We start from the raw sequence: 56,325 nt of genomic DNA, 5'->3' as shown, positions 1-56,325 counted from the left end.
AGAATCGCACCCATGATCTTGTTGAGTTCGAAAGAGTCCATTTCAGATCAGGCTCCGGGCCGGAAAATTGACCTGATGCCTTGCGTTTTCGGCGGAAAAACAGACCAAAACATCAGTGCAGGGTCAGCAAAGCACCCCCCGAGGGGGCTGCGCCGAGGGAATAACGGTTTGCCCGGCTTCTGGCAACCCGTATAAGTGTCCCGCTCTCGCAAATATCCCGCATTTGCGTGCATTTCCCGCCCCGCAGCCCGGCGCCTCGTCCATGACCGAACACGACACCCTGGTCCTGATTCCCGCCCGCATGGCGGCGTCGCGGCTGCCGGGAAAGCCGCTTCTGGACATTGCCGGCCTGCCGATGATCGCGCAGGTTCTGCGGAGGGCGCGGGAAGCCCGGCTCGGCCGCGTCGCGGTCGCAACCGACTCGGCCGAAATCGCCGCAGCGGTCGCCGCCGAGGGTGGCGAGGCGGTGATGACCAGCGCCGATCACCCCTCCGGCTCCGACCGGATCTTCGAGGCACTGGAAAAGCTCGACGGCGAGGGCCGGATCAAGACCGTCATCAACGTCCAGGGTGACCTGCCGACGATCGCGCCCGCCGATATCCGCGCGGTGCTGCAGCCCTTCGCGGAGCCCACTGTCGATATCGCGACCCTTGCCGCGCAAATCCGCGTCGCCGCCGAGCACGACAACCCGAACGTGGTGAAAGTCGTGGGCTCGCCGCTGTCGCAGGATACGCTGCGCGCGCTTTATTTCACCCGCTGCACCGCGCCATTCGGCGAAGGGCCGCGCTATCACCACATCGGACTTTATGCCTACCGCCGCACGGCGCTGGCACGTTTCGTCGCACTGCCGCCCTCCTCGCTCGAGCGGCGCGAGAAACTTGAACAACTGCGCGCATTGGAGGCAGGCATGAGGATCGACGTGCGGATCGTCGATTCGGTGCCGCTTGGCGTCGACACCCCCGACGATCTCGAAGCCGCACGCCGGATACTGGCAAAACAGGCATGACGACAAGCATGACGACAAAACCGCTCACCATCGCCTTCCAGGGCGAGCCCGGCGCGAACTCCCATATCGCCATCGACGAGGCTTACCCCGGCGCCAAGGCGCTGCCCTGCGCAACCTTCGAGGATGCACTTGCGGCGATCTCCTCGGGCGAGGCCGATCTCGGCATGATCCCGATCGAGAATTCGGTCGCGGGGCGCGTCGCCGATATCCATCATCTGCTGCCGAAATCAAACCTGTTCATCATCGCGGAATGGTTCCTGCCGATCCATCACCAGTTGATGGCGCCGCGCGGCGCGACGCTGCAGAGCATCAAGACGGTCGAAAGCCACATTCACGCGCTTGGCCAGTGCCGCAACATCATCCGCAAGCTCGGGCTGCGTTCGATCGTGAGTCCGGACACCGCAGGCTCGGCGCGGACGATCAGTGAGACCAACGACATCACCCGCGCGGCACTTGCGCCGAAGATCGCGGCCGGCATCTACAACCTCGACATTCTCGCCGAGGACGTGGAGGACGAAAACCACAACACCACGCGTTTCGTCGTGCTGGCACGCGAGCCAAAATGGGCAACGCACGGTGCCGGCCCCACGGTGACGTCGTTCGTCTTCCGCGTGCGCAACCTGCCGGCCGCGCTCTACAAGGCGCTCGGCGGCTTCGCCACCAACGGCGTCAACATGACGAAGCTCGAAAGCTACATGGTGAACGGCAGCTTCTCCGCGACGCAGTTCTTTGCAGATGTCGACGGCCACCCGGACGACCAGGCGCTCGCCTACGCGCTGGAAGAGCTGAAATTCTTCTCGGCGGAATTGCGCATCGTCGGTGTCTACCCGGCGCATCCGTTTCGCGTCGCGATGAACAGCACGAGCGAGAGTTGAAGCTACGCCTTACAGACGATGCGTCATGGCCGGGCTTGTCCCGGGCGCGATGCAGCGTGTAACGCTGCTTCGCAGAACCGGGACCATCGCACATTCGAAGTCCGGAACGGCCCCGGATCAGCGGAGCGACATTCCATGTCGCACCGCGTCCGGGGCACGTTTATCCGCTCTATTCACGTCGCCTTCTGCTTAATCCCGAGCGCCTCGGCCAGCAGCGCATAGGATCGCTTGCGCGCGGCGTGATCGTAGATCGCGCTCGTCACCATCAGTTCATCCGCCTTGCTTGCCTCGATCAGCGGCATCAGCCGAGGCACGATCGTCGCCGGGCTGCCGATGAATAATTTCGAGCGATTGCGCGCGATGATCGCGCGGTCGGCGTCCGAATACGGATAGGCCTTCGCCTCCGCGACACTCGGGATCGGCAGATAATTCCCGCGCTCGCGCTGCAGGCGATTGAGGTCCATCGACAGCACCAATTCCTCCGCCTCGTCATCGGTCGGTGCAACGACGGCAGCGACTGCAAGAATGGCGTGCGGGGCGGGCCGCCAGCGCGAGGGATGAAAGTGTGCGCGATAATGCGTCAGCGCCGCCACCGCATCGAACGATGCAAAGTGGTGGGCAAACGCAAAGCCCATACCGACCTGTGCGGCCAGTTGCGCGCTGTAATCGCTGGAGCCGAGCAGCCAGAGCGGCGGCAACGGCGTATCGTCGGGCATCGCGACTACTTTGTTGAAGGGATGGTCCGGTGGGAAGTCCCGCGTCTCCCACAGCATCAGCTCCTGCAGTCGCTCCAGAAAATCGTCGCCCGGGCGCGCTTCGAGCCGATTACGCAGCGCATAAGCGGTGACGCCGTCGGTGCCGGGCGCGCGGCCAAGGCCAAGATCGATGCGGCCGGGAAACAGCGCCTCCAACATCTTGAAGCGTTCAGCCACAACCAGCGGCGCATGGTTGGGCAGCATCACGCCGCCGGAGCCGACGTGAATGCGTGAGGTTGCCGCTGCGATCTGCCCAATCATGATGTCGGGCGCCGGGCTTGCGACCGAAGCGAGCCCGTGATGCTCGGCGAGCCAATAGCGCGTGTAGCCAAGCCGGTCCGCGTCCTGCGCTAAATCGATGCTGTTACGCAGCGCTTGCGCGGGTTTGGTGCCGGTGGTGACGACGGAAAGATCGAGGACGGAGAGGGGCAACATGGCCCTTCAGGTAATGGCTGCGGCGTTTTGCTCAAGCCGCCAATGGGCAAAATCGGCCGTGAACGCGCTCGGGTAGGACAGGCCTGTTTTGGGTGGGCAGACGATCGAGCCTGCCGAAGGGTGCGCGGCTGGCGCCATATCCCATAGATACTATATTTATTCAGCATCATCCCTCAATCCGGCCAAACCATACCTTGCCCACCCTCTGCGTATATTCTCATTTTTTGGATATCTTGAATATTGTTATGGGCAATTTCCCACGGCAATAACGCCCCTGTTGGGCTGTTGGACCGGACGGCTTTGGCCTATTTTGAGGGCGCACGACAGGCTTCGACTAATGCGGCAGAATCGTGTTTTTCCGAATTTAGAGGCGTCATGAGCGACACCAACTCCCCTGCCCCTTCGCAGGCTCACCGGCCGTCGATCTCCTTCGAGTTCTTCCCGCCGAAGACCGAGGAGATGGAGCAGAATCTGTGGGGCGTCATCAATCGCCTCGCGCCGCTCGCGCCGGACTTCGTCTCGGTGACCTATGGCGCCGGCGGCTCGACCCGCGAACGCACTCATTCGACCATCAAGCGCATTCTTGATGAGACCCGTCTCGTCCCGGCCGCGCATCTCACGTGCGTCGATGCCACCCGCGCCGATGTCGACGAGGTGGTGGACCGCTATCACGAGATCGGCGTGCGTCATATCGTGGCGCTGCGCGGCGATCCGTCGGGCGGCATCGGCACGAGCTATCAGGCGCACCCGCAGGGTTACCAAAGCTCCGCCGATCTTGTGTCCGCGATCCGCAGCCGTCACCCTGAGATGGAAGTCACGGTGTCGGCCTATCCGGAGAAGCATCCCGAGAGTGCGAGCCTCGATGCCGACATCGACGCCTTGAAGGCCAAGGTCGATGCCGGTGCGACGCGCGCCATCACCCAGTTCTTCTTCGACAACGATCTCTACTTCCGCTACCTCGACCGCGTCCGCGCGGCGGGGATCGCCATTCCGATCGTGCCCGGTATTCTGCCGGTGCAGAATTTCAAGCTGGCGAAGAACTTCGCCACGCGCGCCGGCGCCACCGTGCCGGACTGGCTGGCCGAGAAGTTCGAGGGGCTCGACGACGATGCCGACACCCGTCGTCTCGTTGCCGCGACCGTCGCCGCCGGGCAGGTGCAGAAACTCGCCAAGCACGGCGTCGAGCATTTCCACTTCTACACCATGAACCGCGCCGATCTCGTCTTCGCCATCAGCCACATTCTGGGCATCCGCCCGAACGGCACGCAGAAGGCGGCGTGACCTTGTTGTTGAGCCGAGCAACTTCTTCGCCCTCTCTCCTTGAGGACGAAGGACGCATAAATTCATTTGTCATGGCCGGGCTTGTCCCGGCCATCCACGCCTTATCGCAGCGTGGATAGCAAGAAAGACGTGGATGCCCGGCACAAGGCCGGGCATGACGTTGGGAGATACGTTGTGACCGAGAGTTCGAGTTCCACCGCTCAAAAATTCCGCGCACTCGCCCGCGAGCGCATTCTGGTGCTCGACGGTGCGATGGGCACCATGATCCAGCGGCTCGAACTCGACGAGGCGGCGTTCCGCGGCGAGCGGTTCAAGGATTTTCACCGCGACGTGCGCGGCAACAACGACCTGTTGATCCTGACCCAGCCGCAGGCGATCGAGGACATTCACTACGAATATCTGAAAGCCGGCGCCGACATCGTCGAGACCAACACGTTCTCCTCGACCTCGATCGCGCAGGCCGACTACGATATGTCGGACCTCGCCTATGAGCTGAACCGTGAGGGTGCGCGGCTCGCGCGCAACGCGGCCAACCGGGCCGAGGCCGAGGACGGCAAGCCGCGTTTCGTCGCCGGCGCACTCGGCCCGACCAACCGTACCGCCTCGATCTCGCCGGACGTCGCCAATCCCGGCTATCGCGCCGTGACCTTCAATAATCTGCGCGCCGCCTATGGCGAACAGATCAACGGCCTGCTCGACGGCGGCGCCGACATTCTTCTCGTCGAAACCATTTTCGACACGCTGAACGCCAAGGCGGCGCTCTACGCGATTTCGGAAATTTGCGAAGAGCGCGGCATCGATGTGCCGGTGATGATCTCCGGCACCATTACCGACAAATCCGGGCGCCTGCTCTCAGGCCAATTGCCCGAGGCGTTCTGGTATTCGGTCCAGCACGCGCAGCCGCTCACCATCGGTTTCAACTGTGCGCTCGGCGCCGAAGACCTGCGCGCGCACATCGCCGACCTCGGCCGCATCGCCGACACGCTGGTCTGCGCTTACCCGAACGCGGGCCTGCCCAACGAGTTCGGTCAGTATGACGAGACGCCGGAATTCATGGCGAAGCTCGTCGGCGAGTTCGCCCGCGACGGCCTCGTCAACGTGGTCGGCGGCTGCTGCGGCACCACCCCCGATCACATCAGGGCCATCGCGCAGGCCGTCGCGCCGCACAAGCGGCGCGTGGTGCCGACGATCGAGCCGCGGCTGCGGCTCTCGGGCCTCGAGCCGTTCGTGCTGACGAGCGATATTCCGTTCGTCAACGTCGGCGAGCGCACCAACGTCACCGGCTCCGCGCGCTTCCGCAAGCTCATCAAGGAAGGCGACTACACCGCCGCGCTTCAGGTCGCGCGCGATCAGGTCGCCAACGGCGCACAGGTGATCGACGTCAACATGGACGAGGGCCTCTTGGACTCCAAGCAGGCGATGATCGACTTCCTGAACCTCGTCGCCTCCGAGCCCGATATCGCCCGCGTGCCGGTGATGGTCGACTCCTCGAAGTTCGAGGTGATCGAGGCCGGGCTGCAGTGCATTCAGGGCAAGCCGATCGTCAACTCGATCTCGATGAAGGAAGGCGAGGAGAAATTCCTCGCCGAGGCCGCCATCGCGCGCCGCCACGGCGCGGCTGTGGTGGTGATGGCGTTCGACGAAGTCGGGCAGGCCGACACGTTCGCGCGCAAGACCGAGATCTGCAAGCGCGCCTATGAGTTGCTGACAACAAAGCTCAACTTCCCGCCGCAAGACATCATCTTCGATCCGAACATTTTCGCCATCGCCACCGGCCTCGAAGAACATAACAATTACGGCGTCGATTTCATCGAGGCGACGCGCTGGATCCGCAAGAACCTGCCGCACGTCCATATCTCCGGCGGCGTCTCGAACCTGTCGTTCTCGTTCCGCGGCAACGAGCCGGTACGCGAGGCGATGCATTCGGTGTTCCTCTATCATGCCATCAAGGCCGGCATGGACATGGGCATCGTCAATGCCGGGCAGATGGTGATCTACGACGACATCGATCCCGAGCTGCGTCAGGTCTGCGAGGACGTCATCCTCAACCGCGATCCCGGCGCATCCGAGCGGCTGCTGCAGCTTGCGGAAAAATTCCGCGGCCAGGGCAAGCAGGCAAAAGAGCAGGACCTGAGCTGGCGCGAATGGTCGGTCGAGAAGCGGCTCTCCCACGCGCTCGTCAACGGCATCACCGAATATATCGAGGTCGATACCGAGGAAGCCCGCCAGACCGTCGACCGCCCGCTCGCGGTGATCGAAGGCCCGCTGATGGCGGGCATGAACGTGGTCGGCGACCTGTTCGGCTCCGGCAAGATGTTTCTGCCGCAGGTGGTGAAGTCCGCTCGCGTGATGAAGCAGGCCGTCGCCTATCTGATGCCATTCATGGAGGAGGAGAAGGAGCGCAACAAGGCTGCGGGCCTGAGCGCAGGCGCGCGCGCCTCCGCCGGCAAGATCGTGATGGCGACGGTGAAGGGCGACGTCCACGACATCGGCAAGAACATCGTCGGCATCGTGCTCCAGTGCAACAATTTCGAAGTGGTCGATCTCGGCGTCATGGTGCCGGCGGCGAAAATTCTCGAAACCGCGAAGGCCGAGAACGCCGACATGGTCGGCCTCTCCGGCCTGATCACGCCCTCGCTCGACGAGATGGTGTTCGTCGCCTCCGAGATGGAGCGGCAGGGCTTTGATCTTCCGCTACTGATCGGCGGCGCCACCACGAGCCGCGTCCACACTGCGGTGAAGATCGACCCGCGTTATCGCCGCGGCCCGGTCGTGCATGTCAACGACGCAAGCCGCGCGGTCGGCGTCGCCTCGACGCTGCTGTCGGCCGAGAAGCGCGAGGAATATATCTCCGAGGTGCGCGCCGATTACGCCAGGATCGCGGACGCGCATTTCCGCGCGCAGCAGAACAAGAAGCGCCTGACGCTGGAGGCCGCCCGCACCAATCGCCTCAAGGTCGACTGGAAGACAATCAAGCCGGTCAAGCCGTCGTTTCTGGGCCTGAAGACATTCACCGATTATCCGCTCGCGGAGCTTGCCGAATGCATCGACTGGACGCCGTTCTTCCAGGCGTGGGAGCTGGCAGGCCGCTTCCCCGGAATCCTGAAGGACCCGAATGTCGGCGAGGTCGCGCAGTCGCTCTATAACGACGCGCGCAAGATGTTGGACACCATCATCAAGGAGAAGTGGTTCACGGCCAACGCCACCATCGGTTTCTGGCCCGCGAACGCCGAGGGTGACGACGTCACGCTCTATAGCGACGAGGCGCGCACCAAGCCGCTTGCGACGCTGCACACGCTGCGCCAGCAGCTCGAGCGCCGCGCCGGGGTGCCGAACCTCGCGCTGGCCGATTTCATCGCGCCGAAGGACAGCGGCGTCGCCGATTATATCGGCGCGTTCGTCGTCACCGCCGGGATCGGCGAGGAAGCGATCACCATGCGCTTCAAGAAGGCGAACGATGATTATTCCTCGATCATCGTCAAAGCGCTGGCCGACCGTCTCGCCGAAGCCTTCGCCGAGCGCATGCACCAGCGCGTGCGCATGGAGTTCTGGGGCTACGCGCCCGACGAGGCGTTGTCGAACGACGACCTCATTCTCGAGAAGTATCGCGGCATCCGCCCGGCGCCGGGTTATCCCGCGCAGCCCGATCACAACGAGAAGACCACGCTGTTCAGGCTGCTCGATGCCGAGCGCAACGCAGGCGTGACGCTGACCGAGAGCCTTGCGATGTGGCCGGGCTCGTCGGTGTCCGGCGTCTATTACAGCCATCCCGACAGCGCCTATTTCGGCGTCGGCAAGATCGAGCGCGATCAGGTCGAGGATTATGCCGAGCGCACCGGCATGAGCATCGCGGAGACCGAACGCTCGCTCGCCTCGGTGCTGAACTATATTCCCGCCAGCGAGCCGCAGCCGCCGGCCGCCGCCGAGGATGACGACGTCACGAGCCTGCCGCCCGCGCAGCACCCGCCGGGCTGCGGCTGCGCCATCCATATGCGGATGCGGATGAAGTCGGGCGGCGGCGTGCAGCCGAACTAACAGCTTCGCTGTTCGCAGAACGCTTTCTCAAAAACCTATCGGCAGGCCGGGCGGAACTTGCATTCCGCCCGGCCTTTCTCATTCATGCTCGTTTCATTCACGTCTGTGTGACGCGTGATCGCGGCGGAACTGTATCTCCCGCGGCGTGTTCTGCCCGCATCACGTCGAAGATCCGACGTCCTCGTGCCACGCCGGAACTTCCCTGCACTCACCCCGCAACAGACGAAAGGAGATCCCCCGTGATCAAAGCAACTTTTCTGGCATCCGCCGCTGCAGCCCTCGCGCTCGCAGCGACGCCGGCGCTTGCAAAGGACAACACCCGCGCACACGCGCCCACCGCCAAATCGCAGAAACTGCGCCACAGCAGCGCGCATCACGCCACGCCGCATCACCGCATGAAGCGGCATGAGCGCGTGTCGCGGATGGATCGCGGCAGCGACTGGGATCGCGGCAACTGGAATCGCCGCAGCGGCTTCTGGCCCGCCGACACCGCGGCCGGCATCGCCGGTGGCGCGGTCAACACCGCGGGCGCGATCGCAACCGGCGCCATCGGCACGGCCGGAGCGATTGCCTCGGCGCCGTTCCGCGGCCCTTACTACGACAACGACTATTACGTCGACCAGCGGCCTTACGGCATGGCCTACACCCCCGAGCCTTATGCGTCGCCGCGCTACCGCTACGGCAACACCTACGCCTCCGTGGATGACGACTTCGGCGGCTATGTCGGCGGCAGCTATGACTACAGCGGCACCGTGATTCCGGGCTCGCCGGATTACGCCGCCCGCAACGGCTTCTCGTGCCGTCCGGGCTCGCTGATCAAGATGAACGGCCAGACCACGGTCTGTCAGTAACGGCGGATTGTGGTTGCTCGCGGCGGGATGGCGGCTGCGTATCGCTGCCATCCCACCGTGACGCCTAATCTTCGCTCGCGAGCAGACCTTTCACCGCACGCGTCCAGCCTGTAAGCTTTCGCGCGCGCGTTTCCTCATCCATCTCCGGCGTGAAGCGGCGGTCGAGCTGCCAGCGCGCGGCGAACTCCGCGGGCGGCGGACAAATGCCGGAGGCAAGACCCGCAAGATAGGCCGCACCGAGCGCTGTCGTCTCCGGGATCACCGGCCGATCCACCGTGACGTTGAGAATGTCGGCGAGCCGCTGCATGGTCCAATCCGACACCGCCATGCCGCCATCGACACGCAGCGCCGCGTTCTGCGTCACCCCATCCGGCCAATCGGCGCGCATCGCGGTCCACAGATCATGCGTCTGATAACAGACACTCTCGAGCGCGGCTTGCGCGAACTCCGCCGGGCCGGTGTTGCGCGTGAGGCCGAACAGCGCGCCGCGCACGCGCGGATTCCAGTACGGCGCACCGAGGCCGACGAAAGCGGGCACGAGATAGACCGCCTGCGTCGCATCAGCCAAGGGCGCGAGATCGTCACTGTCATGCGCGGTCTTGATGAGATGCAGCCCATCACGCAGCCATTGCACCGCCGAGCCGGCAACGAAGATCGAGCCTTCGAGCGCATAGGTGCGCACGCCATTCAACTGATAGGCAATCGTCGTGAGCAGCTTGTTCTTTGACGCGACGGCTGTGGCGCCGGTGTTGAGCAGCGCGAAGCAACCGGTGCCGTAAGTCGATTTCATCATGCCGGGTGCGAAGCACGCCTGCCCGACCGTCGCCGCCTGCTGATCGCCCGCGATGCCGCGAACGGCAATTGGTCCGCCGAGCAGATCGGGCAGCGTGGTGCCGAACTCCGCCGCGCAATCGCGCACCCGCGGCAGCATCGCGCGCGGCACCCGCAACAGCCGCAGCAGGTCGTCGTCCCATGCGCCGGCGTAAATGTCGAACAACAGCGTGCGCGAGGCATTGGTGGCGTCGGTCGCATGCACCGCACCGCCGGTGAGCCGCCACAACAGATAGCAATCGACGGTGCCGAACAGCAGTTCGCCACGCTCCGCCCGCGCACGCGCGCCGGGGACGGCATCGAGAATCCACGCGATCTTGGTGCCCGAAAAATACGGATCGGCGATCAGTCCCGTGCGCGTGGCAATCAGCGGCTCGTGGCCGTCAGCCTGCAATCGCGCGCAGACATCCGCGGTGCGGCGATCCTGCCAGACGATGGCGCGATGGATCGCCTTCCCGCTCGCGCGCTCCCACACCACCGTGGTCTCGCGCTGGTTGCTGATGCCGATGGCGGCAATCTCGCGCGCGGTGACGCCACCCTTCTCCATCGCCGCGCGACAGGTCGCGAGCGTCGTCGCCCAGATATCCTCCGGATCGTGCTCGACCCAGCCCGAGGCCGGAAAATGCTGCGGCACTTCCTGCTGCGCCTGCGCCGCAACCGACAGGTCCTCACGAAACAGCATCGCACGCGAGGACGTGGTGCCTTGATCGATCGCGAGGAGATACGTCATCGCGTGCCCGCCTGGAGCATGATCCCGAAAAGTGGAAACCGGTTTTCGGAAAAGATCATGCGCAACAAAAAAATAAACAGTAGAGTCTGATTCAACGCAGTTGAATCAGACTCTACTGCACGATCTCGAACAGACCGGCCGAGCCCATGCCGCCGCCGACGCACATCGTCACCACTGCGTATTTCGCCTTGCGCCGCCGCCCTTCGATCAGCACATGGCCCGCAAGCCGCGCGCCGGTCATGCCATAGGGGTGGCCGACGCCGATGGCGCCGCCGTTGACGTTGAGCTTCTCGGGATCGAGCCCGAACTTGTCGCGGCAATAGACGACCTGCACCGCGAATGCCTCGTTCAATTCCCACAGATCGATATCATCCACGCTCAGGCCGTGACGCTTGAGAAGCCGCGGCACCGCGAACACCGGGCCGATGCCCATCTCGTCCGGCTCGCAGCCGACCGACACCATGCCACGGAAGATACCGAGCGGCTTCAGGTTGCGCTGCGCGGCCGTCTTGTCGCTCATCACCACCACGGCGCTCGCGCCATCGGAGAGCTGACTCGCATTGCCGGCGGTGATGGTGAAGCCTTCGCCCTTCACCGGCTTCAGCGCGGCCAGGCCCTCCGCCGTTGTATCGGGTCGCGGGCCTTCATCCTGCGAAAGCGTCACGTCCTTGAACGACACCTCGCCGCTTGCCTTGTCGAGCACGCCCATTGTCGTTGAAATTGGCGCGATCTCATCCTTGAACCGGCCCGCCTGCTGCGCGGCGGCGATGCGGCGCTGGCTTTCCAGCGCGTACTCATCCTGCCGCTCGCGCGAAATGCCGTAGCGCTTCGCCACCACCTCGGCGGTGTCGAGCATCGACATGTAAATATCGGGCTTGATCTCCTGCAGCGCCGGATCGACCGCATGAAACATGTTCATCTTGTCGTTCTGAACGAGGCTGATCGATTCGCCGCCGCCCGCCACCGCGATCCCGACGCCATCGAACAGCACCGAGCGCGCCGCATTCGCAATCGCCTGTAGACCCGATGCACACTGACGGTCCACCGTGGTGCCGGCGACCGTGACGGGCAGACCCGCACGCAGCAGTGCCTTGCGTGCGATGTTGGCAAAGGTCGCCCCTTGCTGCAGCGCGGCACCCATCACCACGTCCTCCACCTCGGCAGGGTCGAGCTGCGCCCGCTCCACCGCGGCTTTGATCGCATGTGCGAACAGCGTCGCGCCTTCAGTGGCATTCAGTGCACCACGATAGGCCTTGCCGATCGGCGTGCGGGCTGTGGAAACGATGACGGCATCGGACATAGATAATTTCCCGTAAAGGCGCCCTCCCGGCACATTGCAAGGGAGGCTCGGTCGCTCCGTTTACAAATGTTGCATCTTGGCTCGATGAAAGCCATCACCGCCCGCCGAAGCGATAACTCCTCTTGCATTCCCTCTAGGCCAAAGGTTGTAATCCGCCGCCATTTTCCTTATCCACGCATGCGCTGTTCGGAATTCGTAAGGGCCCTTGATGAGCAACCACCGCACCCTGCTTCGTGCCATTTTTGATGCTGCCGTTGCGGCGGCCCATCCGGACAAAATGCTGGGCCGCCATCTGCCCGGCCCGCCGCGCGGGCGCGTGTTCGTGGTGGCCGCAGGCAAGGCCGCCGCTGCCATGGCCGCCGCCGCCGAGCGGCACTACATGGACGAAGCCGGACTTAGCCTCGACCGCATTTCCGGCGTTGCCACCACCCGCCACGGCCACGCCGTGCCGACCCGCCGGATCGAGGTGATCGAGGCCGGCCACCCGGTGCCGGACGAGGCGAGCGTTCGCGGCGCGGAGAAGGCGCTGGCGCTGGCGTCCGAAGCCGGTGCCGACGACCTTGTGCTCGCGCTGATCTCCGGAGGCGGCTCGGCCAACTGGATCGCCCCGGTCGAGGGCGTCAGCTACGCGCAGAAGCAGCAGGTCAACAAAAGCCTGCTGCGCTCCGGCGCGCCGATCTCCGAAATGAACACCGTGCGCAAGCATCTGTCGCGCATCAAGGGCGGGCGTCTCGCGCGCGCCGCCTATCCCGCGCAGCTCGTGACGCTTGCGATCTCCGACGTGCCGCGCGACGACCCCGCGGTGATCGCCTCCGGCCCGACCGTGCCCGATCCCTCGACGCTGGCCGATGCGCGCGAGATCGTCGAGCGATACAAACTTCAGGTCGATGACGCGGTGCGCGCCGCCCTTTCCAATCCCGAGAATGAAAGCGCCAAGCCGCAGGACAAGGCGTTCGAGCGCGCGCGTTTCGACATCGTCGCCAAGCCACGCGATTCGCTGCAGGCCGCGGTGCGTGTCGCCGCGCAGGCGGGCTATGAGGTGATCGATCTCGGCGCCGATCTTGAAGGCGAAGCGCGCGCGGTCGCGACCCAGCACGCGCGCCTTGCGCTCGATGCCCGCGCCAAGGGCAGGCGCGTCGCCATCATGTCGGGTGGCGAGCTCACGGTGATTGTGCGCGGCAACGGCCGCGGCGGACCCAATCAGGAATACGTTCTCGCGGCGGCCGCGGCGCTTGCGGACACCAAGGGCATCTCGATTCTCGCCGCCGACACCGATGGCGCCGATGGCGGCGGCGGCTCGCCGACCGACCCGGCCGGCGCACTCGCCGACGAGACGACATTTGCGAAGATGCGGGAGTTGAAGCTCGACCCGGTCGCCTATCTCGACAACAACGATGCGACGACGTTCTTCGAGCAGACCGGCGATTTGATCCTCACCGGCCCGACGCTGACCAACGTCAACGACGTCCGGGTGATTCTGGTCGATTGAGGTAGTTCACAGTTTGGCGGAATTGATATCTCGTTCCCGTCACTGCTGTGGATGCTCACTCATTCGCTCATCGATTTAAAGATGTTACGTTAGGACGAACAACGACCGCGGTGTGCTCCCTCTCCCCGTTGGTTCTCGGGAGCGCAGTTGCTACGGATGGAAGTTGTTGTCAGAGAGTTGATATGGCCTTGATATAGCTTGCATCATTGACGACAGGCGGTCACGTTCGAACATACCATAACACGTGCGGTGCTACCTATGTTGGTTCGAGGTAGCATCGCCGGTCGGGGGGATCGAATGCCGCAGGTGAAGCTGACCAAGAGCGCGATCGACGCGCTGCCAACGCCGTCCCATGATCTTGTTTATTGGGATCTCGGCTGTCCCGGATTCGGCGTCAAAGTAACGCCCAAGGGCCGCAAGGTTTTCGTCGTCATGTATCGAACAGCAGGATCGGGCTCACGCCTGCGCAAATATACTATAGGCCCGTATGGCCGGGTGACGCTTAATCAGGCGCGCGTGGCGGCGCAGAAGGTGTTTGCCGCAAAACTCGAGGGACGGGATCTCGCTGCGGAAAAGGCAGCCTCGCGCCGGCGAATAGTTGCGGACCGGGTTGAAGACCTGCTCGAAGCCTTTATCGCACAGCACGTCTCCCAGAATCGATCCGCGCGGGAAATCTCACGAATGCTGCGCCGGGAGGTCGGAGCTGTGTGGGGAAGCCGGAGCATTCACGAAATTAGCAAACGCGATGTGATCGCGATTGTTAACAGCATAGAGCAACGAGGAGCCCCCATCGCCGCCAACAAAATGCTGAAGACGATTAAAACCTTCTTCCGCTGGTGCGTGGGCCGCGCGTTGCTGGATCGCTCACCCGCCGATGGCGTCCCTCTTCCTGCCAAGCAGGTGGCGAGGGATCGAGTCTTGAGCGATGACGAACTCGTTCGAGTTATCCTTGCTGCCCGCCAACTCGGTGGTCCGTATGGCAACATCGTTGAGATGTTGGCGCTCACCGGTCAACGCCGCGAGGAAGTTGCCCGCTGTACCTGGGATGAGATCAATCTGACGACGCGAACCTGGCGACTTCCATCCGAGCGGACCAAGAATGGCAAAGCTCACGAAATTTACCTGTCGGATCAGGCAGTCGCAGTTCTGGCCCGCGCAACAACTGGCACCAAATTTGTGTTTTCGAAAACGGGAGCATTCGCGTTCCAAGGCTTTGGTCCTGCAAAGGACGAGATTGATAAGCTTTCTGACGTCACCGGATGGCGGCTTCATGACTTGCGACGAACTTGCGTCTCCGGCATGGCTCGACTCGGCGTTGCCCCTCACGTCGCCGATAAGATCCTCAATCACCAGACGGGCACGATCTCGGGTGTGGCAGCCGTTTACCAGCGGCACGACTTTCTAGCAGAACGAAAAGCAGCTCTCGAACTCTGGGGCGCTCACGTTGCGACAATCATCGACGACGCACGCTTAGTGAGTGCACGAGACCGAAGGGCCGCTTGAGGATTCAGATGCCTGCTTGTGGGCGCAGAGCGAATAGTCGGCTGATAGATCACATTCGCGATTGGTAGCCAGAAGCGTTACGTCTCTAAACTGCCTTTGGTCCACACCTTCCTTCACCCAAAGAGTGGCCAAAGTCCGCCAAAACCTCTTTATACGGAATATCTCGCAACTGGGGTCGCGCGAGATTGACGAAAGCATGTCGCCTTATGGCACGAATTCCCACTCGCGGCGCATCTGTAGGGGCTCCATGCCGGCCTGAGCGTTTGGGAATAGTGCTAACCGGGCTATGTCCCGATTTCGCCTTTAGCGCGTCAGATATCGATGACGTTTATTGGGGTCTTGCGAGTGTTATTGGGTCCTGGAAAGCAGAACGGGAACGGCTGAACAGTATCTCTCAGGCGAGAGCGCTTATCGCGATTGGCCGCAAGCTGTCGGCAAACGCCAAAGATCCTGACCCCGCAGTCATTACAGCGCTAAGCGGGCACGAAACGGGATGGCGTCAAGCCAGCGACATCGAACTCGTATCCCAACTTGCCGAGGCGCTCGCAAGAAAACCAGAAATAGGCTCGATTGCAGAAGCCAATCGTCGAATAACTGCTTTTCTGAAAAACCCCACACAAACGGATGCAACCATATTGGCCGCGGCCTGCTTGGACGCGGCCCAGAATCTCAAAGAGCAGGTCGGCGGCAGTGGCCGACCGAAACTGGATTGGTACGACGATTTTACAAAATTACTGCTCGAGATCGCTCAGAAGGCGGGCATCGAGCCAGCATTTTGGAAAGACCGCATAACGGGTGAACGGCATGGCTGGTTGTTCGAGGCTGCTCAACAACTTGAATCTTTTTTCCATGCCGGCATGCATTCGCCCGGCGGAGAGGCTTGTGGGAAACGCCTTGAAACCAGCCGACGTCGTCTGAGCAAGCGGCGACCCGAATCCGTCTGACGAGGTTTTCTCGATGTGACCAGTCCCGATCGATCCTCTAGTTGGAAAGCGGTTGCCGGATCGAGACCGCGATTGCGCGGCCGACATATTCGGCTCAACTCCAACAGGGGAATATTCGATGTCATCCAAGCTTTCCAATCCCAGTGGGACGCCGCCATCTGCACTACCGCAGGCAAATCCGGTCCTGCTCACCTCGAAAGAAGCCGCGCGGCTCCTCAATCTGAGCGTGTCATGGCTTGCCAAGCGTCGTCTCGCCGGCGACGGACCGGCCTACATCAAGATGGGTGGCGCGGTCCGCTACAGCCAGGCTGCCCTTCAGCAATGGATGAAGGCTCAGCAGCGCATGTCAACGAGCGGGCCGTGATGCCGATGGCAACGGCGGTCGCGAGCGTGAAATGCCATTGGCGCGAGGTTAGCGCCTGCCGTGTCAATGGCACTTGTGCGCAGAATAATCATCCATCTCTATACTAGACTATACATCAGAATGATCTTGTATAGATTATGATTAGGAAAAATCGCAGAAGTACATGTACCCTATATACTATTGACCACTTCCCAATCGGCGTTAGTATACATTAGACGGCTAGCCTCTCCATCAGCGTCATAACCGCCATGATCCCCATGCCTGAACAGAGCAAGCTTCTCGAACCGAGCTTCACCAGCGCGATCACCGCAATCGAGCAGGCAACCGACCTGACGAAGGAAGTGAAGCGGCACTGGGCCTGCTCGCTGCGCCAGATCGGCAAATGGCTGGATCGCCCGCTGGTAATGATCCCTGCGCGTTGGACCTCAATCCGGGGGCCGGTGAGCCAATTGCACCACGCGCGCGTCGGCGTTACCGCAAAGACTGTCGCCAATCACAAAGCAAACGTCGCAGCAGCGCTGCGCTGGTTCAGCAAGGAGCACAACGTATCCCCGCGCGGGGTCCCGCTGTCAGATGAGTGGGCGGCGTTGCGTGACGGCATTCATGACCGCGGCCGCCGCGCCCGTCTTTACGGTCTGATGCGCTATTGCTCCGGCAATGCTCTGCCCCCCGAAGCGATCGACGACGCCATCCTGGCTGCGTACCTGCGCTACCGCACCGAGACGACCGCGCTCGCCTCCAACACCATGGTCCACCGCTCCATGGCGCGGTCATGGAATGCATGTGCAGACGAGAATCCGAACTGGCCCAAGCGACGGTTGATGGAGCCTCCCGTCAAAGCCAGCGAGGGACCCGCCTGGGAGGATTTCCCGGAAGGGCTGCGCCGCGACCTCGATGCCTACGTCGCGGGGCTGGACAAAATGCGGAAGGTGAATGGCAAGCATCACCGCCCCTGTAGCCCACGAACCCTTCAAACACGGCGCGCAGAATTGGTGGCGGTGGCACGGATGGCGGTGCGCCAGGGTGTTCCGATCAGCAGCCTGCAATCGCTGGCTGATCTGCTCGATCCCGACGTCGTCGAGCGGGTTATCAACGCCTATTGGGACAAAAACGGCAAAGAGCCAAAGGTCTTCACCATTGATCTTGGCTGGAAGCTGCTCAGTCTGGCGCGTCAGATTGGTCTTTGCCCGGAAGCGATCGAGCGTCTCGACGAAATCAGGGTCTCATTGGAAGAACATCGCCACGGTGGACTGACGGGAAAGAATCTCAAGCTGATCCGGCAGGTGCTGAGCGATGGCATTTGGAGTGAGGTAGTCTCATTGCCGGACGCTCTCATGCGGCAGGCTCGCGCAGATCTGGCCCATGCTCCGATCAAAGCTGCTGTGACAGCACAAATTGCCGCCGCTATCGCGATCCTTTCGTTTGCCCCGATCCGGTTGGCCAACCTCGTCTCAATCGAGCTGGATAAAAATCTGATCAAGCCCGGGGGTCCGGTGTCGCCGTACTGGCTGACGTTCCCACATTATGACGTCAAGAACAGGGTCGACCTCAACTTTGCCTTCGACGGGGCCATGACCAAGCTTATCGATGAGTACATTCACGACTTCCGACCCAGCCTGTTGCGCCAATCGAATGTTTCATGGTTGTTCCCGGGCGTCGCCGGCGCACCGAAGACCGCGAACATGTTCAGCACCCAGATCACGGAGCGCATTCAGAAAGCCACCGGCTTGCGCCTGACCGTCCATCAGTTCCGTCATGCCTGTGCGGCGATCTATCTCAAACATCGGCCCGGCGAGTACGAAGTCGTGCGGCGTCTGCTCGGCCATCGCAATATCCAGACTACGATCAATTTTTACTGTGGTCTGGAGACAACGCAGGCGAGCGAAACTTTTGGCCAGATCATCCGCGAGCGCATCGGGTTCGATGCACTCGCCTAAAGGGACACCCCCGTGCTTTCAATATCACGGCAGACAAACTCATCTCTCAAGACAAAGGTGCGATCGCTGCCGATCGCGCTGTGGCCAAACGCCGATCGCGCAGCATGGATCTCTGCCTGCCGACCGAGTGAGCGCCTGAAGCGTGGCGGAACCGGTAGCCATATGAAGCCGGTCACACTCGACGATCTTGCGCGGCGATACGGATATTTTCTGGATTTTCTGGATAGGCACGGTCAACTCGACTCCGAGGCTGCCGCCGGCACCTCTGTCACACCCGAGAGGGTCGATACCTATTTGGCGGAACTTAAGGGTCGCGTGGGCTCGGTGACGGTCTATGGCTCGATCTACAAGTTGCGCCGGGCCTGTGAGCTGATCGATCCCAAACGGGAGCTGTCCTGGCTTGCCGAGATTGAGAGCGGCCTTGCAATGATACTGCGACCGCGATCAAAGGCGGGGCGCTGGGTGTTAACCGAAGTTCTGGTCGAGGCCGGCTTAACCCTGATCGCTGAAGCCGAAGGCTCCAAGACAATGTCAAAACTGGCTCAGGCGCGCCAGGTCCGAAATGGCCTGATGGTCGCTATGCTGGCTATGCATCCCATTCGGCTGAAGAATTTTGCCGCTTTGGAGATCGGGCGCAGCGTCATCCAGATAAAGGGCTCATGGTGGATCGCACTGCCTGCATCGGAGACAAAAGAACAACGCGCCGACGAGCGGCGTGTTAATGATTTACTCGCGCCAGCATTGGATCGCTATCTCCAGAAATACAGACCGTTACTGGCGAGAACCGGTGATCTGCCGCCCGCATTGTGGCTCTCGTCAAATGATGGGAATCCCATGAGCTACAACGGAGTTGAGTACGCCATCACCGAGACTGCACGCCTTACGGTCGGAATCGGCGTGAGCCCACATCTGTTCCGGACCTCATCGGCCTCCAGCGCCGCCATTTACGGCGGGGCCAATCCGCACCTTGCCAGCGCGCTTCTCCACCACACCGATTCTCGCGTCACCGAACGACATTACAATCACGCATCAAGCCTGACCGCGGCTGCTAGCTTGCGGGATATTGTTCGTGACTACGTAAAAGGGTGAGTTGGTCGGGTGTCACGGTGACTGGCCCCTATGGGGGTGGTCCGATTGAAGTGTTAGTTTAGAGATTGCATTTTGACTATCTCCTTTGGTGCCGGTCAGGCGAGAGCGCCGGTCCGAAGGTGGCTCGAAGGCCTTGCTCAGAAAATGTGCAGAAGACGAGGAGCAGGCTCGCGATCATCTTCCACAGTTCTCGCCTCAATCCAACGCCGCTGACAGAACAACCTGCGTTGAGGAAACTAGCAGTGATTGTCCGCACCAGCGCCGTGCGCGTCGGAACGCAATGCCCGTATCACAGATTCATGTGCAGATAAGTTGCTGTGACGACGCCTATTGCGGCACCAGCTGACCCGCACGATCTAGGCGTTCGCACGAGTCCGCACCGGAAAAGCACGAGATCGCTCCACAATCCGCGTTTGTAGGTAAGATCGACGACGAATTGATAGTTGAGCATCGGCGTGCTCGAGACGCACCGAGCCTACCTGTTTCTCCAGGCCGCCGACCACTTGGTTAGCCCGTTGTGACCAGCGCCACCATTTCTCGCTCGCGACACAACCGGGAGACACCATCCCGAAAACCTACTCAGTTCCAGCGGACCGCCGCTTCCCAGCGCTAAACAAAGATGCTGCGGATGCGCAGCGCGATCGGCTGAACTTGCCGCGCAACCATGCGGTGATGGGACAGTCAAGGGTGTCAACAGATCTCGGCAAGCAGCTTCCCATCCCAGGGGCTAGCTGGGCGGCACAGTCGAACGCTCGGTTAGGGCGTTACCGAACATGACACGATGTACATGACCTACGCGTTGATCATGCGGTCGCCTTACGTCGAGGGGCACCGAACCGGCGGTAGAGAATCGGTAGCAAGATCAGTGTAAGCGCAGTGGACGAGACGAGGCCGCCAATAACGACGATGGCGAGCGGCCGCTGGATTTCCGAACCCGGGCCGGTCGCGAACAGCAGCGGAATTAGCCCGAATGCTGTAATGCTCGCCGTCATCAGCACCGGACGCAATCGGCGCAGCGCGCCCTCAACGACAATGCGCGCCTCCGGTACGCCACGGGCGCGCAGCTGGTTGAAGTACGATACCAACACCACGCCATTGAGCACGGCGATACCAAGCAGCGCGATGAAGCCGACCGAGGCTGGCACCGAGAGATATTCGCGGGTGATTACCAGCGCAACCACGCCGCCAATCAATGCAAACGGAATATTGGCAAAGACAAGCACCGCATGGCGAACTGAGCCAAAGGTAGTGAACAGCAGGACGAAAATCAGTCCGAGCGCCACCGGTACGACAATCGCAAGCCGCGCTGCGGCGCGCTGCTGGTTCTCAAACTGGCCGCCCCAGGTAACGCGGTAGCTTCTTGGCAGGTTTATCTCAGCAGCGACCTTACGCTGCGCCTCTTCAACGAAACCCACCATGTCGCGGCCGCGGACGTTTGCGCGCACCACCGACATACGTGCACCGTTCTCACGATCGATTTTCACCGGACCATCAATGCGGCGGATCTGCGCCACCTGCGACAGTGCCACATGCTTGCCGGAAGCGAGCGTCAGCGGCAAGCTATCGAGCAGCACGGGGGCGTTGCGGGTTTGCTCGTTGCCACGGATCAGGATCGGCGTACGCCGTCCGTTCTCGAGCGCGATGCCGATCGTGCGACCCTCGATCTGCGTGCGCAACGCCGAGGCGATCGCATCGCCGGAGAGGCCGAGACGTCCGACTTCCAGCCGATCGATCACCACCGTATAATACTGCGCACCCTCGTTCGGCGCGGTGAAGACGTCCTTCGCTCCGTCAATCCCAGATAGGGTCGCAGCGATTTTAGCGGCGAACTCGTTGAGTCGATCGATGTCAGGGCCGAAGATCTTGACTGCAACATCGCCGCGCACGCCGCTGATCATTTCCTGGACCCGCATATCGATCGGCTGCGTAAAGCTGAACGAAATACCAGGAAAACGTGCCAAAGTTCGGCGGAGCTGAGCCAGTAAACTCTCCTTGTCGGCGTTCTGGTGCTGCTCGGCCGGCTTGAGCACCAGGAACGTGTCGGTCTGATTAAGTCCCATTGGATCGAGCCCAAGCTCATCGGAGCCGGTGCGAGCGATGATGCCGGCAACGTCCGGGACTTCCGCTAAAATCGCTGACTGGATGCGGCGGTTCATCGCGTTTGACTCCTCGAGATTGATCGAGGGAACCGTCTCGACGCTGATGATAATGTCGCCCTCGTCCATGGTCGGCATGAAGGTCTTGCCAACCTGGGTGAACAGAACACCGGCTGCGACCAAGGCCACGAGCGCGGCGGTCACGATCTTACTGCCGTTGGCGAGCGACCAGGACAGCACCGGGGCATAGAGGCGCAAGGCGACGCGTATCAGCCATGGCTCGCTGTGCGTACCTGGACGCAGCAGGAACGAGGTCGCGACCGGCACAATGGTGAGCGCTAGCAGCAGCGAGGCCCCGAGAGCGAAGATGATCGCCAGAGCCACCGGGATGAATAGCTTACCTTCGAGCCCTTGGAGCGTGAGCAGCGGCACGAATACCAGTATGATGATCAGTACGCCGGAAGAGACCGGTTGGAGCACCTCGGACACGGCACGAAAGATCACAGGGAGGGTCGAGTCGGTTTCACAACCGCGGTCACCGAGATTGGCCACGATATTCTCCACTACCACTACGAAGGCATCGATGAGCATGCCTATCGCGATGGCGAGTCCACCGAGACTCATCAGATTGGCAGACATGCCGGATAGCCGCATCACGATTAGAGCCGAGATGATTGCGAGCGGTAAACTGAGCGCGACAACAAGCGACGCCCGCCAGTCGCCGAGAAACAGCAACAGCAGTACGACGACCAGGGCCGTGGCCTCCCCAAGCGCCCGGACCACGGTCCCGACCGCTCGATCGACAAGCCTACTGCGGTCGTAGAATACGTCGATCGACACGCCCTTCGGCAGCGACGGCTTGAGTTCGTCAAACCGCAGGCGGATGTCGCGCACGAGTTGCGAGGCATTGGCGCCGCGCACCCCCAACACCAGCCCTTCGACGGTCTCGCCGCGGCCATGCGCGGTCACTGCACCGTAGCGCGTCAGCGCCCCGATCTGTACGGTGGCAACGTCACCGACACGGATCGGCGTGCCCTCGTGGACGTCAATCACAATCGCGCGAATGTCCTCAAGATTTCGAATGCTGCCTTCGATGCGCACCAGGGCGCTATCCTCGCCTTGGCTGACACGCCCTGCGCCGTCGTTGCGACTGTTCTCTTCAATGGCGCGGCGGAATGCGTCGCGGCCGATGCCGCGCGCCGCCAGAGCCGCCGAATCGGGTACGATCTCGAAGGCGCGGACATAGCCGCCGAGCGCATTGACGTCAGCGACCCCAGGGATGGTGCGTAGCGCTGGCCGGATTACCCAGTCGAGCAGCGAACGGCGCTCGGCGAGCGAGAGATCCGGACTATCGATGGTAAACATGAACATCTCGCCGAGCGGGCTCGTGATCGGCGCGAGCCCGCCAGCCACGCCATCGGGCAGATCGCGCGAGATGCCAGCGAGCCGCTCGGCCACCTGGTTGCGGGCCCAGTAGATATCGGTACCGTCCTCGAAATCGATCGTGACGTCAGCAAGGGCGTATTTGGTGGTCGAGCGCAGGATCTTCTTGCTGGGAATACCGAGCAGCTCGAGCTCGATCGGAACGGTGATACGCTGTTCGACCTCCTCCGGCGTCAGCCCGGGCGCCTTCATGATGACCTTGACCTGGACCGGCGACACGTCCGGAAAGGCGTCGATCGGCAGGCTCGGCAGGACCATGCTGCCGATGCCGAGCAACAGGAGGACGCCGAGGATGACGAGGACGCGCTGCGACAATGAGAACGCGACCAGGCGTTCGAGCATCACTCGCCGCTCCCGAGCCCGAGCAGCATGCCGCGTAGGGCAGAGAGGCCGCTGACCGCCAAGGCATCCTCGCTAGTCAGCGCGCCGAAGACGTGGAGGTGATCCTGGTCCTCGGCGATCACCTTGACCGGGACGATGCGAAAGCCGGCTTCGGTGGCGACAAACACTGACGCGGTCTCACCGCGGCGCGCCATGGCACCCGCCGGAATCTGCCAGGCAGACTCCGCTTGTGACGCGTAGCCGATCCGCGCCGACGCGGCTTGGCCGGGACGCAGCGTCCCGTCGTTGGCGATCTCAGCCCGAACCAACACGGTTTGGGTTGCGGGGTCGGTGGTCGCCGACACCAGCACGACCTTGCCGGGGGTGTCGTAACCTTCGACGTCCACCCGTGCACCGACCTTCACAGCACCCACGGTGGTCGCCGGCACAGCAATCTCGACCCACAGCGGTGACAACCGTGCGATCTTCAGCAGCGGCGAGGACTGCTCGAGCCGTACGCCGGGCGAAATTGTGAAATCGACGATGGTACCGGATTCGGGGGCGACAACGGTCAAACTCGGGCTGATCGCCGCCTCGTCGGTGAGGCGCGCCAGGGCGGCCTCAGACATGCCACTCAGCCGCAGCATCTGCCGCCGCTCGGTGAGCGCGATGTCGGCCTGCCGAGCCTCGGTCTCGCTCGCCTCGACAACGCGCTGCGGCACGGCGCGTCCGGCGAGCAGTTCCCTGTTGCGGCGGAGCTGCAGGTTCTGCAGCGCATCCTGCGCCAATGCGTGGAGATAGTCGCGCTGCAGCGACACGAAGGCCGGGCTTTCCATCGTCACCAGCGGCTGCCCGCGCAGCACCTGCTCACCGCGCGCCGCTGCGAGGCTCGTCACCATACCGGCAATCGGCGTACTGACGACCCAGAGGTGCGGCGTCGGGATAACGATTGCCGCCGAGAACGGCACGGTCTGGTCGGTCGGGCTCGGCACCGGATGCGCAGTACGGATCCCAAGGCTATGGATCTGCTCCGGGTTGAGCATCAATTCCTGCTCGGTGGCCGATGCCAAAGTTGCTAGCGCGGTTACGACAGTCGCCGCAACCAACGCGCCGCTCAGGATGGAACGAAAAATAAGCTGCATCGAACTATGCTGCTTGGCGGTGCATTATTCAGGACCGAATTTGAAAAGTGACATTCGACCTCCAGACTGCTTACCGGATAAGCTTACGTCCCCATGGAGCAATGGGGATACGATGGTTCGTCCTACGCTAACCTGCCCGACCGTGGGCGCATGTGACAAATCTCAAGCAAATCCACCGGCGAGGCCCGATATCTTGGCTGTCTCGGTATGGAAAGGAACTGCTGCCAATGGCAATCGCTGATACATCGTATGCTATATGCTATCTCGATCATGCGTCAGAGATTTGTCAGAAATCAAATAGTTGAAAACGAAGGAACCTGGGCTGCCAGCCTCGTCAAACCGGTCGATGATCCACACTCTCTTGGCCGGCGTTTTTCAACTAGCTTCAAGGTGTCCGAAGATGAGCCGCTTGCATAGTCATCCGGAAACCCATTTGGTCCAGCGCATTGGCTGGCTCAGGGCGGCGGTGCTCGGGGCCAACGATGGCATTATCTCGACGGCTAGCCTCATTCTCGGAGTGGCGACCGCAGCTGCATCGAAGGAAGATGTCCTGCTCTCGGGAGTGGCCGCCCTCGTCGCTGGTGCCATGTCGATGGCGGCCGGCGAATACGTCTCTGTCAGCTCTCAATCTGACACGGAGCGGGCCGATCTCGCAAAAGAGCGCCGCGAACTGCGCGAGCAACCAGAATTCGAGCTCGAGGAGCTCGCTCAGATCTATATGGCGCGTGGCCTCGAGGCAGGGCTCGCGCGGGACGTAGCTCGGCAGCTCATGCTCAAGGATGCGTTGGGCATTCATGCTAGAGATGAGCTTGGAATTTCAGAGATTAGCACCGCACGGCCGACCCAAGCCGCTCTCGCATCGGCAGCTACATTTTCGATCGGCGCAGCAGCCCCGCTCGCGCTTGTGATGATTGCACCCCTGAATTGGCTCTTGCCGACGGTCGCGGCCGGCTCGTTGGCGTTTCTTGCTGTGCTCGGGCTTCTCGGAGCTCGCGCCGGCGGCGCCAGCGCGCTCAAGCCCACCATCCGCGTGACCATCTGGGGAGCACTTGCGATGGCAACGACCACGGTAATCGGCGCGATTTTTGGGAAGATTATCTAGTGTCTCGAATCCGAAGTTCGCCACATCATGCGACGTCCTCAGTAACGAACTTCAGACTCGAAAGGACACTAGCAAATCTATGATTCTAGTGTGGTGGTTCAGAAGTTCGCTTGAGGGGCTTTGCAGAGAAAATGAAGCGGACTTCTGAACCACCACACTAGGGTCAAGAGATAACCGGGCGAGCGCGGAAGCAGATCGTACACCGGGCTTAATTCGCTCAATCTGGAAACTAGGCACTCTTGTGCATGATATGCACGGTCTGCACCGCACCGCCTAGTCTCGCCAGAAGCCCGCATCTCGCAGCGGATTCTGAAAGTCGTACCGCCCCACGAGGCGACGCTTCACCACACTACTGCTGCGGCGTGGATTCTTCGGCACCCTGCATGAAGGACTGCATCTCGTCAAAGGTGAGGCGGCCATCCTTGTCGGAGTCCATTGCCTTGAAGATGCGCTCGTGGGCCGCCTGAAACTCCTGCAGTGAGACGGTCCCGTCACCATTACTATCCATCAGAATGAACATGATGCGCACCATGACTGGGCGACCCATCGCACCCATCGGCGCTGACATATCACCTGCCATTCCCCGTTGCCCCATCATGCTAGGGCTCATCATACCGGGGCCCATCATGCCTCCCTGAACCGAGCCTTGCTGTTGCGTTGGCTCCTGACTCGGACGCTGCATCATCGAACCACCACCCCCTGACTGGGCAATTGCCGCTGTGGCCGCACCGGCCAGAATCAATGCAGATGTGGCGAGAACTAGAACGCTCTTTTGCATCTCAAATCCTCCTTCGAACGCCCCGCAGTCTCAAAATAATATTGAGGATCGGTTTCAGATGAGCAAGATCATCTGACCAGTACGTTTGGACATCCCACATTCGTGATGTCCCACCGGTAGAAAACCCGTGTCACGACCAAAATCCGGACACTTCACCTGTGGGGAATAATGAAACCGGCTGGCGAGTGCTTCGGCACGTCCGGCTGGGCTGTAAGAGGCTCATATTCGACGACAAGGATGCAGATTCGCGGCTCACGACGCGGACTCGTTCGCCTCGGGGTAAATGATCGTCTTGTCAGGGCGGACGACAGCACCGGATGTCAGGCGCGCGGCTTCGATCCGATTGTTCCCCATGATGTGAAATACCATCTCGCCGCGTGCGATCAGATTGTCGGCTATCAGACGACGGTGACAGCGCCACCAGACGGCTTCCGAACACATAACCGCGCTACACCGCTTCCGCCCTTCCTCGATCAAGCGTTCGAGTCCCTCGTGGAACGTCTCCGACAAGGCGTAGTCGGCGTAGTTACGGAAGCTCCTGTTCTCCCAAAAGCCATTGACATCCGAAGAAAGACCCGCGGCTTTGCCGCGATAGCCGCCAAGCGCGGCAATATGTTCGTAGGAGATCTGAAATTCGGCCAGGGCGCCGGGAAGCGTTTCCATGTTGAATTGCGGATTGGCCCTTGACATTGGCATCTTCCTGACGTCCACGACGCACTGGACCTGCGGCTCCCTTAGCAGATCGACGAACTCCTCAAGGCTTCGGTTGGAATGCCCGACGGTGAAAAAAGGCAGCGTCATGCGTCGCCTTCACACATGGCTTAGCGCACTGCCCTTGTGAGCGGCGACGTGGTCTGTTTTGTCGCTCTTGATCTCGTATTGAGGATCATCCTCCGAGGCGCGATGCGTGTGCCCCTTGTAGTCAAATTCACGCGTGTAAACTTTGACGATCTTTCCGGTGACGTGGCCGGCTTCGGAATTCCAGCGCACATGATCGCCGACCTTGAATTTCCTCGCCATCTCATTCGCTCCTCTTTTGAATATGAATCTTAGGCTGCTGGTCTCGTCCTCTGCCATCAATCGCATCGATAATTTCGTGTTCCGCCGCCGCTCGGATCGCGGGCCAATTTCTTTGGCCGGAAAATAAGGCAACATCCGCCGAACCCATGTGCGTAACAAGCAAACGAGCGTCGTCGACCTTGCGGGCCTCGATCGGAACATAGAGAGCAGCGATGTCTCCATTGTACCCAGCGGAGCGATCCACACGACCGCTCCGCGTCAGACGCCCGTAAAGGGGCTTTGCCGTGTAATGACCTTGAAGCGTCTCGCGGACCTTCAGCTCGTGAAAGTCATCGCGATGCAACGGGTAACGGAAGTAATAGGAAGTCCGCCGAACACGCCGTAGTTCCTCCAGATCGAGATCATCAATCATTGGATTGCCTTGCTGTTTCGCCTTCCGATCATCTCTTTCGCCTTGTAATCCCGGAATGTAAGTCAGAAACCCATGCCCAACAGGTCGCGAGCACTGCTAATTTCAACTGTAACGCTGGCGAGGTTTGATTGATCCGCAAATTCCCAGATATCATCGCGGAGGCCGCGAGCCGAAAAGGTGGATCGTCGTCACTGGAGACCGCCTTGGCCGCCACCCCCGCATTTCCACCTTCGGCTATCGCCGCGAAACCTGACGATCGTATCCTCGCGGAGATGAGCCGGTGGATCTTTTATGCAGGCTTTTCCGCCCGTGTGGTCGACGCCAAATGGCCTGCGTTTGAGCGCGTCTTTAGCCGCTTCGATCTGCCGATCAACGCGTCCATGGACGATGACCGGATCGATGCACTCAGTCAGGACCACGACATCATTCGCAACCGTCGGAAGATCCGCGCTGTGCGCACGAACGCCCAATTATTGCTGGACTTCGCCAGTTCGGGCGGCTTTCCGACAAAATCGGTCGAACAGAGGCGAACTGTGATCACTGTAAAGTGGACAGTTAGCCAAACGGCGACCTAAGCCGGACGAGTAAATCCTTCCCATAAAGGACACTCTCTCCGCCATCTCCGCCTAGCCTGAAGAGAACACTTCCAGGCGTTGAATTTTTAGCGATATTTCAATCACAAATGAGTTCGTAGTTTTATTCTGAAGGGGGCGCGTGAACGGATTCGAACGTCTGCTCCCAGATTCGTAGTTTCGTGCTTTCTTGAATCGAGATTTTAAGTACGCAAAGGGTGATGGGCCATCTCGCTTACAAAAACGGCTTTATTGCTACCTATATGCAGCCTCAAGCGAATCTTTGAATCTTACATCTGCACAAGATATTGAAACTACATATCAAAATCTGACAATTTATAATCGAACTCTCCCCGTTGGGGAGAGGGTTGGGGTGAGGGGTTCTAGATATCAAATTTAGAATCTGAACCCCCTCACCCGGATTGCTTCGCAATCCGACCTCTCCCCACGGGGAGAGGTAAAGACGGCATCGCCGCGCCTTCCGCGGCACTAACGCCCGCCCACCTCGTATCCCGCCTTAGGCGCTGATCGGATCGACTTCGTCATCGGCCAGCGGCGGAAGCGTCCGCAGCGGCTTGGTCGACAGCGTGATCGAGCGGCGGCCGGACTGCGTCTCCCGCTCCGGCTGCGGCGCCTCGCGTGACAGCGCATAGAGCGTGGTGCCGACCACCCCGCCCTGCTCTCTCAGATCCTGCTCGCTGCAGGTGGCAGCGATCGCGAGGCTCATCGAATGCAGATGGGCGCGGCGATAGCAGAACAGCGCCAGCATCGCCCGCACGTCACCAGACACGCTTTCCACGAGTTGAGCGAGGCCGTGCTCGCTGGTGCGATACAGGTTGCCCAGCAGATCATCCCCCACCGGACAGGCATCATCGTCGAAGGATACGCGGCTCAAAGACATGGCTCTCTCCCTTCCGAAAAGGATGCGATGCAATTTGCTAACGGAAGGTTAACCATACGGGGGCGTCAGCAAACTCCGCCCTCGTCATTCCCGGGAATGCGGAAATCTGGGCTTGAAGCCGGGCCCGTTAGCGGAGACGACGAATCGAATCAGCCTCTGAAGACGTCAGTCTTCTTTGAGCCAGCGCGCGACCGGCATGACGTCCGGTGCCTCGGCATAATTCTTCGGCCACATATCGACGACCCATTCCGTGCTGGTGGCACGATCGACGATCACCGCAGTGTTGTGCGGGGTCTGGAAGGCAAACGGATTGCCGCGGTAGCGCGGATTGCCGACGCCGTGGAACTTGAGGAGATTCCACTCGCGCAGCACCAGCAGGAGGCTCGTGGTGTCGCGTGTGGTGTCGAAGCAATCGAAATTGGTGGCGTCCGACCCGGCGCGGATGTCGGCCTTGGCGATGCGTTTCGTGGTGCCGATCATCGGACCGACGCGGCGATCGAACCAGATCACCGCCTTCTGGATTGCGGCGCGCTCGGCAGCAGCGTTGGCCTTGCCCGCCGCCATGATCTGCGCAAGCGCGCGGCGATCGCCATCCGAGAACGCAAGCGTCGCGCGGCGGCGGCAGACGAAGCCGTAACACACCGTCATTTCGCTCTTGGAGGGCGGGTTGATCGACACCGAGCTGTAGAGATCGGCCTGCGGCCCGGTGAGTTCGATCGCATGCGCGGGCGCAATCGCGGCCAGCGCCAGAAGCGCGAACGACGGAAGAATGAGGCGACGCATGAACACCCTGCCCGAAGATACTTTTGCTGAAGGCTAGTCGAGCACGGCGTCGCGGCCAAGACATTGCGTCCCGCGCGGGCATCGGGTGTGGATATTTTCCCGCGCGTGAGGCTTTAAAGAACCACCGGCGGATCGGGCAGTTCGTTGCGGCGCGGTTCGCGCGGCGGAAAATGCGCGGCGAGCTCCGCGGTGATGCATTGGAGCCCGGCCAGCACGCCTTCCTCAAAGTGACCGTTGCGGAACTCGGTCTCCATCACCGCGCAGACGCTGCGCCAGCGCTCGGTTCCGACTTTCGCATCGATGCCGCGGTCGGCGACGATCTCGACATCGCGGTCGGCGAGCAGCAGATAGATCAGCACGCCGGAATTCTGCTCGGTGTCCCAGACCCGCAATTGCGCGAACAGATCGAGCGCCCGCGCGCGCGCCGATTGCCCGGCGATCAGCGGCCGGCCATCGAGCGCGCCTTCGACGACGACACGCAACTGCCCGCCATGATGCGCTTCGCTCGCCTTGATCGCCGCCTCGATGCGCGCCAGCGCCTCGCCCGGAAACGCCTTGCGCACACGCGCCCGGTTCGCGAGAAGATGCCGGCTCATTCGCTTGATGCTGACTGCCATTTTGCTACCCGGCCTGCCTCACCACCGCCCCGACGCGCCGCCGCCGCCGAAGCCACCGCCTCCGCCGCTGAACCCGCCACCGGAGCCACCACCGAAACCGCCGCCCCAGCCCGAGCCGCCGCGCGGGCCACCGCCACCGGACATCGGCACGACATCACCGATCAGCGTGAACACGAATGTCAGCACGCCGAAAAATCCCGCCATCAATAACGTCACGCCGATCCACCAGGCGACAAACGCAACGCCCACACCGGTGATCAATGCGCCCGGCAGCCGCCCGACGGCGCCGCGCAAGATACCGCCGACGATCACCGCGAGGATAAGAAGGACCGGGAAGTCCTCGCCGCTCCAGCCGCCCTGCGTCTCGGTGCGGCGCGCAGGCTCCGGCAGCGGCTCGCCATCGATCACCTTGATGATGCGGTCAACGCCGGCCTTCACGCCACCGGCGAAATCGCCCTGCTTGAATTTCGGCACGATGATTTCATCGATGATGCGATTGGCGGTCGCATCGGGCAGCGCGCCTTCGAGGCCGTAGCCGACCTCGATGCGCAGGCGGCGGTCATCCTTGGCGATCAACAGCAACACGCCGTCATCGACGCCCTTGCGCCCGAGCTTCCACTGCTCGACGACGCGGATGGAATATTGCGCGATGTCCTCGGGCTGCGTGGTCGGCACCATCAGGACGGCGATCTGGCTGCCCTTGCGCGCCTCGAACGCCGCGAGCGTCTCGTCGAGGCTCGCGATATCCGCCGTGCTGAGCGTGCCGGTCTGGTCGGTGACGCGTGCGGTGAGTTGCGGCACCGCAAGCTGCGCCACCGCAACGCCCGCCCAGCACAGCAGGACGGCAACTACGAGCTTCCGCACGATCCTCATCGGCGCGCCCCGGCGCTCACCTTACGCGCACCTCATCACTTGGCTGGCGCCGGTGCGGGCGCTGGCGACGGAGCAGGTGCGGGTGCAGGCGATGCAGGTGCTGGCGCGTTGAAATCGACCTTCGGCGCGGTCGAGATCGCACCTTCGTTCTCCACGGTGAAGTTCGCCTTGGTCTTGTAGCCGAACGCCATGGCGGTCAGATTGTTTGGGAAGGTGCGGATGTTGACGTTATAGTCCTGCACCGCCTTGATGTAGCGGTTGCGCGCGACCGCGATGCGGTTCTCGGTGCCTTCGAGCTGCGCCATCAGATCGCGAAACAACTGGTCCGACTTGAGCTGCGGATAATTCTCGGTGACGACCAGAAGCCGCGACAGCGCGCTCGACAGTTCACCCTGCGCCGCCTGGAATTTCTGCATCGCCGCCGGATCGTTGACGACCTCCGGCCCCGCCTGCACGCTACCGACCCGCGCGCGCGCGTTGGTGACGCCGAGCAGCACGTCCTTCTCCTGCTGCGCAAAGCCCTTCACCGAGTTCACGAGGTTGGGCACGAGATCAGCGCGGCGCTGATACTGGTTCACCACCTCCGACCAGCTCGAGGTCACCTGCTCGTCGTTCTGCTGGATCGCGTTGTAACCGCAATTGGTCAGACTAAGCGTGGCCAGCGCCGCGAGAACCGTCAGCAACCTGCGCATAAATACCTCCTGCCATAATCAAAGAAATGTCCACAGAGCCGCGGAGCGATGACGCATCCTAGAGTCTTTTCATCGTTTCATGAAAACGATGAAAAGACTCCAGCTTCCTATTTTGACGCGCTTTCTTCACGCGAACCGGTTCCCACTTCGCTTGAAAACGCTCTAGCACGGCCGCCCGACGCACGTCATGACAGCCCGCCCCGACGGTGCAGGACTGCACCCCGGCAGGAGAAAATCTGCAGACGGTCAAATGGTTCCACGGCAGAGCAGCGTCAACGATATACCGCTTGGCGGCGATGGCCCGTCGCCGCTCAGCCGCCGCGCACGTGCCGTGCGGCTTCCGCGATCCGCGCGAGCTTGGTCTCGGCCGGGACCGCAGCGCAGATCGGATTGTCGGCGAAAGTCGCGAAGCCGCAATCGGGATGCAGCAGCACGCGCTCGGCACCGAACAGGTCGATCGCGTGCCGGATGCGCGCCTCGACATCCTCGCAGCCTTCCACATGGGCGCATTTCTGGTTGACGACGCCGACGCCGATGCGCGCCTCGGCAGGCAGCGCCCGCAACAGCTCCATCTCGCCCGCGCGCGGGGTGCACATCTCCAGAAGATAGGCGCCGACCTTCATCGCGCCGAGCGTGTTGAGAAGCGGCGCGTAGCTCCCGGCCAGCGCCACCGATTCATCCGGCGTCCAGTTGCCGCGACAAACATGAACCGCGGTGCGCGCACGCGGTGCGCCGCTGACCACGGCATTCATCAGATCGCGGGCGAAGCCCAGCTCATGCTCGGGGCTGCGCGTTTCCGACAGCGCACCGCACATGAAGCTCGGCCGGCTCTTCGGGCCGCTGAACACAACTTCCGACAGCACCGGCTCGTCGAACTGCACCAGCGCGACGCCAGCATCGATGAGGTCAGCCAACTCCGCGCGCAACGCCGTGACGATGTCTTCCGCAAGCTCCTCGCGCGACTGATAGGCCCGCTCCTGCAGACACTCCATCCACATCGTCCGCGTCAGCAGGTACGGCCCCGGCAATGCGACCTTGATCGGCTTGTCGGTGACGGTACTGAGAAAATCGAACTCGTGCAGCGCGAGCGGGCGGCTGCGGCTGATACGGCCGAAGATCGCCGGATGACGAACGTCCGCGGCAGGTACGTCAAGCGCGCGCAGTTCGCGCTCGAATTCCTCCGGATCATCGACCAGCGGCAGAAGGTCGGTCAGCGGGATCAGCTGGCAATTGTCGAGCCGGGTGGCGACAAAGCTCGCATAGCTGTCGCGGCGCTGCTCGCCATCGGTGACGATATCGACACCGGCGCGCTCCTGCGCCGCCGCGGCAAGACGCACGGCGTCGTCGGCGGTCTGATGAAACGCGGCTTCATCGAGCCGGCCTTCGACATAGGCGTGCATCGCATCGACCATCCAGCGCGGCCGCGGCCAGCTTCCGATGCCGGTGACGGCGAGCGGCGGAATCGCGGGCGCGGGCCTGCGCACCGGCGCGGCCGCCGGTGCAGGCGCCGCTGCGGGCGCGGACACTTTCGCCGCCGGCTTTTCCTCGGCCTTGCCGCGCTCGTCGAACTTGCCCTTGCAGATCAGGAACGAGCGCTGCTTGCCGGTCTTGGTGAACGACACCAGATCGTTCGAGGTGAGCCGGCACCACGCGGGCAGATCCTCATCCACCGAAATCTCGGTCGAGAGAATCTCCAGAAGCTGACCGCGCGCCATCGGGTCGATGTGCTTGCGGATCAAAAGCAGCAGGCCGTTGCCGCAATCGAGATCGCCGCCGTCAAAGGAGACGTCGGCGGGATGAGGGTGGGCTTGCGAAGCAGTATCGGTCATGGCTTTCTCACGTCGTTGGTTCGACACTCTCGGGCTCGGCGCTGTCCCGATGGCCGTATAGCCGTTCGAGCGCTGCCTGGTCGAATTCGCTGCTTGGTCCATCGATGACGATGCGTCCGTGCGACAGGCCGATAATACGATCTGCATAGGCGCGCGCAAAATGCACCTGATGCAGGCTGCAGACGATGCCGACGCCATCCGTCCGGGCAATACCGCGCAGCAGTTCCAGAACGCCGGCACCGGCATTCGGATCGAGGCTCGCCACCGGCTCGTCGGCGACGATCAGGCTCGGCTGCTGCGCCAGTGCCCGCGCAATCGCGACACGCTGCTGCTGGCCGCCCGAGAGCGTATCGGCGCGCTGCCCAGCCTGCGCCAGCAGCCCGACACGGTCGAGGCATTCGAGCGCAAGCAGGCGATCCGCGCGGGTAAAGCACCGCAACGCACCGCGCCAGGCCGGCACATAGCCAAGCCGACCCGCCAGCACATTGTCGAGCGCGCTGAGGCGGCTCACCAGATTGAACTGCTGAAACACCACGGCCAGACGGCGGCGGGAGCGGTCGCGCAGGGTGGCGATGTCCTCGCGGTCGATCCACACACCACCATTATCCGGCGCAAGCAACCCGGTCATGCAGCGGAACAGCGTGGTCTTGCCCGCGCCGCTCGGGCCGAGCACGGCCACGAACTCGCCGTCATGCACATCGAAGCTCACGTCCTCGATGGCGGCATGGCCGGCAAACGTTTTCGCCAGCGTCTCGACGCGCAGCCGGCAGGCTCCCTGCTGCGCTTGCGTCGCGCCGGGCGATAGATTCTTTTCGACCACATGCAGATGACCGGTCATGACTACACCAGCCGCTTGCGCAACCAGCCCGACAACTGATCGAGCGCGGTGACGACCACAAGAATCACGGCAATGATCGTGAACAGCCGCGGGAAATCGAGCAGGTCCATGCTGTTCTTCAGCTCCTGCCCGATGCCGCCGGCGCCGACCACGCCAAGCACGGTCGAGGCGCGGACATTGAACTCCCACCAGAACAGCGTGGTCGAGAGCATTACCGGCAGCACATCCGGCACCAGCGCATAGGCGATGGTGGTGATGCGCCCGGCACCCGTGGTGCGCACGGCTTCGAGCGGGCCGATGTTGACGTTCTCGATGTGGTCGGCAAAGAATTTCGCGGCGCTGCCCCAGGTGTGGAGCGCGATGCCGAGCACGCCCGCGAACGGCCCGAGCCCGACCGCGGCCACGAACAGAAGCGCGAACACGAACGAGTCGATGCCGCGCAGCACGTTGAGAAACCAGCGCGCCGGATAATAGAGGCTCGGCCACGGCGTGATGTTGCGGCTCGCCAACACTGCCATCGGGATCGCGAGGATCGCGGCGACCGTGGTTCCGATCGCCGCCATCGCCACGGTCTCGGCGGTGCGATACGCGAACAGCGGCAATTCATCGAGCTTCGGCGGCCATGCCGACATGAGCCAGTGGCCGAGGCGCGGCAACCCGGTCGACAGCTTTGCAAGATCGATCCCGGCGAGATTCCACGACACCGCGTAGAAGCCCGCGATAATCGCCACCATCGCCCAGAACCGCACCCGCGTGCCGGTCGAGCCGCGACGCATGGCATCGAGATCGTCGAGCGCGCGTTCGGCCTTGCTCATCGTCATGGCAACGACCTCAGATCACGACGGGCCGCGGCAGAGCCGCGACCCGTCCTTCAAACATGCCCATGCCTTGTCAGGCCTTGGGCTTGATCTTGCCGAGTGCGATACCCGCCTTCTCGATCATCTCGTAAGAGGAATGGTTGGCGGCGACGAAGCCGGTGTAACGCGGCGGCAGCAGCGTCTTGGCCTGCTCGTCGGTGATCGCGGTCAGAATCTTCTGCACCTGCGCGCCAAGCTCCTTCGGCGCGCTCTTGGGCAACGCAATGGCGTCGTTCGGCAACGGCGCGGAGGTCCAGATGATCTTGTTCGAATCTTCCTTGATCTTGCCGCTGGCGATCATCGCGTTGCGGTTACGGTCGAAATCGGTCGCCATATCGACCTGTCCCGAACTCACCGCGATCTCGTTGGCGCCGTGCGTCGCGCCGTCGGTATACTTCCAGTAGGTTTTTGGGTCGATCTTCCAGACCTCCTTGGCGTAATAGCTCGGGATCAGCCACCCCGTGGTCGATCCGACATCCGCGAAGGAAATCGTCTTGCCTTTGGTATCATCGGGGAATTTCGAGACCTGCAGGTCCGGCCGCGCAATGATGATGCCGTGATAGACCGGCTTGCCGTCGTACTTCACGGTCGCGACCGCCTGACAGCCGGTCTGGGCATTGGCGATGATATAGCCCCACGGCCCCATCCACGCGATGTCGAGCTGGTTGGAGCCCATCGCCACCGCCATGCCCGCCCAGTCGGTGGTCGCGACCAGATCGAAATCGACGCCGAGTTCCTTCGCCAGATGAGCGAACACCGGCGTGTAAGCCTTCTTGGTGTCCTCGGCATTCGGCAGCAGCGGGCCGACGCCGAAATGCAGCTTCTTCTTGCCCTGCGCGATCGCCGGCGTGAACAGCGTCGTCGCCGCAAGGCCCGCCGTCGTGACGATGAACGTCCGTCTGCTCTTATCCATCATATCGTCTCCCCCATGTTTGAATTTTTGACCTCGAATTTTGAAATCGCTCATGCGCGCCGGCGGCGGCCGACCTCGTAGCCGACGCCCGCACAGCCGAGAAACAGGATGCCGATCCCCGCCAGCAGACCGGGCGAGAACCCGGCGGTGACGGCAGGCTGCGCGGCCTCATGCGGGGCCGGTTGCGTGCCGGTGTTCGCAGCAGCCGCCTGCCCGCTCGCCTCGGCGAGCGACTGATAGGTGCGCGCCAGCATGGCGCGGCCGACATCCTTCAGGATCGCCTGTCCGGCGACACGGCCCTGCCCGAGCACGAGATCGACATTGGCGACATCCGCACCGCCGAGATTGACCGAGCGATTGCCTTCGCGATCCTCGACATGCCACGCCGCGACTTTGTCGCCGTTGAGCCGATCGAGCGCGATCTTGAAATAGCCTTCCGGCCCGTTGAACGCCGCACCGGGCTTCAGGCGGATCTCATCCTTGTTGACCAGCATGAACCCGAAATTGTGCCCGGTCGGGCAGCCGACCGGATACACCGCAAAGCGCGCGTCGGGCGCGTAGTCCTGCCCATAGTTGAGGCTGAAAGCCTTGTCGTAAATCTTCAGGTTGGCCTTGCCGTCCTTGAACGGCTCCGGCCACGGCGAGAGGAAGCCCGCAATGTCGCCATGCTCGAACACCAGCGCCCTGCGCGCATCGTGATCCTCGATCAGCAGTTCGTTCTTCACCGGGCCGAGCGTGCGGGTCAGCGCGACCTTGCCGTCCTCGACGACTTCGATCTGCACGGTGCCGGCGGTGGCATCGATCGCCGCGACGCGAATGGTGCGATTGCCTGACTTCCATTCGTCGCCTGCGCCGGCAAGGCCTGCGAATACCTTATTGTCGGCCAGCAGCAGGCGATCCATCCGCACGCCGGAGATCCAATCGAACACGATCTTCTGCGGCGTGACGTCGCGGGCCTGCCCCTGATTGTAGAGCTGGTTGAAGCGTGTTCCCCACCAGCCGGGCTCCGACATCGACAGCACCGGCGAGCCGAATGCCCATTCCCAATCGGTGCCGGCGATGGTCTTCACATGCAGCGCGTGATTGGCGAGCTTCTCGTGGCCCACCGTCGCGTAATACTGATAGACCGTGCCGCCGACGACCGCGCTCTTGCCGGCCGGGATCGTCACGTTCTCCTTGACGACGATGCTCATGTCGTAATCGACATAGGTCGGCATCCGGCCGAGCACCGGCATCGGCTCGCCGCGCAGCGCCACTTCGCCGCCCCAGGTGTCTTCCAGATAGAACAGCCCGCCGGCCGGTATCACCACCTCGCCGTTCTCGACACGGCTCTTGCGGATCACCACGCCGTCGAACTTCGGCGGCCGCGGCACACCGAAATCATCTTTCACCGCGCGGCCCTGCGGCAGACCGGGCAGACCCGGTACATAAGCGGGCTTCACCGGCCGATCCGCGATCTCCGAGAACGGCGGCGGCGCGATGTCGGTGGTTGCGATCGGATGCGCGAGCGGCAGACCGGGCTTCGCCGGCTGCAGCACGGTTGCGTAATCGGTCGCCGTCGCGTCTTGCGGTATCAGCAATGTGGCGGCGACGATGGCCGCGCCAACCATGAAGGTTTTGGGAAGCATAGCGACCTCCGCTCCGGCTGTTTTCGAGTGCGATGACATCAGGGTTTCGGAACGCGGCATCGGGCATGCGCGGCCGCGCCGCGTGAGATAGAGCGCGCCCCACCCGGTCAGCATCAGCGTGTTGAGTGCGATCAGCCATTTCGGCAGACCCGCGAGCAGCGATCCAGCGAGGCCAAGTCCAACGACCGACAGCACCGGCGCGAGGCAGCTTACGCACAGCGCCGACAGCGCGAGCACGCCGCCGCCCATCGCAGCCCCGGTTGCGACGCCGCCACCGGCGCGCCGTCCGATCGACAGCGCGAAGCCGACGAACGCCGCGGCAAGGCCGAGCGAGAACGCGATCCAGATTTCATCCTTACGCTGGAAACTGACCCACCACGCCTGCGTGCGCTCATAGGTAAGCTGGCCTGCCGCGACGAATTCGCCGGGCAGAAAGCCGCAGTTCTCCGCATCCGCGATCGTCTCCGGCATCCGGAACGCGGCGAAGCTCACCGCGATGTAACCTAGCGTCGCCAGCACGAAGAGTGCGATCAGTCCGCGATATCGAAACATCTTGTGTCGTCCGTTTATGAGCATCGCGAGCGCCCGCACGATGCGGACGCTCGCGCCGATGTTTAGTAGCTGACGCTGGGGCAGCCATCGCCGAGGAATTCGACGAGCTTCGCGCCGCCAACGATCACCGCGCCGGGCACGAGGTTGTTCTCGTCGAGCCCGCGCTTCTTGAAGCAGGGTGAGCAGACGAACATCTGGCCGCCGGCCTCGGCGAAGCTCTTCATCAGGTCCTTGAGCGGCGCAAAGCCTTCTTCATGAATGTCGTCGGCATAACCCTTCTGCGACAGCCGTGTGCCTTCGATCGAAAGGAACACCACGACCTTCTTCTCGGACGCGATCGCCGCATTGGCGATGACGAAGGCGACGGTCGCCTTGTCGGTATCGTTCTTGGCGTGGGTCAGGCTGACGACGAAATTTCCGGCCATTTGGGTCTCCCTTTGGATTGGCGTTTTCTCGGATAGGAATCAGGTCTTCATCGGATCCGCGTCACTCCCAATCGAGACGCGAGCGAATCCAGAAGCTTTTGGTTGCGGGGTCGTGGTGCAGCAGTTCGTTGCGGCTGAGCCGGCACCAGACCGGCAGATCTTCCGGCGAACCCGGATCGACGGAGATCAGCTTGAACACCTGCCCCGGCATGGTGCGCAGACGATTGCGCAGCTCGAGCAGCAGCGGGCCGCAGCCGAGATCGCCCGCATCCCATTCGACATCGGCGGCAACAGGCTCGCTCATACGCGCACCGGGCGCGGACCACGCGCTCCCTGCGAGAGATCACCGCGCACGACGCAACAAAGGGGCATCAAGATCGAAGGCACCGGGCAACAGACTCCTTATCCGGCGCTCGCGCATTCAAGCGCCAGGCCGGTGATGATTCATAAGGTCACGATGCGTCGTGCGCGTTCGCGCACCACGTCCATCGACGACATGTCAGGAGATCAGCAAACCCGTATCGAACAGCGCCTCGCCGGATTTTGACGGCGAACGTAGCCCACACGGGGCATTGCGGCTCGATATGTCTCGCTGTCAGAGTCTTAGGTCACGCGCAGGAGGCGGTCAAGGACAACGGTAAATAGACGTTGGTCAGGACGACATTCCGCCGCATGCACCCCGCGCGCCGCCTTCGGTGGAGGCAACGCGCAATAATATAAAGGCAGCACGTCACATTAATAATGTCTCGGAGCACGACGCTTCCGGCGAGAACCGAAAGCGAAGCCTTATGCGGCACCCCGTAATGCCGGGCAGCGGTTGTAGTTCAACGGCTGCGAGCGCTCATAGGCCGCACCGAGGCGCACGACGTCATATTCGCCGAGCGCGCGGCCGACGATGTGCAGGCCGACCGGCATGCCGTCCGCCGCGATGCCGGCGCAGACCGAGCCCGCCGGTTGGCCGGTGAGGTTGAACGGATAGGTGTAGTACACCCACGACACCAGGTTGCGGTCGGACAGATGCGGCGGAATGTTCACGCCGACATCGAGCGAACTCACCGGCAGCACCGGGGACACCACCGCATCGTAGGTCTCGAACAGCGTGCGGACCTCGTCGCGGAACGCATAGCGCTCGAACACCTTGGTGTAATAGCTGCGCATGTCTTGCGACAGCGCGCCTTCCAGCACATCGGCGACGGCGGGATCGAGCATGTCGCGCTTGTTCTCGACAAAGTCCCGCAGCTTGATGCCGACGCCGGCGTAGAACTCCGCGGTCCACAGATCCATCGGGTCCTTCGCGAACAGCTTGTCGACCTGTTCGACCTCGCAGCCGAGATCTTCCAGCGTCCGCACCGCGCGCTCGATCACTTCGAGAACCTCGGGCGTCGGCTTGGCGTAACCGAAGGTCGGGCTGTAGGCGATGCGCATGCCCTTCACGCTCGCCTGCGCCGCGCCGAGCACATCCGGCACCGGACCCGCGACGCTGAACGGATCGCGCGCGTCGTAACCGGCAATGGCGGAGAACAAAAGCGCCGCGTCCTGCATCGAGCGCGCCATCGGCCCGACATGCGCGAGCGTCGGCGTTGCCGAAACCGGCCACACCGGCACGCGGCCGAAATGGCCCTTGATGCCGGCGAGACCGGAGAAGCTGCACGGAATGCGGATCGAGCCGCCGCCATCGGTGCCGATGCCGAACGGCGTCACGCCTGCCGCAATCGAGGCCGCCGCCCCAGCGCTGGAGCCGCCCGGCGTCTTGTCGGGATTCCACGGATTGCGGGTGATGCCGGTCAGCAGATTGTCGCCGACCGGCTTGCAGCCAAACTCACTCGTGGTGGTCTTGCCGATGATAATCGCGCCGGCCTGTCGCAAGCGTTCGACCGCTGGCGCATCCGCCGCAGCGATGTTATTCGCCATCGCTTTAGAGCCGGAGGCGTAGGTAACCCCGCCAACGGCGATGAGATCCTTGACGCTGACGGGAATGCCATGAAGAAAGCCGAGCGGCTGGCCGCGCATCACCGCGTCCTCCGCCGCGGTCGCCGCCTTGAGCGCGGCTTCCGGCATCAGCGTGCTGAAGGGATTGAGGGCCGACTGCGTCGCTTCCGCTGCTTCGAGCGCGCGCCGCGTGACTTCGACCGGAGAGAGATCCTTGCGGGCAATGAGACGCTTCAGCTCAACGGCGGACAGAGTATCGAATTCAGCCGACATCACTTCACCTCCGGCAACGCTCGCCCAACAGGTTGGCTGCAATCGCAGCCCGAAAAATTACAGCCGGGGTAGCGGCGCCCTGCGGCCCGCCGCCCCGGCTGGTTTGCATCAGCCGACGATGGCGAACGCGCGTACCGGCGAGCCGGAGCCGCCCTTGAACTTCAGCGGCACGCCGAAGAACTGCACTTCGCCCGCGCCGAGCAGTTCCTCGAGATTGACGAGCCATTCCCAGTGGCTGATGCCGAGATCGCGGCACAGACGATGCTGGGAGAAGATGTTGTCCGACGGACGGTCAGTCGAGGGGCCTTCGACGCCGTGCATCTTCGAGCCGCGCTCGTGCAGCCACTTGGTGGCTTCGACGGTGAGCTGCGGGTTCTTGAACACCGACTCGAGGTTCGGGTAGTTGCGCTTGTGGAAGCCGGTGCACAGCAGCACGATGTGACCATCCACCTTCACGCCCGACTTCTTCTCGGCTTCCGCCATGTGCTCGGCGGTGATGTCCTCGAGGTCACCGATGTGACGCAGGTCGAACGCAACCGCCTTGCCCATGAATAGCTCGAGCGGCATCTCGTCCACTGCCTTGCCATTCGGGTTGACGTGACGGAACGCATCGACGTGCGTGCCGACGTGATCGAGCATGGCGATGAAGTTGGTCTGGAACGTCATCGCATCGCCCGGCACGCCGAGATTGAAGGCCTTCGCCGATTCGTGAGACATATGAGTGGTGATCACAGGCCGCTGAAACAGCTTGTGCGCCGGCATGTTGTCTTCGATCAGCAGGCTAAGGTCGACGATACGTTTACTCATGAGTACCTCCTTGGGATGCTAATCCCGGGTTAGTGCTTCTTTCCGAGAAATGCTTCCATCACCGCCGGTGAGCCCGCCAGTTCGTCCGCACGCCCTTCAAGTTCGATTTTGCCGTGACCGACGACATAGGCCCGATGCGAGATCGCAAGCGCCTGCGCCGCCAGTTGCTCCACCAGCAGGATAGTCTGTCCTGCCGAGTTGAGATCGCGCAGCACCCCCATCATCTGCTCGACGATCTTCGGCGCGAGGCCGAGCGACATCTCGTCGATCATCAGAAGGTCGGGCTTGGAGACGAGACCGCGCGCCACCGCGAGCATCTGCTGCTCGCCGCCGGACAGGCTGCCGGCGCGCTGATGGAGTCGTTCCTTGAGCCGCGGAAACAGGTCGAAGATAGTCTCGAAGTCGCGCAGCACGGCGTCGCGCTCGCGCTTCCAGCGGCCGAACGCGCCGAGGATGAGATTATCCTCGACGGTCTGGTCGGCGAAGATCAGGCGGCCTTCCGGCACCATCGCGAGGCCACGGCTAACCTTGCGATGCGCGGGGAAGTTCGCGGTCTCCTCGCCCTTGAACAGAACGCTGCCGGCGCGCGGCCGCACCAGGCCGCTGACGCCGCGCAGGATCGAGGTCTTGCCGGCTCCGTTGTTGCCGATGACGGAGACGAATTCGCCGCGGCGCACGACAAGATCGACACCCCGCACGGCGATCGCGGCGCCGTACTGGATTTCGAGACCGCGAACCTCAAGCAGCACATCGTTTGCGCTTGTGCTCATGGTCAGGCTCCCTCCGCCGCTTGGGCCGCTGGCGCGACGCCGAAATAGGCCTCGATCACGCGCGGATCGTTTTGAATGATGCCAGGCTTGTCGCTGGCGATGACGACGCCGTAGTCGAGCACGGTCACGCGATCGGCCACCGACATGATGAGATCGACGTGATGCTCGATCAGCAGCACCGAGATGCCGAGCGCCGCGGTGCGACGGATCATGCGATCGAGCTCGTCGATTTCCTGCGTCGTAAGGCCGGCCGCCGGTTCGTCGAGCAGCAGGAGGCGCGGCGCGGTCGCAAGCGCACGGGCGATCTCGAGACGGCGCTGCATACCGAACGGCAGGAAGCGTGCCTTCTCATTGGCGAAGCCGGTGAGGCCGACAAAGGCAAGCAGCGCCTCGGCGGCATGGCGGCACTCGGCCTCTTCCTTGTGGAAGCGCCCGGTGCGGAAGGCCGCCGCGAACAGCCCGTAGGAGAGCCGCTTCTGGAAGCCGACCATGACGTTCTCGAGCACCGTCAGATCGCCGAACAGTTCGGTGTTCTGGAAGGTGCGCGCGACGCCGCTGCGCGCCACGGCGTGCGGCGGGGAGCCGGCCATGTTGACGCCGTCGAGCGTGACGGTGCCTTCATTGGGCCGGTAGAAGCCGGTGATGATGTTGACCATGGTCGACTTGCCGGCACCATTCGGGCCGATCAGCGCATGGATCTCGCCCGGCGCAACCTGCATCGACGCCTTGTTGAGCGCGGTGAGGCCGCCAAAGCGGATGGTGAGCCCTTCGGCCGAGAAAGACGCCGGTGCCCAACCCGCCTTGGCATCCTTCAGCACCTTCTCGATCTCGCTCTCCGCCATCTCGGACGGTGCGGGCGCACGCCGGAAGAAGCGCGCAACGAGATGCGAGAGCGTGCCGAAGATGCCCTGCGGCAGCACGAACATCACCAGCGCCAGCAACAGGCCGTAGGCGAACTGCTGCCAGTACTGAAGCTGCTGCAGGTACTCCGGCAGATAGGTCAGGATCAGCGCGCCGATCAGTGCGCCGACCGTGGTGCCTGCGCCGCCCAGCACAACCATCAGCAGGAAGCGGATGGAGTCGTTGAAGGTGAAGCTGTCAGGCGAGATGTAGAGGTTGAGGTAGGCATAGAGCACGCCGGCAAGTCCCGCCGTCGACGAGGCGATGACAAAGGCGAGCGTGCGCACACCGGTGGCATTGAGGCCGACACCGCGTGCCGCGGTCTCGCTCTGCGACACCGCCAGCATGGCGCGGCCATAACGCGACTGCTTGATGTTGTGGGTGATGACCACGACAAGAAACAGAAGCACCGCGAGCACGGCGTAGTAGCGGAAACCGTCGAGCGGCCAGCCGAACAGCGCCGGCTTCGGAATGCTGCTGATGCCGGTGGTGCCGCCGGTGAGATGATCCCACTCGATGATGACGTTTTCGACGATCAGGCCGAACGCGATGGTGATGACGGCGAGATAGACGCCGCGCACCCGCACCGTGGGATAAGCGAGCAGCGCGCCGAACGCACCGGCAACCACGGTGCCGGCCATCGCCGCAAAGATGAAATCCCAGCCGAGACGGGTCGCAAGAATCGCACCCGTATAGGCGCCGAGCGCGAACAAGCCTGCCTGGCCGAGCGAGATCAGACCAGCGAGACCGACGAGCACGTTGAGGCCGAGCGCCACGATCGCGTAGATCGCGAACAGCATGAACAGCCGCAGCGAGTACTCGTTGTCCGCCGTGAACGGCAGCGCGATAAGGAAGGCCGCCAGCGCGAGGAAGGCGAGCGGCGTGAGAAGACGCTGGGTCATACCTTGAACACCTCGCGCTTGCCGAACAACCCTTGCGGGAAGACGAGGAGAACCAGAATGGTGAGACCGAAGCCGACGATTTCGCGCGCGGCGGTCGAGATGTAACCCTCGACGAACTTCTCGACGACACCAAAGCCGAGACCAGCGAGAACCACGCCGGGCGCGCTGGTGATGCCGCCGATGATGGCGACCGCGAAGCCCTTGAGGCCAAGTGTCAGACCCATCGACGCGGAAGCCTGCGTGATCGGCGCGATCAGGATGCCGGCCGCGCCACCGAGCGCGGCGGCAAGACCGAACGAGAATCCGAACATCCAGTTGACGTTGATGCCCATCAGCGCAGCGGCGTTGCGATCAAACGACACCGCCTGCATCGCGCGGCCGATCAGCGTGTGACGCTGCATCCAGCCGAGACCGAGCATCGCAAGCAACGCGACGACCGGAATGACGAGCTCCTGCGGATAGACGCCGGCACCCATCACCGAGATCGCCTTCTCCACGCCGGGCGACGGAAGCGCGCGCGAGAAGCCGCCGAATTCCATCGTCACATAGGCCTGCAGCATGATGCCGATTGCGATCGTGGTGAGCATCCAGCCGATCGAGCTGGTGGTCTTGGCGAAAGGCCGCACGGCGAACCGTTCGAGCAGAATGCCGAACACGCACGAGGCTGCGATGGCGCCGAGAATTGCGAGGGGAAGCGGCGCGCCCTGATCGAGCGCCATGATCGTCAGGACCGCGCCGAGCATGAGAGTGTCGCCATGGGCGAAGTTCACAGCCTTCGCCGTCGACCACATGATGTGGAAGCCGAGCGCGACGAGAGCGTAACAGCCCCCGATCGCAAGTCCCGACAGAACGTACTGGATAATCGATTGCATTTGATCCGCCATACGCACACCGGTCCCGATCGCGAGGCACGCAGGCACTCACGACGTCCGGAGTGAAGGAGGAGGCCGCCCGCACCAGTGCGGGCGGCCAAGGTGAATGATTTAGTTGCTGGCCTTGCCGTAGGCCGTCTGCTCGATCGGCAACAGCTTGCCGTCAGACCACACCGTCAGCTTGTAGTACTGCGGCAAAATGGCGTCCTGACGCTCCGGGTTCGATGCATCGAACGCCGGATCATACTTCGCGACGAGACCGTCGTACTTCACGGTGTAGAGTGCGTCGTGCACCTTCTTCCAGTCGTACGAGCCGGCCTTCTCGATCGCCTTGGCGAGGATGTAGACCGCGTCGTAGGAGTTCGCGGTCGCCGAGCCCATCTTCAGCTCGGACGGGTCCTTCAGCTTGAACTTCTTCTGGATCTTCTCCCACACCGCCTTGGTGCGCGGATTCATCTCACCCATCCAGGTGAAGGTCTGCATCACGCGCACGCCGTTCGCGAGCGGGCCCGCGAGATCGCCGAGATTGCCGGCAATACCCCACGCACCGAAGATGGCCGGCTTGTAGCCGATCTTGTCGAAGCTGCGGACGATCTGGTTGCCTTCACGGTCCAGCGCGAAGGTGACGACAGCATCGGCGCCGGAATCGCGGATGCGGATCGCCTGCGCCGTCATGTCCTGATCGTTCCAGTTGAAGGTTTCGATCGCTGCGACAGTCTTGCCCTTGGCTTCCATCGCTGCCTTGAAATCAGGCAGCGCGCCGTTACCCCAGCCGGTGTTTTCATACATGATGGCGACCTTGCCGGTCTTGGAGGCCTTGAGCGCCTGCTCGGCAAGGAACTGCGCAACCCACTTGTCCTTGGCGGACACGCGGAACATGTAATTCGGCGAGCCGCCGTTTTCGGTGATCTTGGTGCCGGCACCGGTCGTGCCGATCCACGGAATGCCGATCTCATTCACCGGACCGACCTGCGCAAGACCGACGGTCGAGTGATAGCCGCCGAAAATCGCGACACATTTGTCGGACAGCGCGATGCGGCGCACGTTATCGACGCCGCGCGGCGGAGCGCCGGCATCATCGTACTGGATGAGCTTGAGCTTCTTGCCGAGGACGCCGCCGGCCTCGTTGATTTCATCGATCGCGACTTCCGCGCCGTATTTCACCGCGGTACCGCCGAAAGAGGCAGGGCCCGTCAGCGCGACGCTGTTACCGATGCATGGTTGCTGCTCCGCCATCGCGGGCGCTGCCATGAGAGCGACTGCACCACCGGCAAGAAATAATTTGGTCCATGTCAAATGAGTCATTGATGCTCCCTCCTCCTTCGGCTCGTTCGTGCGATATAATTTTGCGAACCTCATGACAGATTGGAGACCAAGACGTCCATTTGCACAAAGATGAAATCACTATCTTAGCTATAGGCAATTCTTATAGTGTTGTGCAGTTGCTCACCGAAGTGGCAAAAAGCCCGCTTAATAATTGACCAGCCGGTATACAGAAAGGCTTGAGGGTTACCGTTTGGAATGCATTATACCACCGGACCGAGTGACGCCGCGGCAACTGACAGGCTGCGACACAATGCGCACGCACGCGCCCCTCTTCTGAGCCCCAAGGCCAATTTCAGGAGGCCAGATCATGGATCTGAGACAGTTGCGATCGTTGGTGTACATCGCCGATTCCGGCAGCCTTTCGCGTGCCGCCGAGATTCTGCGCACCTCGCAGCCCTCGCTCAGCCAGCAGATCAAGGATCTCGAAGCCGAACTCGGCATGGAATTGTTTCATCGCCATGCGCGCGGCGTGTTTCTCACCGAAGTCGGCCACACGCTGTATGCGCATGCGCGCTCGATCCTCAAGGACGTCGCTTTCGCCAAGGAAACCGTCGTCAATCAGTCGCGCAACCCGAGCGGCAAGGTGCTGGTCGGCTTTCCGACATCCGCCTGCCGCGGATTGTCTGCCGCACTGATCGAGAAGGTGAAGGTGAATTATCCGAACATCTCGATTCATCTGATCGAGGCGATGACCGGCACGCTCGACGAATGGATGCAGAACGCGCGGCTCGACATCGCGGTGCTGTACGATCCGCGCGTGTTCGCCAACATCTCGCTGCATCCTGTCGGCATCGAAGATCTGGTGCTGGTGGCCGACAGCAAGAACCCGATCCTTCACCGTAATTCGATCGGCTTCTCCGAGCTGGAGAGCATTCCGCTGGTGCTGCCAGGCAAGCAGCATGTGCTGCGCAACTACATCGAGCATCTCTCCACCCGCAACGGCATTACGCCGCGGGTGATCATCGAGAGCGACTCGTTCAACGCCATCGTGGAACTGGTGAAGGCCGGCTACATGACAATTATGCCGCACTTCGCGATGTTGCAGGAAATCAAGGCGGGCCTGTTCGGCACCGTCGCCATCATGAACCCGACGCCGAACTGGCGGGTCTCGGTCGTCGTCTCGCAGCGGCCGATCAACATGCTCTCCACGGAAGCCGTGGCCCGCGTGCTGATCGAACTAATGCGCAACCTGATCCATGACGGAACATGGCGGGCGCGGGCACTTTCGGAATAAGCGCGTCGCTAGCTCGCGACCCACCAAATCAGCCCCACGATCAACCCGACAATGGGAATGGCGGCAATGACGAGAAGCACGATCGGTAGCGGCTCGCCGACGCGACCCTCTTCACCCACCGCGCTCGATTGCCCGGCGGGATATCGCGGCGCCGAGGCCGCCGACGACGGCTCCTGCTGATAGGGCGCGTTATCGGCGCCGCCGATCGTGTCCTCATATTGCCGTTCCCGGATTTCCCGATCGGGCAGTGCAGGCTTGAGGTCCTGCGCGGCGTGGCCGGGGCGCTGCCATGGCCGATCCGTCCCTTTGTTCGTGGCGAGCGGCGGCTCGCCTGTCTTCACACTCACATCGCACTCCTACGCTTACGCGGTGTGCCCTCCCTCTGCATTCTCCGGCATGTTCTTCTTCTGTTGCGGCACCATGCGCGCCGGGTCCGGTTTGCCCGGAACGCCGCGCGGCCCGAACTCCTGCCGCTGCAGATCGTCTTCGGTCCATCGCGGCTCGTGATCCATCACCTGGCGCCGTTCGGATTCTGGCTGTTCCATGGAAAATCCTCCGTCTTTATTCAAAAAAAGCGCGCGCGGCGCGTTCCGACAGCGGCCGCGACTTTTTATCTCCGGCCGCCTATCTCCGGGCGGTCCGGCGCGGCGCCGCCGAGGCCTCATCGGACGACGCACGCAGCTTCGCCGCATCGAGCGGCGCGGCGCTTTTCTGATCGTTGTCGAAATAGACAAACACGTCCGATCCCGACGCCCGCCACGCAGCAATCCGCTCCGCCCATGTCGTCAGCGTCGCGGCCGAATAGTGACCGCGATAGCGTCCGCCCGGCCCATGGCCGCGCAGGTAGACGAAATCCGCCGTCTGCTCCCAAGGCGAAGGCGCATCGTGATGATCGGAAATGCACAGCGCGACGTTGTGCCGTGCGAGGATTTTGAATGTCTCCGCCGAATACCAACTGGGATGCCGGAATTCAAAAACACAGCGATGGCGGCGTGACAACCCGCGGAGAAATCGCTTCAACCGATCCGCATCCGCCGAAAAGTTCGGCGGCAGTTGAAACAGCACCGGCCCCGCCTTTGATCCCAGCAACGCAATCCGCTGCTCCATCAACGCAAGACTGTTGGCGCTCTGCTCAGACAAGCGTTTCCAGTGCGTGATGTATTTCGAGGCCTTCCAGGCAAAAACAAAATTGTTCGAGGTCTGATCCCGCCAGCCCTCGACCGCCTGCTCGGTCGGCATGCGATAGAACACGCCGTTGAGCTCGACGGTCTCGAACTGCGAGGCATAGAATTGCAACTGATGCTTGAGCATCAGGCCGGTGGGAAAGAACGGCCCGCGCCACGACGCATAATGCCAGCCAGATGTGCCGATCAGAACTCGCCCTGATTTTCGACGATCCAGCATCAGACCGACATCACGTTGCGCGGTTGAGCCAGCATCTAAATCGCCCTTTCGCTCGCGATCTCTGCCTTCACGGCGGTTTCCTCGACCGTCCGCTCGCCGGCTTTCTCGACCTCGGCCCGAGTCTCGCACTTGATCCGGATCTCCTCGAGTTCGGCGTCGGTCAGATGTTCGATACCGACGAACGAATTCTGTGCGGCGCTCACGCGGATCAACTCATCGAGCTTCACCTGAATCGCCGCGCTGTCCCTGTTCTGCGAACTCTGGATGAGGAACACCATCAGGAAGGTGATGATGGTGGTGCCGGTATTGATCACGAGTTGCCAGGTGTCGGAATAATGGAAGATCGGTCCCGACATCGCCCAGATGAACACCACCAGCGCCGCCAGAATGAAGGTCGAGGCCCGGCCCGCAGCCTGCGAAGTCCAGTTCGCGATCTCCGCGAACACCCGCGTCATGTCGCCGTTCCGGGCGGGCTCGCGCTTGTTCTTGTTGCTCATGCTAACGAACTCCAGAGCCGAAACGCGCAGGCTCACTTGAGGTTCCGCACCGCGAACCGCGCGCAATCATGGCCGCCAGACGTCCCGCACCTCGGCGGCATCGGCGAGTTCGATCTGGGTCTGGAAGCGCCGCGCATAGAGCTTCAGCGATGCGTCATGCGCTTCGTCCGACGAACTGCACAGACCATCCTTCACGATGATGATCCGGTAGCCATGATCGACGGCACCGAGCACTGTGGAGAGCACGCACACGTCCGTCTCCGATCCGGTGACGATGAGCGTGTCGATGCCCTTGCCCTGCAGATAGGCGTGCAGGGCGCCGGTCGCGAAACCGGAATAAACCGGCTTGTCGATCACCGGCGCGGGCGGCGCGAAGCGCTCCAGCTCCGGCATCAGCCTGAGAAGCGAGAGGTCCATCGCCTCCCGCGTCACGTTCGACCATTTCGCATAGTAAGCGCGCCACATGCCGCAAGCGTCCTCAGGGCGCGGAGGCGGAATGAAGCGCGTGAACACGGTGCGCTCCGGGCAGTGCGCGACCAGCCGCTCGACAGCCGGCAGCACCCGCTGCATCCACGGCGCCGGCCATGGCCCGTTCACGCTGAACAGCCGCTGCATGTCGACGCAGAGATGGACGCAATTCGGCCCCGGTGGGGATTTAAGCGCGCCCATCGGAACGCCCGACTGAACGCTTACGCAAACGCGCATGGCCCCTTCCGCGCGCGGTGCGTTTGGCGTCGGATCGCGCAACCTCGCGCTTTCGCGGGCGCGCGCTTTCCGCCTGCTTTTCTTCCCGGACGCTTTTCTTCAATGCATCGCGCAGATCCAGCGGCACGTGATGCTTCTTCATCAGATCGGCGAAAGCCTCGTCCGCGAGCTCCTGAAACGTCGCCATCCGCCGGCGGCCGAGTTCGTTCAGCTTGGACAGCGTATCGTCGTCGAACTGGATGCGTTTTCCGGGCATGGCTCGCCGCCTGTTGGTTTGCGATTCCGGAACAGGCGAACCGCCATTCAATAATCGCCCGGCCGCCGATCCGTTTCAGGCAATCGGCCGCTTTTGCTGTCAGGAACTCCCGTTTGAGCCCGCGGTTGAGACCTCGAAACCCTCCACATCGAGGTCACGATGAACTATCCGAACCCGCCCTTTCCGTCGCAACAGCAGCCGATGCCGGGCCACACCGCGCAGATGGACCCGGTTCCGGACCATGGCGAGACGACCTACAAGGGCTCCGGCCGCCTGCGCGGCAAACGCACCATCATCACCGGCGGCGACAGCGGCATCGGCCGCGCGGTAGCCATCGCCTACGCCAGAGAGGGCGCTGACGTCCTGATCGCCTATCTCGAAGAAGACGACGATGCCGAAGAAACCGCTTCGCTGATCCGCAAGGCCAACCAGAGCGCGGTGCTGGTGCGCGGCGACATTCAGAACGCCAAACATTGCCGGGCGATCGTCGATCGCGCCGTGTCGGAATTCGGCGGGATCGACATCCTCATTAACAATGCCGCACATCAGGCGTCGTTCAAGGACCTTGAGGACATCAGCGACGAGGAATGGGAGCTGACGTTCCGCGTCAACATCCACGCGATGTTCTATCTGTGCAAGGCCGCCGTGCCGCACATGAAGCCGGGCGCGGCGATCATCAACACCGCCTCGATCAATTCCGACGATCCAAATCCGAACCTGCTCGCCTACGCGACGACGAAGGGCGCCATTCACAATTTCACGGCAGGGCTTGCGCAGATGCTGGCGGAGAAAGGCATCCGGGTGAACGCGGTTGCGCCCGGCCCGATCTGGACGCCGCTGATCCCTTCCACTCTGCCGCCCGAGGCGGTGGAGACATTCGGCAAGAACACCCCGATGAAGCGCGCAGGGCAGCCGGCAGAGCTTGCGACGGCTTACGTCATGCTCGCCGATCCGCTCTCCAGCTACGTTTCAGGCACCACGGTCGCCGTCACCGGCGGCCGGCCTTTCCTTTGAGCCATGAGGAGAATGCGATGGGTCTCGCCAATTATGCCGTGACGCAGGTCGACAACAAATGGGGCATCCTTCACGACGGCAATATCGAAGGTGATTACGAGACCAAGGAAGCCGCCTTCGAATCCGCCGTCGCAGCCGCGTCCCTTGCCATTCGCGAAGGCCACGAGGTGCACGTCAGCGCGCCGGGAACGACGGTCGAAAAACCGCTGTAGCGCGGTTTAGCGGCGCGCGCGGGCACGGCGGATCCCGCGCTTGACGATCCACCGCAGCACCCACATCGCAACGGCTATCACGACCCATGCGAGGCTTGCGCAAGCGAAGGCTGCGGCCGCACCCCATGACGTGGTGACAAGCAGCACGATAGCGAACGCGACCATCGCAACGCTGCCGAGTGCGGCACCGGTTGCATCGAGCGCGGCCGCGCCTCGACCACGACGTGCACCCTCGCCTCCCGCGTCGCGTTTCCGGCGAATTTCGTGCCGTTCGATCAGCGTGGCGCTGGCGCAGAAAATCGCAGGCAATGCGAGGAAGAGTCCGCCGATCGATGCACCGAATTCGCTGCTGATCATGCCGGTGAACACCGTCACCGCGCCGCCGAGCACGAAGCGGATAACGTATTCATACCAGCGGCTGTTGGCGAGCGGCGATGTCGAAAGGCCGATCTGCATGCACTACCCCGCAACGGCATGAAACTCGAAGGCAACGAGAAGCCAGACCGGCATTGCAACCAGCGTCGCCGCCAGCGCGCCGAGTTGCGCGCGCATTAGCAACTGACAAACCACGATGCTGTAACAGGCCAGCGCGATCGCGCCCCAGATCATCGCGGTCGCCTGCACGCCGACATAGGACGCGCCGTGTTCCGCCCACGCGATGCCGAGCGTGGCGAGCGCGACCGATGGCGCGGCGCCGAACAGGCCCGCAAAACTTTTCGGCCGCACGATGTCGCCGATGATAGAGAACAACGAGACGAACAGCCCGCCGAGCAGAAAGCGAATGAGATACTCGCTCACGGCTTCTTCTCGTCCGAGATCAGCTTGCGCAGGCGCGCATCCGGATAGCCGGTGAAGCAGCGGATCGCGCGCTCCAGACCGATCCCCATGACAAAGCCGGCGGCAACGTCAGACAGCCAATGCGCGAGAATGGCGACGCGCGTGCCGGACAATCCCAAGGCAAGGCCCCAGACCGGCCATTTATATCGCTTCGGTAGCACCGACGCCGCTGACGCCAGCGCGCCCATATGCAGCGCGTGGCCGGAAGGGAAGGCATCCATGCTGTCACCCGAACGAGGGATGCCATGAAGGCGACTGCGCGCGATCCGACGATCGGGCCGCTGCTGATCGAACACGAGTTTGAGAACGTGCGGGACGGCGGCCGTCGTGGCGGCGACAATCAGGAGATGTTTGGCGGCAGGCTCTAGCGGCGAACGTCGGGCCGTCGCGACAAGCCACGCCACGGCTGCGCAACCAAGCAGAAGATGCTCGTCCGCGCCCCACGTCAGAGCCTCAGCCACGCCTTCCGGCGCCGGGCGCGCATGCGAGGCGACCTCTTCGGCGATGTAGCGGTCGCCGGATGTCGGTGTCACGCGAAACAGGGCCATTCGTGGCGCTTTCCATCATCCGGGTGATGATGGCCAATGCGCGACACTACCCCAGGTTCCGCAACCCTGCCCTGCTGGCCTGAAAGAACCCGTCATCCGCGTTTTCATGGTCCGCGCTCGCTTTTCGCTGCGCGCAGAAATCGAGAAACGACCGCCGCCACTGCAGATAGCCGAGCAGCGCCGTCACCGAGCGCGTCGAGCTCGAGGCCATGCCGAACGACAATTGCTGAAGCGCGAGCCGCGCGGCTTTGACATCGATCCACGCGGCATCGACCTCGTCGAGCAGACTTTCAAGCCGCTCCTTCGTCGCATCGATATAAGCCATCTGGAACGAGTTGAAGACAAACGTATCGTTCTGGCGATTGCGCAGATTGTCCGGCACGACACCCTTCTGCGCATCGCGCAGCAGCTCCTTGTAGCGCGCGCCGAAATCGTGAACCAGCAACGCGCTGATCTGATCGTAAACATAATCGAGCAACGGCAGATCGCAGAACGGCGACGCATCGACCAGCGACTTGCCGCTGAAATGCGCCTGCGTCACGGCGCGCGGTGCGGAAAAATATCCCCAGTCGTCGCACAATATGCCGTTGCCGACGAGTGTCGCTTCCGCAACTGCTCTTTCCTGCGAATAGGCGGCGAGGCTTTTCCCGCATCGCAGCCAGGCGATGTCGTCGGTCAGAGCGCGTTCCATGTTGACGTCGGAGACATCCCACGGATTCCAGCCCCGGAACGGCCACGCGTGCTGCAGCCTCCGGTGCAGTTCGGCGGGTATCTGCGACAGCAGGCATTGCCAGCCGATGCTGACCTGACCGCGCGACAGCAGCCGGCTCGCTTCCGGCAGCGTGTTCCGGAAGGCACGATATTGTTTCTGCCGCAACAGATGCGGCAGAAACGCCGGCGAGCGCAGAAACAATTGATCCGCACCGAAGCCGGTGAAGACATAGGAATTCGGCGCAGCTAATCCTGCCACCGCGCGAGAGAAAATATCGCCGAACCAGAAGAAATCGCTCGGCTCGTCGGAATAGCCCGGCGCGTCAGGCACGCCGACCGGCAAGTCCTCCGGCGGCAGCACCACAAGCTCGATCCCGTAACGATCCGCAACGTCGCGCGCGTATTGCTCGCTGATCGCATGCGACGGCAATCGCGGCTGCGAAAACATCACGCCGCGAATGCCGCCGGAGAGTTGTTCGCCGAGCAGGCACGCGATGAAGGACGAATCGAGCCCGCCGGAAATCTCGACACAGATGCGGGCCTGCGGCCGCGCGGCGAGCCGCGTCTTGACGCCATCGCGCAGCAGATGAAGCACCTGCTCCGCCACCTCCTCGCGGCGCTGATCGGGATCGAACCGATAGGCATAATTCCGGCGCACCAATTGCCTGCGGTCGATCTGTTGCGCGCGAAGCGAGACAAGCTCGCCGGGCAGCACCCGGACGACATTTTTGATTGGCGTCTCGCGCGAGAGAAACTGATAGCCCGGCACGATCAGAACGTGACGGGCAAAGTAATCCTCGTTCCACTCTCCCGCCGCATCCCAGAACGCGAACAGACGATTGGCGACCAGCCCATCCGCTTCGCGGTAGTAGATCTGGTATTGCGAGGTGAAGCTCTTGAACGCATGGACGGCATCACGCGCCTGCACCAGCGCAACGAAATCGCCCTCTGCGCAGGCGAGCGCCGCAGGCCCGTCGCGCTCGACGATCTCGACAAGACGCCGCAACGCGGCCGCGCCGATCTCGCCATCGACGCGCTGCACGATGCCCTCGATCGAGATCAGCCCATCCCGGCAGGGCAACAGGATCGCTTCCGACAATGTGCCCGACGAACCGCCGCGGTCGTTTGACACATCCGCCTCATGGACTGGAAAAGTTCTCATTGCACCCCGGCGGCCGGATCGGTTAGCTGTGCGATATTATTGGAAAAGGTTCGCACCCAGATGAGTGCCGCTCTCCTGTCGCTGTCGCATCTGTCAACAAAGCTGTTCGGCATCGATCGCACGGTCCGCATGTTTCAATGGCTGGGGGAGCGGACGCGGGTGAAGCCGCGGCCCGACCGCGCACCGACGCAGGACATCGCCACCCGCGCGCTCCACGGGCTGAACGGGCTCCCGATGCGGATCGAATGTCTCGACCAGGCCATCGCCGTCTGGTTCAGCCTCAACCGCCACGGCCATCCGGCCTTTCTCAAAATCGGCATGCGCCTCTCGCCTCTCTCCGGCCATGCCTGGGTCACTTGCGGCGACGAGGTGTTCATCAAGACACCCGGCATGGAAGATTTCTCCGTCGTCGCGGCTTACGATCCGTTCACGACCCTTGTTACGACACCAGTCGAACCAGCTTCGCCTGCACCAGATCGCGCGCAAGTTCGTTGATGTCGTTTCTGATTTCCTCGAGCGGCGCGTTGTAGTCCTGCGCCAACCGCTCGGCGGCGTGATCGACTCCACCCTCGAGACAAAGCTTCAACATCTCGGCCGCCATGTCGTTGAGCCCGTAGGACTCGCCGGTCTTCACCGAGAACAGAACGCTCTTACCCTCGATGGTCGTCAGGCTGGTGCCTGGGGTGAGTTGAACGCCCATGATCATCCCTTCACTGAAATTGATTGATTGACCGACCGCGCTGTCTC

Annotated in this window: 57 protein-coding genes (2 of these 57 only partly in view); 18 read left to right on the top strand and 39 right to left on the bottom strand. The window is 62.5% G+C overall.

Features of this window, described 5'->3' with window-relative positions; translation table 11 throughout:
• Positions 1-41: the 5' portion of a c-type cytochrome gene (locus OCA5_RS03510; protein ID WP_012564562.1), read on the bottom strand. The gene continues 472 nt to the left of window position 1, outside the view; 41 of the gene's 513 nt are visible here — the first part of the coding sequence; it begins with the start codon at positions 39-41; its stop codon lies beyond the left edge, outside the window.
• A 221-nt stretch (positions 42-262) separates the two neighbouring features.
• Between OCA5_RS03510 and OCA5_RS03505 the strand changes: the two genes are divergently transcribed.
• Entirely contained in the window at positions 263-1,006 is a 744-nt protein-coding gene (locus OCA5_RS03505) for a 3-deoxy-manno-octulosonate cytidylyltransferase (RefSeq protein ID WP_012564563.1), read from the top strand.
• 8 nt (positions 1,007-1,014) lie between these two features.
• Positions 1,015-1,881: a prephenate dehydratase gene (locus OCA5_RS03500; protein WP_013912844.1), complete on the top strand. Its 867-nt coding sequence runs from the start codon at positions 1,015-1,017 to the stop codon at positions 1,879-1,881.
• Positions 1,882-2,054: 173 nt separating this feature from the next.
• Here OCA5_RS03500 and OCA5_RS03495 read toward each other — a convergent pair whose 3' ends face one another.
• On the bottom strand, positions 2,055-3,071 hold the full coding sequence (locus OCA5_RS03495) for an LLM class flavin-dependent oxidoreductase (protein WP_012564565.1): 1,017 nt from the start codon (positions 3,069-3,071) through the stop codon (positions 2,055-2,057).
• A 375-nt stretch (positions 3,072-3,446) separates the two neighbouring features.
• Here OCA5_RS03495 and metF point away from each other — a divergent pair, with 375 nt between their 5' ends.
• From metF to OCA5_RS03480, 3 genes are all read left to right on the top strand, one after another.
• Positions 3,447-4,352 (top strand): methylenetetrahydrofolate reductase [NAD(P)H], encoded by a 906-nt coding sequence (gene metF / locus OCA5_RS03490; protein ID WP_012564566.1) that lies wholly within the window; start codon positions 3,447-3,449, stop codon positions 4,350-4,352.
• A 174-nt stretch (positions 4,353-4,526) separates the two neighbouring features.
• Positions 4,527-8,387, top strand: coding sequence for a methionine synthase (metH, locus tag OCA5_RS03485; RefSeq protein WP_012564567.1), 3,861 nt, complete (start codon positions 4,527-4,529; stop codon positions 8,385-8,387).
• Between the two features lie 239 nt (positions 8,388-8,626).
• Positions 8,627-9,238 carry a hypothetical protein gene (locus OCA5_RS03480; protein WP_012564568.1) on the top strand — a complete coding sequence of 204 codons (612 nt, stop codon included), beginning with the start codon at positions 8,627-8,629 and terminating at the stop codon, positions 9,236-9,238.
• A 64-nt stretch (positions 9,239-9,302) separates the two neighbouring features.
• Here the strand turns inward: OCA5_RS03480 and glpK are convergent, their stop codons facing one another.
• Together glpK and OCA5_RS03470 are read right to left on the bottom strand one after the other, a co-directional pair.
• Entirely contained in the window at positions 9,303-10,799 is a 1,497-nt protein-coding gene (gene glpK / locus OCA5_RS03475) for a glycerol kinase GlpK (protein WP_012564569.1), read from the bottom strand.
• A gap of 112 nt (positions 10,800-10,911) precedes the next feature.
• Positions 10,912-12,099 carry an acetyl-CoA C-acyltransferase gene (locus OCA5_RS03470; RefSeq protein ID WP_012564570.1) on the bottom strand — a complete coding sequence of 396 codons (1,188 nt, stop codon included), beginning with the start codon at positions 12,097-12,099 and terminating at the stop codon, positions 10,912-10,914.
• A gap of 208 nt (positions 12,100-12,307) precedes the next feature.
• On the opposite strand from OCA5_RS03470, the gene OCA5_RS03465 reads away from it, so the two are divergent.
• The 6 genes from OCA5_RS03465 to OCA5_RS03445 all read left to right on the top strand — a co-directional run bounded on the left by OCA5_RS03465 (position 12,308) and on the right by OCA5_RS03445 (position 19,425).
• Positions 12,308-13,588 (top strand): glycerate kinase type-2 family protein, encoded by a 1,281-nt coding sequence (locus OCA5_RS03465; protein WP_013912843.1) that lies wholly within the window; start codon positions 12,308-12,310, stop codon positions 13,586-13,588.
• 297 nt (positions 13,589-13,885) lie between these two features.
• Positions 13,886-15,091 (top strand): tyrosine-type recombinase/integrase, encoded by a 1,206-nt coding sequence (locus OCA5_RS03460; RefSeq protein ID WP_013912842.1) that lies wholly within the window; start codon positions 13,886-13,888, stop codon positions 15,089-15,091.
• Between the two features lie 206 nt (positions 15,092-15,297).
• Entirely contained in the window at positions 15,298-16,035 is a 738-nt protein-coding gene (locus tag OCA5_RS18655) for a hypothetical protein (protein ID WP_244405978.1), read from the top strand.
• Between the two features lie 118 nt (positions 16,036-16,153).
• A complete protein-coding gene (locus tag OCA5_RS03455) occupies positions 16,154-16,399 on the top strand; it encodes a helix-turn-helix transcriptional regulator (RefSeq protein WP_012564574.1) in 246 nt (81 codons plus the stop codon).
• A gap of 257 nt (positions 16,400-16,656) precedes the next feature.
• Positions 16,657-18,336: a site-specific integrase gene (locus OCA5_RS03450; RefSeq protein WP_012564575.1), complete on the top strand. Its 1,680-nt coding sequence runs from the start codon at positions 16,657-16,659 to the stop codon at positions 18,334-18,336.
• Positions 18,337-18,498: 162 nt separating this feature from the next.
• The gene (locus OCA5_RS03445; protein ID WP_012564576.1) at positions 18,499-19,425 is read left to right on the top strand and encodes a site-specific integrase; all 927 of its coding nucleotides are present in this window, start codon (positions 18,499-18,501) and stop codon (positions 19,423-19,425) included.
• A gap of 803 nt (positions 19,426-20,228) precedes the next feature.
• Here OCA5_RS03445 and OCA5_RS03440 read toward each other — a convergent pair.
• On the bottom strand, positions 20,229-23,306 hold the full coding sequence (locus OCA5_RS03440; protein ID WP_012564577.1) for an efflux RND transporter permease subunit: 3,078 nt from the start codon (positions 23,304-23,306) through the stop codon (positions 20,229-20,231).
• Positions 23,306-24,427, bottom strand: coding sequence for an efflux RND transporter periplasmic adaptor subunit (locus OCA5_RS03435; protein WP_012564578.1), 1,122 nt, complete (start codon positions 24,425-24,427; stop codon positions 23,306-23,308). The genes OCA5_RS03440 and OCA5_RS03435 overlap by 1 nt, the downstream gene beginning before the upstream one ends.
• Positions 24,428-24,827: 400 nt before the next feature.
• Between OCA5_RS03435 and OCA5_RS03430 the strand changes: the two genes are divergently transcribed.
• On the top strand, positions 24,828-25,529 hold the full coding sequence (locus OCA5_RS03430) for a VIT1/CCC1 transporter family protein (protein WP_013912839.1): 702 nt from the start codon (positions 24,828-24,830) through the stop codon (positions 25,527-25,529).
• 349 nt (positions 25,530-25,878) lie between these two features.
• On the opposite strand, the gene OCA5_RS03425 is transcribed toward OCA5_RS03430, so the two are convergent.
• From OCA5_RS03425 to OCA5_RS19370, 4 genes are all read right to left on the bottom strand, one after another.
• Positions 25,879-26,307: an EF-hand domain-containing protein gene (locus OCA5_RS03425; RefSeq protein ID WP_013912838.1), complete on the bottom strand. Its 429-nt coding sequence runs from the start codon at positions 26,305-26,307 to the stop codon at positions 25,879-25,881.
• A gap of 252 nt (positions 26,308-26,559) precedes the next feature.
• Positions 26,560-27,108 carry a DUF488 domain-containing protein gene (locus OCA5_RS03420; RefSeq protein WP_012564581.1) on the bottom strand — a complete coding sequence of 183 codons (549 nt, stop codon included), beginning with the start codon at positions 27,106-27,108 and terminating at the stop codon, positions 26,560-26,562.
• A gap of 9 nt (positions 27,109-27,117) precedes the next feature.
• Positions 27,118-27,327, bottom strand: coding sequence for a hypervirulence associated TUDOR domain-containing protein (locus OCA5_RS03415; RefSeq protein WP_012564582.1), 210 nt, complete (start codon positions 27,325-27,327; stop codon positions 27,118-27,120).
• A 1-nt stretch (position 27,328) separates the two neighbouring features.
• Entirely contained in the window at positions 27,329-27,739 is a 411-nt protein-coding gene (locus OCA5_RS19370) for a hypothetical protein (protein ID WP_193372366.1), read from the bottom strand.
• A 128-nt stretch (positions 27,740-27,867) separates the two neighbouring features.
• Between OCA5_RS19370 and OCA5_RS03405 the strand changes: the two genes are divergently transcribed.
• On the top strand, positions 27,868-28,314 hold the full coding sequence (locus OCA5_RS03405; protein ID WP_012564584.1) for a DNA-3-methyladenine glycosylase I: 447 nt from the start codon (positions 27,868-27,870) through the stop codon (positions 28,312-28,314).
• 514 nt (positions 28,315-28,828) lie between these two features.
• Here the strand turns inward: OCA5_RS03405 and OCA5_RS03400 are convergent.
• The 18 genes from OCA5_RS03400 to OCA5_RS03315 form a co-directional block, all read right to left on the bottom strand.
• Positions 28,829-29,212, bottom strand: a complete 384-nt coding sequence (locus tag OCA5_RS03400; RefSeq protein ID WP_012564585.1) for a hypothetical protein — start codon at positions 29,210-29,212, stop codon at positions 28,829-28,831.
• 165 nt (positions 29,213-29,377) lie between these two features.
• Entirely contained in the window at positions 29,378-29,995 is a 618-nt protein-coding gene (locus OCA5_RS03395) for a hypothetical protein (protein WP_012564586.1), read from the bottom strand.
• 113 nt (positions 29,996-30,108) lie between these two features.
• Positions 30,109-30,612 (bottom strand): TPM domain-containing protein, encoded by a 504-nt coding sequence (locus OCA5_RS03390; RefSeq protein WP_012564587.1) that lies wholly within the window; start codon positions 30,610-30,612, stop codon positions 30,109-30,111.
• An 18-nt stretch (positions 30,613-30,630) separates the two neighbouring features.
• Positions 30,631-31,485 carry a TPM domain-containing protein gene (locus tag OCA5_RS03385; protein WP_012564588.1) on the bottom strand — a complete coding sequence of 285 codons (855 nt, stop codon included), beginning with the start codon at positions 31,483-31,485 and terminating at the stop codon, positions 30,631-30,633.
• A gap of 35 nt (positions 31,486-31,520) precedes the next feature.
• Entirely contained in the window at positions 31,521-32,177 is a 657-nt protein-coding gene (locus tag OCA5_RS03380) for a LemA family protein (RefSeq protein ID WP_012564589.1), read from the bottom strand.
• 311 nt (positions 32,178-32,488) lie between these two features.
• Positions 32,489-34,006 (bottom strand): 5-methyltetrahydropteroyltriglutamate--homocysteine methyltransferase, encoded by a 1,518-nt coding sequence (locus OCA5_RS03375; protein ID WP_012564590.1) that lies wholly within the window; start codon positions 34,004-34,006, stop codon positions 32,489-32,491.
• 7 nt (positions 34,007-34,013) lie between these two features.
• Entirely contained in the window at positions 34,014-34,844 is an 831-nt protein-coding gene (phnC, locus tag OCA5_RS03370; RefSeq protein WP_012564591.1) for a phosphonate ABC transporter ATP-binding protein, read from the bottom strand.
• A gap of 2 nt (positions 34,845-34,846) precedes the next feature.
• Complete coding sequence (gene phnE / locus OCA5_RS03365; protein ID WP_012564592.1) at positions 34,847-35,665, bottom strand: phosphonate ABC transporter, permease protein PhnE; 819 nt, start codon at positions 35,663-35,665, stop codon at positions 34,847-34,849.
• A gap of 70 nt (positions 35,666-35,735) precedes the next feature.
• The gene (locus tag OCA5_RS03360; RefSeq protein ID WP_013912837.1) at positions 35,736-36,617 is read right to left on the bottom strand and encodes a phosphate/phosphite/phosphonate ABC transporter substrate-binding protein; all 882 of its coding nucleotides are present in this window, start codon (positions 36,615-36,617) and stop codon (positions 35,736-35,738) included.
• Positions 36,618-36,664: 47 nt separating this feature from the next.
• Entirely contained in the window at positions 36,665-38,794 is a 2,130-nt protein-coding gene (locus OCA5_RS03355; RefSeq protein ID WP_012564594.1) for a hypothetical protein, read from the bottom strand.
• Between the two features lie 62 nt (positions 38,795-38,856).
• The gene (locus tag OCA5_RS03350) at positions 38,857-39,219 is read right to left on the bottom strand and encodes a DsrE family protein (RefSeq protein WP_009340205.1); all 363 of its coding nucleotides are present in this window, start codon (positions 39,217-39,219) and stop codon (positions 38,857-38,859) included.
• A gap of 61 nt (positions 39,220-39,280) precedes the next feature.
• Positions 39,281-39,523 carry a sulfurtransferase TusA family protein gene (locus OCA5_RS03345; protein WP_012564595.1) on the bottom strand — a complete coding sequence of 81 codons (243 nt, stop codon included), beginning with the start codon at positions 39,521-39,523 and terminating at the stop codon, positions 39,281-39,283.
• Between the two features lie 482 nt (positions 39,524-40,005).
• Entirely contained in the window at positions 40,006-41,421 is a 1,416-nt protein-coding gene (locus tag OCA5_RS03340) for an amidase (RefSeq protein WP_012564596.1), read from the bottom strand.
• 108 nt (positions 41,422-41,529) lie between these two features.
• Positions 41,530-42,228 carry a cyclase family protein gene (locus OCA5_RS03335; RefSeq protein ID WP_012564597.1) on the bottom strand — a complete coding sequence of 233 codons (699 nt, stop codon included), beginning with the start codon at positions 42,226-42,228 and terminating at the stop codon, positions 41,530-41,532.
• Between the two features lie 29 nt (positions 42,229-42,257).
• Positions 42,258-42,998 (bottom strand): ABC transporter ATP-binding protein, encoded by a 741-nt coding sequence (locus OCA5_RS03330; RefSeq protein ID WP_012564598.1) that lies wholly within the window; start codon positions 42,996-42,998, stop codon positions 42,258-42,260.
• A gap of 2 nt (positions 42,999-43,000) precedes the next feature.
• Complete coding sequence (locus tag OCA5_RS03325; protein WP_012564599.1) at positions 43,001-44,800, bottom strand: branched-chain amino acid ABC transporter ATP-binding protein/permease; 1,800 nt, start codon at positions 44,798-44,800, stop codon at positions 43,001-43,003.
• Positions 44,797-45,672: a branched-chain amino acid ABC transporter permease gene (locus OCA5_RS03320; RefSeq protein ID WP_013912835.1), complete on the bottom strand. Its 876-nt coding sequence runs from the start codon at positions 45,670-45,672 to the stop codon at positions 44,797-44,799. The genes OCA5_RS03325 and OCA5_RS03320 overlap by 4 nt, the downstream gene beginning before the upstream one ends.
• A 111-nt stretch (positions 45,673-45,783) precedes the next feature.
• Positions 45,784-46,977, bottom strand: a complete 1,194-nt coding sequence (locus tag OCA5_RS03315) for an ABC transporter substrate-binding protein (protein ID WP_012564601.1) — start codon at positions 46,975-46,977, stop codon at positions 45,784-45,786.
• A gap of 328 nt (positions 46,978-47,305) precedes the next feature.
• On the opposite strand from OCA5_RS03315, the gene OCA5_RS03310 reads away from it, so the two are divergent.
• Complete coding sequence (locus OCA5_RS03310; protein ID WP_012564602.1) at positions 47,306-48,232, top strand: LysR family transcriptional regulator; 927 nt, start codon at positions 47,306-47,308, stop codon at positions 48,230-48,232.
• Between the two features lie 8 nt (positions 48,233-48,240).
• On the opposite strand, the gene OCA5_RS03305 is transcribed toward OCA5_RS03310, so the two are convergent.
• The 5 genes from OCA5_RS03305 to OCA5_RS03285 form a co-directional block, all read right to left on the bottom strand.
• Positions 48,241-48,579, bottom strand: coding sequence for a hypothetical protein (locus tag OCA5_RS03305; protein ID WP_013912834.1), 339 nt, complete (start codon positions 48,577-48,579; stop codon positions 48,241-48,243).
• 15 nt (positions 48,580-48,594) lie between these two features.
• Complete coding sequence (locus OCA5_RS03300) at positions 48,595-48,777, bottom strand: hypothetical protein (RefSeq protein WP_012564604.1); 183 nt, start codon at positions 48,775-48,777, stop codon at positions 48,595-48,597.
• A 79-nt stretch (positions 48,778-48,856) separates the two neighbouring features.
• Positions 48,857-49,636, bottom strand: coding sequence for a DUF72 domain-containing protein (locus OCA5_RS03295; protein WP_012564605.1), 780 nt, complete (start codon positions 49,634-49,636; stop codon positions 48,857-48,859).
• A 35-nt stretch (positions 49,637-49,671) separates the two neighbouring features.
• Positions 49,672-50,133, bottom strand: coding sequence for a low affinity iron permease family protein (locus tag OCA5_RS03290; protein WP_012564606.1), 462 nt, complete (start codon positions 50,131-50,133; stop codon positions 49,672-49,674).
• Positions 50,134-50,199: 66 nt separating this feature from the next.
• Positions 50,200-50,802 (bottom strand): cysteine hydrolase family protein, encoded by a 603-nt coding sequence (locus OCA5_RS03285; RefSeq protein ID WP_013912833.1) that lies wholly within the window; start codon positions 50,800-50,802, stop codon positions 50,200-50,202.
• A 34-nt stretch (positions 50,803-50,836) separates the two neighbouring features.
• On the opposite strand from OCA5_RS03285, the gene OCA5_RS19365 reads away from it, so the two are divergent.
• The 3 genes from OCA5_RS19365 (at position 50,837) to OCA5_RS03270 (ending at position 52,320) form a co-directional block, all read left to right on the top strand.
• Positions 50,837-51,148, top strand: a complete 312-nt coding sequence (locus OCA5_RS19365) for a hypothetical protein (protein ID WP_193372365.1) — start codon at positions 50,837-50,839, stop codon at positions 51,146-51,148.
• Between the two features lie 105 nt (positions 51,149-51,253).
• Entirely contained in the window at positions 51,254-52,108 is an 855-nt protein-coding gene (locus tag OCA5_RS03275) for a glucose 1-dehydrogenase (RefSeq protein ID WP_012564609.1), read from the top strand.
• Positions 52,109-52,125: 17 nt separating this feature from the next.
• On the top strand, positions 52,126-52,320 hold the full coding sequence (locus tag OCA5_RS03270; RefSeq protein ID WP_012564610.1) for a hypothetical protein: 195 nt from the start codon (positions 52,126-52,128) through the stop codon (positions 52,318-52,320).
• A gap of 6 nt (positions 52,321-52,326) precedes the next feature.
• Here OCA5_RS03270 and OCA5_RS03265 read toward each other — a convergent pair whose 3' ends face one another.
• Genes OCA5_RS03265 through OCA5_RS03250 form a run of 4 tightly spaced genes read right to left on the bottom strand, consistent with a single transcriptional unit; the run spans position 52,327 to position 55,548 of the window.
• A complete protein-coding gene (locus OCA5_RS03265; RefSeq protein WP_012564611.1) occupies positions 52,327-52,776 on the bottom strand; it encodes a hypothetical protein in 450 nt (149 codons plus the stop codon).
• Positions 52,777-52,779: 3 nt separating this feature from the next.
• Positions 52,780-53,118: a DUF3147 family protein gene (locus tag OCA5_RS03260; RefSeq protein WP_012564612.1), complete on the bottom strand. Its 339-nt coding sequence runs from the start codon at positions 53,116-53,118 to the stop codon at positions 52,780-52,782.
• The gene (locus tag OCA5_RS03255) at positions 53,115-53,705 is read right to left on the bottom strand and encodes a phosphatase PAP2 family protein (RefSeq protein ID WP_013912832.1); all 591 of its coding nucleotides are present in this window, start codon (positions 53,703-53,705) and stop codon (positions 53,115-53,117) included. Before OCA5_RS03255 ends, OCA5_RS03260 begins: the two co-directional genes overlap by 4 nt.
• 46 nt (positions 53,706-53,751) lie before the next feature.
• Positions 53,752-55,548: an asparagine synthase-related protein gene (locus OCA5_RS03250; protein ID WP_012564615.1), complete on the bottom strand. Its 1,797-nt coding sequence runs from the start codon at positions 55,546-55,548 to the stop codon at positions 53,752-53,754.
• A gap of 90 nt (positions 55,549-55,638) precedes the next feature.
• Between OCA5_RS03250 and OCA5_RS03245 the strand changes: the two genes are divergently transcribed.
• Positions 55,639-56,073 carry a lasso peptide biosynthesis B2 protein gene (locus OCA5_RS03245; RefSeq protein ID WP_012564616.1) on the top strand — a complete coding sequence of 145 codons (435 nt, stop codon included), beginning with the start codon at positions 55,639-55,641 and terminating at the stop codon, positions 56,071-56,073.
• Here the strand turns inward: OCA5_RS03245 and OCA5_RS03240 are convergent.
• Complete coding sequence (locus OCA5_RS03240) at positions 56,018-56,278, bottom strand: PqqD family protein (protein WP_041559610.1); 261 nt, start codon at positions 56,276-56,278, stop codon at positions 56,018-56,020. The genes OCA5_RS03245 and OCA5_RS03240 overlap by 56 nt on opposite strands.
• A 2-nt stretch (positions 56,279-56,280) precedes the next feature.
• Positions 56,281-56,325 carry the final stretch of an ABC transporter ATP-binding protein gene (locus OCA5_RS03235; RefSeq protein WP_013912831.1) on the bottom strand. It continues 1,821 nt past the right edge of the window, so only the last 45 of its 1,866 coding nucleotides appear in the window; the start codon falls outside the window, past its right edge — the gene reads right to left on this strand; its stop codon occupies positions 56,281-56,283.

The organism is Afipia carboxidovorans OM5 (assembly GCF_000218565.1).
GTDB classification, from domain to species: Bacteria; Pseudomonadota; Alphaproteobacteria; order Rhizobiales; family Xanthobacteraceae; genus Afipia; species Afipia carboxidovorans.
Note: the sequence above shows the minus strand (reverse complement) of the source record. Positions and strands in the feature narration are given on the sequence as shown.

Bases quoted from the DNA above. Each gene is read 5' to 3' on its own strand.
- OCA5_RS03505 (WP_012564563.1), top strand. From the start codon at position 263: ATGACCGAACACGACACCCTGGTCCTGATTCCCGCCCGCATGGCGGCG.
- OCA5_RS03500 (WP_013912844.1), top strand. From the start codon at position 1,015: ATGACGACAAAACCGCTCACCATCGCCTTCCAGGGCGAGCCCGGCGCG.
- OCA5_RS03495 (WP_012564565.1), bottom strand. From the start codon at position 3,071: ATGTTGCCCCTCTCCGTCCTCGATCTTTCCGTCGTCACCACCGGCACC.
- metF (WP_012564566.1), top strand. From the start codon at position 3,447: ATGAGCGACACCAACTCCCCTGCCCCTTCGCAGGCTCACCGGCCGTCG.
- glpK (WP_012564569.1), bottom strand. From the start codon at position 10,799: ATGACGTATCTCCTCGCGATCGATCAAGGCACCACGTCCTCGCGTGCG.
- OCA5_RS03470 (WP_012564570.1), bottom strand. From the start codon at position 12,099: ATGTCCGATGCCGTCATCGTTTCCACAGCCCGCACGCCGATCGGCAAG.
- OCA5_RS03465 (WP_013912843.1), top strand. From the start codon at position 12,308: ATGAGCAACCACCGCACCCTGCTTCGTGCCATTTTTGATGCTGCCGTT.
- OCA5_RS03460 (WP_013912842.1), top strand. From the start codon at position 13,886: ATGCCGCAGGTGAAGCTGACCAAGAGCGCGATCGACGCGCTGCCAACG.
- OCA5_RS18655 (WP_244405978.1), top strand. From the start codon at position 15,298: ATGGCACGAATTCCCACTCGCGGCGCATCTGTAGGGGCTCCATGCCGG.
- OCA5_RS03455 (WP_012564574.1), top strand. From the start codon at position 16,154: ATGTCATCCAAGCTTTCCAATCCCAGTGGGACGCCGCCATCTGCACTA.
- OCA5_RS03450 (WP_012564575.1), top strand. From the start codon at position 16,657: ATGCCTGAACAGAGCAAGCTTCTCGAACCGAGCTTCACCAGCGCGATC.
- OCA5_RS03445 (WP_012564576.1), top strand. From the start codon at position 18,499: ATGAAGCCGGTCACACTCGACGATCTTGCGCGGCGATACGGATATTTT.
- OCA5_RS03440 (WP_012564577.1), bottom strand. From the start codon at position 23,306: ATGCTCGAACGCCTGGTCGCGTTCTCATTGTCGCAGCGCGTCCTCGTC.
- OCA5_RS03435 (WP_012564578.1), bottom strand. From the start codon at position 24,427: ATGCAGCTTATTTTTCGTTCCATCCTGAGCGGCGCGTTGGTTGCGGCG.
- OCA5_RS03430 (WP_013912839.1), top strand. From the start codon at position 24,828: ATGAGCCGCTTGCATAGTCATCCGGAAACCCATTTGGTCCAGCGCATT.
- OCA5_RS03425 (WP_013912838.1), bottom strand. From the start codon at position 26,307: ATGCAAAAGAGCGTTCTAGTTCTCGCCACATCTGCATTGATTCTGGCC.
- OCA5_RS03420 (WP_012564581.1), bottom strand. From the start codon at position 27,108: ATGACGCTGCCTTTTTTCACCGTCGGGCATTCCAACCGAAGCCTTGAG.
- OCA5_RS03415 (WP_012564582.1), bottom strand. From the start codon at position 27,327: ATGGCGAGGAAATTCAAGGTCGGCGATCATGTGCGCTGGAATTCCGAA.
- OCA5_RS19370 (WP_193372366.1), bottom strand. From the start codon at position 27,739: ATGATTGATGATCTCGATCTGGAGGAACTACGGCGTGTTCGGCGGACT.
- OCA5_RS03400 (WP_012564585.1), bottom strand. From the start codon at position 29,212: ATGTCTTTGAGCCGCGTATCCTTCGACGATGATGCCTGTCCGGTGGGG.
- OCA5_RS03395 (WP_012564586.1), bottom strand. From the start codon at position 29,995: ATGCGTCGCCTCATTCTTCCGTCGTTCGCGCTTCTGGCGCTGGCCGCG.
- OCA5_RS03390 (WP_012564587.1), bottom strand. From the start codon at position 30,612: ATGGCAGTCAGCATCAAGCGAATGAGCCGGCATCTTCTCGCGAACCGG.
- OCA5_RS03385 (WP_012564588.1), bottom strand. From the start codon at position 31,485: ATGAGGATCGTGCGGAAGCTCGTAGTTGCCGTCCTGCTGTGCTGGGCG.
- OCA5_RS03380 (WP_012564589.1), bottom strand. From the start codon at position 32,177: ATGCGCAGGTTGCTGACGGTTCTCGCGGCGCTGGCCACGCTTAGTCTG.
- OCA5_RS03375 (WP_012564590.1), bottom strand. From the start codon at position 34,006: ATGACCGATACTGCTTCGCAAGCCCACCCTCATCCCGCCGACGTCTCC.
- phnC (WP_012564591.1), bottom strand. From the start codon at position 34,844: ATGACCGGTCATCTGCATGTGGTCGAAAAGAATCTATCGCCCGGCGCG.
- phnE (WP_012564592.1), bottom strand. From the start codon at position 35,665: ATGACGATGAGCAAGGCCGAACGCGCGCTCGACGATCTCGATGCCATG.
- OCA5_RS03360 (WP_013912837.1), bottom strand. From the start codon at position 36,617: ATGATGGATAAGAGCAGACGGACGTTCATCGTCACGACGGCGGGCCTT.
- OCA5_RS03355 (WP_012564594.1), bottom strand. From the start codon at position 38,794: ATGTTTCGATATCGCGGACTGATCGCACTCTTCGTGCTGGCGACGCTA.
- OCA5_RS03350 (WP_009340205.1), bottom strand. From the start codon at position 39,219: ATGGCCGGAAATTTCGTCGTCAGCCTGACCCACGCCAAGAACGATACC.
- OCA5_RS03345 (WP_012564595.1), bottom strand. From the start codon at position 39,523: ATGAGCGAGCCTGTTGCCGCCGATGTCGAATGGGATGCGGGCGATCTC.
- OCA5_RS03340 (WP_012564596.1), bottom strand. From the start codon at position 41,421: ATGTCGGCTGAATTCGATACTCTGTCCGCCGTTGAGCTGAAGCGTCTC.
- OCA5_RS03335 (WP_012564597.1), bottom strand. From the start codon at position 42,228: ATGAGTAAACGTATCGTCGACCTTAGCCTGCTGATCGAAGACAACATG.
- OCA5_RS03330 (WP_012564598.1), bottom strand. From the start codon at position 42,998: ATGAGCACAAGCGCAAACGATGTGCTGCTTGAGGTTCGCGGTCTCGAA.
- OCA5_RS03325 (WP_012564599.1), bottom strand. From the start codon at position 44,800: ATGACCCAGCGTCTTCTCACGCCGCTCGCCTTCCTCGCGCTGGCGGCC.
- OCA5_RS03320 (WP_013912835.1), bottom strand. From the start codon at position 45,672: ATGCAATCGATTATCCAGTACGTTCTGTCGGGACTTGCGATCGGGGGC.
- OCA5_RS03315 (WP_012564601.1), bottom strand. From the start codon at position 46,977: ATGACTCATTTGACATGGACCAAATTATTTCTTGCCGGTGGTGCAGTC.
- OCA5_RS03310 (WP_012564602.1), top strand. From the start codon at position 47,306: ATGGATCTGAGACAGTTGCGATCGTTGGTGTACATCGCCGATTCCGGC.
- OCA5_RS03300 (WP_012564604.1), bottom strand. From the start codon at position 48,777: ATGGAACAGCCAGAATCCGAACGGCGCCAGGTGATGGATCACGAGCCG.
- OCA5_RS03295 (WP_012564605.1), bottom strand. From the start codon at position 49,636: ATGCTGGATCGTCGAAAATCAGGGCGAGTTCTGATCGGCACATCTGGC.
- OCA5_RS03290 (WP_012564606.1), bottom strand. From the start codon at position 50,133: ATGAGCAACAAGAACAAGCGCGAGCCCGCCCGGAACGGCGACATGACG.
- OCA5_RS03285 (WP_013912833.1), bottom strand. From the start codon at position 50,802: ATGGGCGCGCTTAAATCCCCACCGGGGCCGAATTGCGTCCATCTCTGC.
- OCA5_RS19365 (WP_193372365.1), top strand. From the start codon at position 50,837: ATGGCCCCTTCCGCGCGCGGTGCGTTTGGCGTCGGATCGCGCAACCTC.
- OCA5_RS03275 (WP_012564609.1), top strand. From the start codon at position 51,254: ATGAACTATCCGAACCCGCCCTTTCCGTCGCAACAGCAGCCGATGCCG.
- OCA5_RS03270 (WP_012564610.1), top strand. From the start codon at position 52,126: ATGGGTCTCGCCAATTATGCCGTGACGCAGGTCGACAACAAATGGGGC.
- OCA5_RS03265 (WP_012564611.1), bottom strand. From the start codon at position 52,776: ATGCAGATCGGCCTTTCGACATCGCCGCTCGCCAACAGCCGCTGGTAT.
- OCA5_RS03255 (WP_013912832.1), bottom strand. From the start codon at position 53,705: ATGGCCCTGTTTCGCGTGACACCGACATCCGGCGACCGCTACATCGCC.
- OCA5_RS03245 (WP_012564616.1), top strand. From the start codon at position 55,639: ATGAGTGCCGCTCTCCTGTCGCTGTCGCATCTGTCAACAAAGCTGTTC.
- OCA5_RS03240 (WP_041559610.1), bottom strand. From the start codon at position 56,278: ATGGGCGTTCAACTCACCCCAGGCACCAGCCTGACGACCATCGAGGGT.